Raw genomic sequence first — 57,053 nt, forward strand, 5'->3', positions numbered from 1 at the left:
AGGAGATGCCGCCGAGAATGCCGCCGGCGTTGTTGCTGAGAAAACCTTCCGGGGTCATTTCATCGCGGTGTTCGGTGCCGCGCTGGGCGACGCTGGCGAAACCGGCGCCGATTTCCACGCCTTTCACGGCGTTGATGCTCATCAGCGCGTGGGCCAGTTCGGCGTCGAGGCGGTCGAAGATCGGCTCGCCCAGGCCCGGCATCACGCCTTCAGCGACCACGGTGATCTTGGCGCCGACCGAATCCTGGTCGCGGCGCAACTGGTCCATATAGGCTTCCAGTTCCGGCACTTTGTCCGGGTCGGGGCTGAAGAAGGCGTTTTCTTCCACCGAATCCCAGGTCTTGAACGGGATTTCGATCGGACCGAGCTGGCTCATGTAGCCACGAATAACGATGCCCTGAGTCGCCAGGTACTTCTTGGCAATCGCCCCGGCCGCCACGCGCATCGCGGTTTCCCGGGCCGAGCTGCGACCGCCGCCGCGGTAATCGCGCTCGCCGTACTTGTGGTGGTAGGTGTAGTCGGCGTGGGCCGGGCGGAACAGGTCCTTGATCGCCGAGTAGTCCTTGGACTTCTGGTCGGTGTTGCGGATCAACAGGCCGATGGCGCAACCGGTGGTGCGGCCTTCGAACACGCCGCTGAGGATTTCGACTTCGTCGGCTTCCTGGCGCTGGGTGGTGTGGCGGCTGGTGCCGGGCTTGCGGCGGTCAAGGTCACGCTGCAGATCCTCCAGGGAAATCTCCAGACCCGGCGGGCAGCCGTCGACAATGGCGACCAACGCCGGACCATGGCTTTCGCCTGCGGTGGTGACAGTGAACAGCTTGCCGTAGGTATTGCCGGACATGCGGGACGCTCCGTGAAATCGAACCTGAATACGTAATGCGCGCCAGTATACGCAGGCAACCCAAGTAGTTCATCCTCGAACCTTACCGGTGCCCGCGAGTCCAACCGGCACCTTATCCATGATGGCGTGATGATGCTGCGAGTTCTAGCCTTGAGTCTTACCCTGTTTACCGGCTTCGTTCAGGCCACTGTCCTACAACGACCGATCAATTTGGATACCGGCACCGGAGAGCTTTTCGGCTCATTGTTGTTGCCTAAATCCGACACGCCGGTGCCGGTTGTCCTGATCATTTCCGGCTCCGGCCCTACGGATCGCGACGGAAACAACCCCGACGGCGGGCGCAACGACAGCCTCAAGCGCCTGGCGTGGGTGCTGGCCAAGCACAACATCGCCAGCGTGCGCTACGACAAGCGCGGCGTGGCGGCGAGCCTGGCCGCGACCCCGGACGAACGCAATCTGTCGGTGGAAGCCTACGTAGCCGATGCCGAGGCCTGGAGCCGCAAGCTCAAGGCCGATCCGCGTTTCGGCAAATTGATTCTGCTCGGCCACAGCGAAGGTGCGTTGATCGCCACGCTGGCGGCGCCGAGCGTCGATGCGGCGGCGGTGATTTCCATGTCCGGCAGCGCCCGGCCAGTGGACCAGGTGCTGCGCCAGCAATTGAGCAATCGCCTGCCGCCACCGCTGATGCTGCGCAGCAATGAACTGCTCGACAGCCTGAAGGCCGGCCACACCGACGACAACGTCCCGCCGCAGTTGCAGGTGATTTTTCGCCCAAGCGTGCAGCCGTACCTGATTTCGCTGTTCCGCCAGGACCCGGCGGGCGCTTTCGCCCGGTTGAAAATGCCGGCGTTGATCATCCAGGGCACCAGCGACATCCAGGTCGGCGTCGGCGACGCCAAGCTGTTGAAAGAAGCCAAGCCCGACGCCGAACTGGCGGTGATCGAGGGCATGAACCACGTGATGCGCATCGTGCCCAACGATGTGAAACGGCAGTTGGCATCCTATAAGGATCCACAATTGCCCCTGGCCGCTGAACTTGGCTCGCGAATCCTCGGCTTTATTGACGGACTTCGCTCCAGTTGAGCGCTGTTACCCTCTAGTCTTCAAAAAAACGGCCGATAAGCCTTTGTCGCCAGCGCTATGACTGGCGGCAAGCAGCGCTTGGACAGGATCTCGCCGTTATGACTGATACCCAGACTTCACCCGACACCACCGCTGAAAAAGACACACCGCCAGCGGTCGAGTTGCCGTGGGCGGACGTCCACGCCGAGCACCACAAGATGCTTCGCCTGGCGCCGTTGAAGACCGACCGCAACACCGGTAGCCGGCCGTTGCGCTTTGTCGAGTTCGGTTACGCCGAGCGCAACAGCAAGGAACGCAGCCTGATGCGCCTGACCATCAAGTTGCCGGGCCAGCGGGTGCGCAAAGAGCAGAATCACTTGGACGTTTGGGTCGATCACGAGACCAAACGCGTGCATTTCGGCCCTGACAGCGGCTTGCAGATCGAGCCGATGAACCGCGGCATCGGACGCTACCTGGCCGCTCAAGGCATTAGCTGGGCAAAAAAGCGTTGGCCCACCTACACCGTCGACGGCAGCGACCTGAACAACAAGGATGCGCTGAACGAAGACACGCGCCTGCGCCGCGATCACTTTTTGCGCATGCACGGTTTTGAAGTCGCGTACGCCGATGCCCAGCATTTGAAGGGCAGCGTCAAAGAGGTCCAGGTCGGCGACTTGCTGGCGGACTGGAACAGCGAAAAGCTGCAACAGGTGGAAATTCTCGAAGCCGCGCAGATGTTGCAGCAGGCGGAGCAGAACCTGGCCGAGCAGGAAGTGAAGCTCAAGAAGCACGAAGAAAAGGTCAGCAAGTACAAGCGTGAAGACGCCGGGCTACGTTTTACGATTACGTGCCTGGTGGCGTTTTCGGTGTTTCAGGCGGGGTTGTTGATCTGGATTGCGACGCATCGGTGATGGCTGATCGTTCCCACGCTCTGCGTGGGAATTCAGCCCGGCACGCTCCGCGTCCCTTTTCAAGCCGAACGCGGAGCGTCCGTGGAGGCATTCCCACGCAGAGCGTGGGAACGATCTTTAGCGGTTAAACGCGGGACGCAAACACCGCCTGGTGATCGCGGCACTGCTCGGCGGTCAACATAAACACGCCATGCCCACCGCGCTCGAAATCGAGCCAGGCGAAGTCGACTTCCGGGTACAGCGCTTCGACGTGCACCTGGCTGTTGCCTACTTCGACAATCAGTAAACCCTTCTCGGTCAGGTGATTCGCCGCTTCGGCGAGCATCCGGCGCACCAGGTTCAAACCATCGTCGCCACAGGCCAGGCCCAGTTCCGGTTCGTGCTGGTATTCGTCCGGCATGTCGGCGAAATCTTCCGCATCGACGTAGGGCGGGTTCGACACGATCAGGTCGAAACGTTGCCCCGGCAGCCCATCAAAGCCATCGCCCTGAACCGTGTATACCCGCTCATCGACGCCATGGCGCTCGATGTTCTGGTTGGCCACTTCCAGTGCTTCGAACGACAGGTCGGCCAGCACCACTTCGGCGTTCTGGAACTCATAGGCACAGGCGATACCGATGCAGCCGGAACCGGTGCACAGGTCGAGAATCCGCGCCGGATCCTTGCCCAGCCACGGAGCGAAGCGCTTTTCGATCAGTTCGCCAATCGGCGAGCGCGGGATCAGCACACGCTCATCGACAATGAACGACATTCCGCAGAACCAGGCCTCGCCCAACAGGTAAGCGGTAGGAATGCGCTCCTCGATGCGACGCTTGAGCAAGCGTTGCAGATTGACCAGTTCATCGTCTTCCAGATTGCAGTCCAGATAGCTGTCGGCAATTTCCCACGGCAGGTGCAATGCACCCAACACCAGTTGACGGGCTTCGTCCCAGGCGTTGTCGGTCCCATGGCCGAAAAACAGATCCTCCCCATGGAAGCGGCTGACGGCCCAACGGATATGGTCACGCAGGGTACGAAGTCGGGAAGTGATCACAGCGGCAACTCCAAATAAAACTGGCAAATAAAACGACGGGCGATTCTAACAGCCAAAACGCGCCACGACGACGCAGGAAAAACACCGGATCAGATGTAGGACTCTTCCATTTTTGCGCTTGGCTATTGAACAGAATGAGCCTCTTGACAAGGCTGCAAGCCAGCAACGACGGTGCCTACGATGGTAGCGATTCACAGAACCGCTCAGCCAGAGGACAATGTCGCAAAAGCCCCACTCCAAGGAGCCCCAGAATGTCCGTTCCACAAACGATGTTTCAACTCAGCGGTCGCGGTTACCCGGCGGCCAAACTGAGCCAGGCGACCCTCATCATCATCGATGCCCAGAAAGAATACCTCAGCGGCCCGCTGGCCCTGAGCGGCATGGAAGCTGCCGTCGCGAACATCAAGCAAATCGTGGCCGCTGCCCGCGCAGCCGGTCGGCCGATCGTGCACGTACGTCACCTCGGCACCGTCGGCGGGCTGTTCGATCCACAGGGCGAACGCGGCGAGTTCATTCCGGGCCTCGAGCCAACGAGCGATGAAACCATTATCGGCAAACTGCTGCCGAGCGCGTTCCACGGCACCACGCTGTACGATCGCCTGCAAGAGCTGGGCTCCCTGGACCTGATCGTTTGCGGCTTCATGAGCCACTCCAGTGTCAGCACCACCGTGCGCGCGGCGAAGAACCTGGGCTTTCGTTGCACCCTGGTCGAGGATGCCTGTGCCACCCGCGACCTGCCTTACAAGGGGGGTGTACTCAGCGCCGAGCACGTTCAGCAGACCGAAATGGCAATCATGGCGGACAACTTCGCCACCCTTGCCCTGACCCACGATCTGATCTGACCGACTTTTGATGAGCGGCACATGCCGCCGCTCATCCGCAAAAGCCTCTCATTTGCTGCAATTGCCCTAGCCTCAGGAACATCCCGGTCAACTCCCGGTCGAAGGGCCGATACCCATTGAGGAAGGTCGGAATGAAGTTATCCGATGGTTTTGACGCACGCCGCTTGCGGCCCAAAGGCCAAAGCAACTGGCGTTTTCGAATCGGTGCAGCGATTGCCGCCCTGCTGGCGATGCTCGGCGTATTGATGACGCTGGCCGGTGTCGGCAGCCTGCTCGGCCACGCGCCCGCACTGGGCGAGCTGAATACCAACAAGGTCGGCGCGGCGGTGATCGCGGTGATCGGCCTGTTCGTGCTGTACATCGGCGTGTGGCTGTGGCGCCGCTGCCGTCGCCGCTCGCGCCAGTCGCAAGCGCTGAACATGTCCCCGCACCTGATGAAAAAACACGACTGAATCCTTGGGCTCGGCAACTTGCCGGGCCCAATTGTTATGGATCGCGTCCCGACTTGGGTAAACTGCCCTCCTTCGCGGAGGCTGACATGCAAGACGACGATTTTTCCCTGTTCAAAAGTGCGACTCAAGGCATCAAGCCGATCAAGCACGATCGCGCCGAAACCGGCAAACCCAAAAGCGACCGCGCCCAGATCGCCAAGCTGCGTCAGGCCGCCACCGTGCGCACCGATGCCACCACCGTTGATGGCTTGTCCGATCAGTTCGTGATTGATGTCGGCCCGGAAGATGAGTTGATGTGGGCCCGCGACGGTGTGCAGGAAAGCCAGATCCGCAAACTCAAGATTGGCCAGATCCCGTTCGAAGGCAGCCTTGACCTGCACGGCATGAACGTGGAAAAGGCTCGGGAAACCCTCTGGGCCTTTCTCGCCGAAGCAACCAAATTCGAAATCCGCTGCGTGCGCGTCACCCACGGCAAAGCCGTGCGCCTGGACGGCAAGCGGCCGATGATCAAAAGCCACGTCAACACCTGGCTGCGCCAGCATTCCCAAGTGCTCGGCTTCACCTCGTGCCAGGCCAAACACGGCGGCGCCGGCGCGGTTTATGTGCTGCTCAAACGCACCATGATGGAAGGTCGCGACGAGTAAAGCTGTCGCGCCACGCTTGCAGCGCCGTGTTTGCCACCGTACCCTTGCCCTTTGCGAAAAATCCCACAGGTAGTTTCATGTCCCTGGAACAGAATTACACCGCGATTCTCGGTCAATTGGGCGAGGACGTGTCCCGCGAGGGCCTGCTCGACACGCCAAAGCGTGCCGCCAAAGCCATGCAGTACCTTTGCCGCGGTTATGAACAGACACTGGAAGAAGTCACCAACGGTGCCTTGTTCAGCTCCGACAACAGCGAAATGGTGCTGGTCAAGGACATCGAGCTCTACTCGTTGTGCGAACACCACCTGCTGCCGTTCATCGGCAAGGCCCACGTCGCCTACATCCCGAGCGGCAAGGTCTTGGGGCTGTCGAAAGTCGCGCGGATCGTCGATATGTATGCGCGTCGCCTGCAAATCCAGGAAAACCTCAGCCGCCAGATCGCCGACGCGGTCCAGCAAGTCACCGGCGCCCTGGGCGTTGCGGTGGTGATCGAGGCCAAGCACATGTGCATGATGATGCGCGGTGTCGAGAAGCAGAATTCCTCGATGATCACCTCGGTGATGCTCGGTGAGTTCCGGGAAAACGCCGCCACCCGCAGCGAGTTTCTCAGCCTGATCAAGTAATCCGCAGCACTAAGAAAACCGGCATTCATCGCCGGTTTTTTTTCGCCTGTGAAAAATCAGGTAAGCTGCGCGCCTTTCTTGATTCCCACCGTGAGGCTTTCAACGTGTTCGTAAAAGCGCTTCGTGTCGGCCTTGGCCAACTGATCATCTTCATCGACTTCATCACCCGCCCGGGCAAAAAGCAGCGCCCGGCCGAGGTCCAGGCCCAGGTCAACAACGCCGCCAAGGGCCTGACCCTGTATCAGTTCCACGCCTGCCCGTTCTGCGTGAAGACCCGCCGCACCCTGCGCCGCTTGAACGTACCGGTGGCGCTGCGCGATGCGAAGAACAACGAGCAGGATCGCCAGGCGTTGCTGGATCACGGCGGCAAGATCAAGGTGCCGTGCCTGCGCATTGAAGAGAATGGGCAGACCACCTGGATGTATGAGTCCAAGGTGATTATTGATTATCTGGATAAGCGCTTCGCTGCGGCCTGATTTTTCAGTGGCGTTTTTGCGGACGCCATCGCGGGCAAGCCTTGCTCCTACGGACTGATGGCGCTGCTCACATTTTGCGATCACTCCCAACCTGTAGGAGCAAGGCTTGCCCGCGATGAGGCCCGCCCTGCCACCGCAAATCCCAGATAAAAATAAACCGGCCCTCAAGCCGGTTTTTTTATAACTTCAGGCTGCCTTTGCCGCTTGGGCCTGCCTCACCACCGCAGCCAACCGCTTGAGGCCTTCTTCCAGCCGCGCCGGGTCGATGTGACTAAAATTCAGCCGCAAATGGCCGGGATTGTTATCCGGATCAGGGAAGAACGGTTCGCCCGGCATAAACGCCACGTCCGCTGCCAAGGCCGTCTTGAGCAACGTGCGGGTATCCAGCGGTTGCTTGAGCGTCAGCCAGAAAAACAGCCCGCCTTGCGGCATGTTCCAATCCGCCAGATCGGAAAAATGTGTTTTCAGTGCCGACTGGAAGGCATCCCGACGCATCCGATAGAAATCCCGCAGCTCACTCAGATGCTGCTGGAATTTCTCGGTGCCGATCCATTGCAGCGCCTGCCACTGCCCTACCCGATTGGTGTGCAGGTCCGCCGATTGCTTGAGCCGCAACAAGTGCGGAAACAGGTCCGGACTGGCGATCAGATAACCAACCCGCAGGCCCGGCAGCAGGGTTTTCGATACGGTGCCGGTGTAGATCCAACTGGCGGTTTTCAAGCGACTGACGATTGGCGTGGCGCTGGCGCCGTCGAAGGTCAGTTCGCGGTAGGGCTCGTCTTCGATCAGCGTCACGCCAAACTCATCGAGCAGCGCCGCCACCGCATCGCGCTTGGCTTCGCTGTAGCGCACGGCCGATGGGTTCTGGAAAGTCGGGATCAGGTAAATAAACGCCGGACGATGTTTTTGCAGGCGCGCGCGCATTTGTGCAAGGTCGGGCCCATCGGCCTCCAGCGGCACGGTGATGCAGTCGGCGCCGAACAGCTGGAAAATCTGCAACGCCGCGAGATAGGTCGGCGCTTCCAGCAGGATCTCGGTGCCTTTGTCGATATAGAGCTTAGCCGCCAGATCGAGGGTTTGCTGGGAGCCGCTGACCACCAACACCTGGCTCGCCTCACACGGTACGCCCAACGCCCGCGCTTCGGCCGCCAGGGCTTCACGCAGTGCCGGCTCGCCTTCGCTCATGCCGTATTGGCCCATGGACAACGGCATGTCGGCCCACTCGACCTTCGGCAGCATGGCTTCGGCCGGCAAGCCGCCAGCGAACGACATCACCTCTGGGCGCTGGGCGGCGGCGAGGATTTCTCGGATCAAAGAACTTTTAAGGCGCGAGACACGTTCGGAAAAAGCCATGGGGTCACCGGTAGCGAGGCTAGAAGAAAATGAGTCAAACTGATTGACCGAAATTACGACAGCTTGAGCGGATACGTCAATATGCTTGACCTTAAAAACCCCACAACTCAGCAACACGCCATGGAAGCGTTTTTCTTCGGCTACCAGGCGTTCACCGCCAAGGCCGACGAAATGCTTGAGCGTCGTGGCTTGAGCCGAGTGCATCAACGCATCGTGTTTTTCATCGCCCGTTATCCGAACCTGAGCGTGAAGGAATTGCTGGCGTTGCTCGGCGTGAGCAAGCAGGCGCTGAACATTCCGCTGCGTCAGTTGCTGGAAATGCATTTGGTCAACAGCGTGGCGTCAGAGATGGACAAGCGTAAACGGCTGCTTGAGCTGACTGAGGATGGCGCGAAGTTTGAGCAGTCGCTGCGGCGTGAGCAGGTGAAACTGCTGGAGCGGGTGTTCACCGAAGCTGGGGAGACGGCGGTGAATGGATGGTTGGCGGTGAACAAAGCGTTGGGGCAAACCCAAGCGCTCGCGGACTGAACATAACTGATCGTTCCCACGCTCTGCGTGGTAATGCATCCCGCGACGCTCTGCGTCGCCCCCAACAGCGGACGCGGAGCGTCCATGGCGGCATTCCCACGCAGAGCGTGGGAACGATCACTCAAAGGCGTCACCGCAGGCGATATATCCCTATCTCCAAAACTTTCGTCTACAAAATCAAAAACATTATTTGCTTTATTTGTATACAAAAGCATAATCCACTTCGTGCGAGTTCCTGACCAAGCGGTCAACAAATTCGCAAGTGCCTCAAAGGGCCGCTGCCACCCTCATGGGTCCGGCCCTGGAAATAAAAATAAAACTCTTGAGGAGTATTCGCTGTGGAAAGCCGCAAATCCGAAGCCCCGACGCTGGACCTCTCGCCGCCATTACGCAATGGCTGGCTGGAACGCCTCTTCAAACTCAGCTTGCATGGCACCACGGTGAAGACCGAGCTGATTGCCGGTCTGACAACCTTCATCACGATGGCTTACATCATCTTCGTCAACCCGAACATCATGGCTGACGCTGGCATCGATCACGGTGCCGCGTTTGTCGCCACCTGCATCGCCGCCGCGCTCGGTTGCCTGTTGATGGGCCTGTACGCCAACTGGCCGGTCGGCCTGGCGCCGGGCATGGGCCTGAACGCGTTCTTCACCTACACCGTGGTCGGCACCATGGGCTACAACTGGGAAACCGCCCTCGGTGCGGTGTTTGTCTCCGGTGTGCTGTTCATGATCCTGACCTTTTCCAAGATCCGCGAATGGCTGCTCAACAGTATTCCCGTGAGCCTGCGCTACGCCATGGGCGCGGGTGTCGGGCTGTTCCTGGGGATCATAGGCCTGAAAACTGCCGGCATCATCGTTGCCAGCCCGGCCACCCTGATCAAGCTCGGTTCCCTGCGCGAACCCGGCCCGCTGCTGGCCGCCATCTGCTTTTTGATGATCGCCGTGCTCAGTTACCACAAGGTGTTCGGCGCGATCCTCATCAGCATCATCACCGTGACCGCCGCCGGCTGGGGCCTGGGCCTCGTCCATTACGAAGGCATCATGTCCGCCCCGCCGAGCCTGGCCCCGACCTGGATGGCCATGAACATCGCCGGTGTGTTCAACGTCAGCATGATCAGCGTGGTGCTGGCGTTCCTTTTCGTGCACATGTTCGACACCGCCGGCACCTTGATGGGTGTCGCTCAGCGCGCCAATCTGGTGAACGCGGACGGCCGCATCGAAAACCTCTCCCGCGCCATGAAAGCCGACAGCGCCTCCAGCGTTTTCGGGGCGATGGTCGGTGTTCCGCCGGTCACCAGCTATGTAGAAAGTGCCGCGGGTGTCGCTGCGGGTGGTCGGACTGGTCTTACCGCTGTGACCGTAGGTGTGCTATTTATTGCCGCGATGTTCTTCGCACCGCTGGCTGGCATGATTCCGGCTTATGCCACCGCCGGTGCACTGATTTATGTGGCGATGCTGATGATGAGCGGCATGGCTCACATCGAATGGGATGAAGCGACCGACAGCATCCCGGCGATCGTCACCGCGATCATGATGCCGCTGACCTTCTCGGTCGCCGACGGCATCGCGCTGGGCTTTATCACTTACGTGGTGCTGAAGGCCGGCACCGGTAAGTACAAGGAAATTTCCATCAGCCTGTGGGTGCTCTGCGCGATCTTCATCGCCAAGTTCATTTTCTTGTAACCCGTCATAGCTTCAAACAGCCTCACCCCGTCGGGTGGGGCTTTTGCACATTAGGAGGAAAGTGATGAGTCTGGAAACCTGGCTGCTGTTCAGCGGCGCTGCGCTGGTGGTGATCCTGATCCCGGGGCCATTGTCTTTGCTGATGATCAGCAACAGTTTGAACTACGGTTTGCGCCGGTCGTACCCGGCGTTTCTCGGTGGCGTGATTGCTTCGATTTGTCTGCTCAGTGCCTCGGCGCTGGGCCTGGGCGCCCTGCTGCTGGCATCGGAACAGCTGTTCAGCGCGCTGAAGATCGTCGGCGCGCTGTACCTGTTCTACCTCGCCTGGCAGAGCTGGCAGCAATCGCGCCAGCCATCGGTGGGCGCTGAAGTGCCCCAGGCTGCGCCGGTACCGCGCTTTCGTGCCCTGTTCGGGCGCGCGTTTGTGTTGGGCGCGAGCAATCCGAAGGACATTCTGTTCTTCGCCGCTTTCCTGCCACAGTTCTTGAGTGCCGAGCAGCCGTTTTTGCCGCAGCTGCTGGTGATGATTGCGACCTGGACCGTGCTCGATCTGCTGTGCAAGTTGGCGTATGGGCTGGGCGCCCATGGCGCGGCTCGGTATCTGCGCACGGGTAAAGGACAGAGTTGGTTTAACCGGATCAGCGCGGGGTTGTTCAGTGGTGCGGGGGCGGCGTCGTTGTTGAGCCGTTAAGGGCAAAAGCTTCGCGGGCAAGCCTCGCTCCTACAGGGTTTGTGTCGTTCACCGGCATTGCGGACGGCACAACATCTGTAGAAGCGAGGCTTGCCCGCGAAGGCGTCATCCGCCACACCACATTTTCCGGGACAAAAAAAAGCCCGCAGTGTGGGCGGGCAAAAGACCAAAGAAGCTTTATGCGCAGATTCTTGGGGGAGTCTAGCTTCCTCTGTAGGTCGAATAGCTGTACGGCGAAATCAGCAGCGGCACGTGGTAGTGATCCTGTTCCGCAGAGATGCCGAACCGCAGCACCACCACGTCGAGGAACGCCGGCTCCGGCAACTGAACGCCACGGGCGCGGTAGTAATCGCCCGCATGAAACTGAACCTGATAGACCCCGGAACGGTAGTCATCGCCTTGCAGCAACGGTGCATCGACACGGCCATCGCTGTTGGTGATCGCGCTGGCGACCAATTCCAGCTGCGAGCCTTCAACGCGGTACAACTCGACCTTGATCGAGCTGCCCGGGCAACCGTGTGCAGCGTCCAAAACGTGTGTAGTCAAACGTCCCATTGATTCTGCGCGCCTGCCTGCATACAGCAGTCAGGCCTCGCGCCTCCCGAAGTCAGTTGAAAAGGAGACCGCACCGTTTCGGAGCACGAAAAGCTGCGGCGAGCGACTGATTAAGACACTTTTCAAAAAAATTGTACACAATAAAAACGACATTTTTATCGCCACCACCGCCACACAAGGTTTCCCGGCGAATCTGACCACGAACCATGCGTGCAGCGGACCTCTTATCCATTAGCTGACCAGTCAGGCAGGTTTCTTGCAGTAACACCCATTCATGACAGTCAGTGAAAAATGCAAAAAATCAGGCTTACAAATTGAATATAAAGTTGTATACAATCAGCCCATCGCTGTGACGCCACACCAGGCTGCCACACAACTCTGACCTTGAATAAGTCGACACGAACAAGAAGGAAGACTGCAGTGAGCGCTGACTACCCACGCGACCTGGTTGGTTACGGCAGTAACCCTCCGCACCCACACTGGCCGGGCAATGCCCGCATCGCCCTGTCCTTCGTGCTCAATTACGAGGAAGGTGGCGAGCGCAATATCCTGCATGGCGATAAAGAATCCGAAGCCTTCCTTTCGGAAATGGTCTCGGCGCAGCCGCTGCAAGGCGCGCGCAACATGAGCATGGAATCCCTTTACGAGTATGGCAGCCGCGCCGGCGTGTGGCGGGTGCTTAAACTGTTCAAGGAATTCGACATCCCGCTGACCATCTTCGCCGTCGCCATGGCCGCCCAGCGCCACCCGGACGTGATCCGTGCCATGGTCGAAGCCGGCCACGAAATCTGCAGCCACGGCTATCGCTGGATCGACTACCAGTACATGGACGAAGCCCAGGAACGCGAGCACATGCTCGAAGCGATCCGCATCCTCACCGAACTCACCGGCGAACGCCCGTTGGGCTGGTACACCGGCCGCACCGGCCCGAACACCCGCCGGCTGGTGATGGAAGAAGGTGGTTTCCTCTACGACTGCGACACCTACGACGACGACCTGCCCTACTGGGAACCCAACAACCCGACCGGCAAGCCGCACCTGGTGATCCCGTACACCCTGGACACTAACGACATGCGTTTCACCCAGGTCCAGGGTTTCAACAAGGGCGACGATTTCTTCGAATACCTCAAAGATGCGTTCGACGTGCTGTACGCCGAAGGGGCCGAGGCGCCAAAAATGTTATCGATCGGTTTGCACTGCCGCCTGATTGGCCGTCCGGCGCGTCTGGCCTCGCTCAAGCGCTTTATCGAATACGCTAAAAGTCATGAACAGGTGTGGTTCAGCCGTCGCGTCGACATCGCTCGCCACTGGCACGAAACCCACCCGTACCAAGGGGCTGCGAAATGAGCACCTTTCAAACCGTCAAACCATCGAGCCTGAGCCGCGACGCGTTTGTCGCCGCGTTCGCCGACATCTACGAACATTCGCCATGGGTGGCCGAGAAGGCCTTCGACCTGGGCCAGGACGCTTCGATCGACGAGATCGAAACCCTGCACCAGCGCATGAGCGACATTCTGTTGAGCGCCGATCACGCCAGCCAACTGGCCCTGATCAACGCTCACCCCGACCTGGCCGGCCGTGCGGCCGTCCAGGGCGAACTGACCGAAGCCAGCACCAATGAACAAGCTGGCGCCGGGATTCACCAATGCACGGCCGAAGAGTTCCAGCGCTTCACCGAGCTGAACGACGCCTACAAAGCCAAGTTCAAGTTTCCCTTCATCATGGCGGTAAAAGGCAGCAACCGGCATCAGATCCTCGCGGCGTTCGAAACGCGCATTCACAACACGGAAGACACCGAGTTCAAATGCGCGCTGGCGGAGATCAACAAGATCGCCCTGTTCCGATTACTGACCCTATAGCGATCCTGGCCCGAGAAACCTCATGAACGCTTGCGTTTCCCAGGGCCCCGAGAGCATCCCAAGCCAACTAATTAAAGGCAGACAAGAAGAATGAAAGCTTACGCCGTACCTTTCGAGAAGTTCGTCAACCTGGCCGACGCCCGCCTGGGCACCAAAATCATCTCGGTCACCGATGACTGGTTCGCTGATGCCAACCGCCTGTTCCAGCCGACCCCGGCCGTGTGGAAAGAAGGCGTGTTCGATGACAACGGCAAGTGGATGGACGGCTGGGAATCGCGCCGCAAACGCTTCGAAGGCTATGACAGCGCAGTGATTCGCCTGGGTGTCGCGGGTTCGATCAAAGGCGTGGACATCGACACTTCATTCTTCACCGGTAACTACCCGCCGTCGGCGTCCCTGGAAGCCTGTTTCCTGGCTGAAGGCGAGCCGACCGAAAACACCCAGTGGGTTGAAGTGCTGTCGGCCGTCGAGCTGCAAGGCAACAGCCACCACTACCACGAAATCAACAACGACCAGGCCTTCAGCCACCTGCGCTTCAACATCTACCCGGATGGCGGCGTAGCGCGTCTGCGTGTGTACGGTGTGCCGCACCGTGACTGGTCGGCGGTGGGCGACAACGAGCAGATCGACCTGGCCGCAGCCCTCAACGGTGGCCGCGCACTCGCCTGCTCCGACGAACATTTCGGTCGCATGAGCAACATCCTCAACCCGGGCCGTGGCATCAACATGGGCGATGGCTGGGAAACCGCACGTCGTCGCACACCGGGCAATGACTGGGTGATCGTGGCGCTGGGTCATGCCGGCGAAGTCGAGAAAGTCATCGTCGACACCCTGCACTTCAAGGGCAACTACCCGGACACCTGCTCCATTCAAGGTGCATTCGTGAAGGGCGGTACCGACAGCCAGATCGAAACCCAATCGCTGTTCTGGCGCGAACTGCTGCCGGCGCAGAAACTGGAAATGCACGCCGAACACGCCTTCGCCGAGCAGATCAAGGCCCTGGGGCCGATCACCCACATCCGCCTCAATGTGTTCCCGGATGGGGGCGTGAGTCGCCTGCGCGTATTGGGCAAGGTCGCTAAATAACACCCGATCGTTCCCACGCTCTGCGTGGGAATGCATCACCGGACGCTCCGCGTCCGCTTTGGATGTGACGCAGAGCGTCACCGGCTGCATTCCCACGCAGAGCGTGGGAACGATCAACAGAACTCAACGAAAAGAAGACCAGCATGCGCACACTGACGATTGAACCGCTGACCAAAGAAGCTTTCGCCCCTTTCGGTGATGTGATCGAAACCGACGGCAGCGATCACTTCATGATCAACAACGGTTCGACCATGCGCTTTCATAAACTGGCGACGGTGCAAACCGCCACGCCAGAAGACAACGCGATCATCAGCATCTTCCGCGCCGACGCGCAGGACATGCCGCTGACCGTCAGCATGCTGGAGCGTCACCCGCTGGGCAGCCAGGCTTTCATTCCGCTGCTCGGCAACCCCTTTCTGATCGTGGTCGCGCCACTTGGCGATGAACCTGTATCAGGCTTGGTCCGCGCCTTCGTCACCAACGGCAGGCAGGGCATTAATTACCATCGCGGCGTTTGGCACCATCCGGTGCTGACGATCGAAAAGCGGGATGACTTCCTGGTGGTTGATCGCAGTGGCACAGGCAATAACTGCGATGAGCATTTTTTCAAAGAGGATGAGCGGTTGATCCTTGCCCCCCACCAATAAGAGAAGGTCTGATCACTCGACAACAGAGTGACAGGCGAGAGGTAAAGACTGTGGAAGCACATCTGTTGGAATGGCTGAACCTGAGCGTGCGCTGGGTTCACATGATTACTGGCGTGGCCTGGATCGGTGCGTCGTTCTATTTCGTCTGGCTGGAAAACAACCTCAATCGGGTCAACCCGAAAAGTGGTCTGGCAGGCGATCTGTGGGCGATCCACGGCGGCGGTATCTATCACCTGGAAAAATACAAACTGGCTCCACCGACCATGCCGGACAACCTGCACTGGTTCAAATGGGAAGCCTACTTCACCTGGATGTCGGGGATCGCGCTGCTGTGCGTGGTGTTCTACTCCAACCCGACACTCTATCTGCTGGCCCCGGGCAGCACCCTGAGCGGTCCTGAAGGCGTGGCCATCGGTATCGGCTCGCTGTTCATCGGCTGGTTCATCTACTCCTTCCTCTGCGACTCGGCCCTGGGCAAACGCCCTGCCCTGCTCGGCGGCATCCTGTTCGTTTTGATCATTGCGGCGGCCTACGGCTTCAGCAAAGTGTTCAGCGGTCGTGGTGCGTACCTGCACGTCGGCGCGATCATCGGCACCATCATGGTCGGTAACGTGTTCCGCATCATCATGCCGGCGCAACGGGCACTGGTGGCGGCGATTGCCGAGAACCGCACGCCCGATCCGGCGCTGCCGGCCAAAGGCTTGCTGCGTTCGCGTCATAACAACTACTTCACCTTGCCGGTGCTGTTCATCATGATCAGCAACCACTTCCCGAGCACCTTCGGCAGCCAATACAACTGGCTGATCCTGGCCGGGATCGCGGTGCTGGCGGTGTTGGTGCGTCACTACTTCAACACCCGCCACGACAGCCACAAGTTTGCCTGGACCCTGCCGGTCGCAGCCGTCGGCATGATCAGCCTGGCCTACGTGACGGGCCCGGCGCAAATGCCGAGCGCACCGGAAGTGGCCAAGGCCCCTGGCACCATCGAGTACCAACCGTTGCCGGAAACCGCCGTCGGTGGAGGCCTCAAACCTGAAGCGGCGAAACCTGCAGCTCCAGCCGCCGCACCGGCGCAAGCATCGAACCAGGGCCCGGCGTTCGACAAGGTGCACAGCGTGATTCAGGAACGCTGCGCCGTGTGTCATTCGGCCAAACCCACCAGCCCGCTGTTCAGTGCAGCCCCGGCCGGCGTGATGTTCGATACCCCGCAACAAATCCAGCAATTGGCCCCGCGGATCCAGGCGCAAGCCGTCGCCAGCCAGATCATGCCACTGGGCAACATCACACAGATGACCCAACAGGAACGTGACCTGATTGGTGCGTGGATTGTTCAGGGAGCCCAGACCAATTAATCGCTGAAAAGCTTCGCGGGCAAGCCTCGCTCCTACAAGGTCCACGCTGACCTGTAGGAGCAAGACTTGCCCGCGAACGGCCGCGCCGCGGTCACCTGATACAAAAATCACAAGAATAAAAAAGATCCGAGGTGTTGCATGTCCGAGCTATCCGAAGCGCGCATCCCCGACGCACCCGCCATTCAGCGTTTGCCCCTTTTGCAACTGATCCTGGTCGGTCTGCAACATGTTCTGCTGATGTACGGCGGTGCCATCGCGGTGCCGCTGATCATCGGACAGGCCGCTGGCCTGAGTCGTGAAGAAATCGCCTTCCTGATCAACGCCGACCTGCTGGTGGCCGGCATCGCCACCATCGTGCAATCCCTCGGCATCGGCCCGATGGGCATTCGCATGCCGGTGATGATGGGCGCCAGTTTCGCTGCGGTCGGCAGCATGGTGGCCATGGCCGGCATGCCCGGGATCGGCTTGCAGGGGATCTTCGGTGCGACCATCGCCGCCGGGTTCTTCGGCATGCTCATCGCGCCGTTCATGTCCAAAGTCGTGCGTTTCTTCCCGCCGCTGGTGACCGGCACGGTCATCACCTCGATCGGTTTGTCGCTGTTCCCCGTGGCCGTGAACTGGGCCGGTGGCGGTGCCGGCGCCGCTCAATTCGGCTCGCCTATTTACCTGGCCATCGCCGCACTGGTGCTGGCCACGATTCTGCTGGTCCACCGCTTTATGCGCGGGTTCTGGGTCAATATTTCCGTGCTGATCGGCATGTGCCTGGGCTACGTACTCTGCGGCGTGATCGGCATGGTCGACCTCAGCGGCATGGCCCAGGCGCCGTGGGTGCAGATCGTCACGCCGCTGCATTTCGGCATGCCCAAATTTGAACTCGCACCGATCCTGTCCATGTGCCTGGTGGTGGTGATTATCTTCGTCGAGTCCACCGGGATGTTCCTCGCCCTGGGCAAGATCACCGACCGCGAAGTCTGCCCACGGATGCTGCGTCGCGGCCTGCTGTGTGACGCCGCGGCCTCGTTCTTCGCCGGATTCTTCAACACCTTCACCCACTCCTCCTTCGCCCAGAACATCGGCCTGGTGCAGATGACCGGCGTGCGCTGCCGCTCGGTGACCATCGTCGCCGGTGGCTTGCTGGTGATGCTCAGCCTGGTGCCGAAAGCGGCGTTCCTGGTGGCGTCGATTCCCCCGGCGGTCCTCGGCGGCGCGGCGATTGCGATGTTCGGCATGGTCGCGGCGACCGGGATCAAAATCCTGCAAGAAGCCGACATCGGCGACCGGCGCAATCAGTTGCTGGTGGCGGTGAGCATCGGCATGGGCCTGATCCCGGTGGTGCGTCCGGAGTTCTTCGCGCACCTGCCGATGTGGATGAGCCCGATCACCCACAGCGGCATCGCCATGGCGACCTTGAGTGCCCTGTCCCTGAACCTGCTGTTCAACATTCTCGGCGGTAAAGAGCGCGCAGCCATCAACGACTGCGCCGCCCACCCGCACTGATCGAAACCTGCGACCTGGCTGCCCTGTGGCAGCCAGCAACTGCCTGCGCCTCAACAATAAAAACAAGAGGAAGCACCAGATGGTTTTTACCCCCTCAAGTCTGTCGTTTTGCGACGCCAGGCCACCCGCCGCCAACCGTGCCCCAAACCTGTCGTCGGTGCGCTGTTGCGGGGCACTTGAGACCTGGCCAAGGAGTCAGTATTCTCCGCGGCCGCCCGAATCCGGTCTAAAAAAAAGCCCGGATTTAATTCCTGACCAGAAAGCCAACTTACCCCGGCACTGGACGGTAGCAAGGCATTCAAAAATCTCCCGTAATCGACTGTTTTCGAACAGCCGAACGGGAGTTTTTTGGCTTTTCGAAAGCCTTGGCTCAGCTCTTGCTAACAGCAACAAAGCTGACCGAATGGATGAATTTTCAAAGCTGCAAAGAAAGGCGCCACACCAGAGCGCCGACCTAAGAAAAAAAACGTGGAACCACCTACTTTTTGGGAGCAACCGAATGAAACGTACGTGCACCAGCCTGATGCTCGCGGGATCCTTGCTGGCCGGGGGCCAAGCGATGGCCGGCGACCTGCTGCAATGGCAGAACAACAGCCTGACCTACCTGTATGGCAAGGACTTCAAGGTCAACCCGCACATTCAGCAAACCGTCACTTTCGAGCACGCCGATGCCTGGAAATATGGGGATAACTTCCTGTTCATCGACAAGATCTTCTACAACGGTGACAAGGACTTCAACAACGGCCCGAACACCTACTACGGTGAGTTCCAGCCCCGCATTTCGTTGGGCAAAGTCCTGGACCAGAAGATCGAATTCGGCCCGATCAAAGACGTCTTGCTGGCGATGACTTACGAGTTCGGCGAAGGTGATTCCGAGTCTTACCTGATCGGCCCGGGTTTCGACCTGGCGATTCCCGGTTTCGACTACTTCCAGCTGAACTTCTACCAGCGCCATCCTGATGGCGATCGTCCAGGCAACAACGTCTGGCAGATCACCCCCGTCTGGTCCTACACCATCCCGGTCGGTGACTCGAACATCCTGATCGATGGCTACATGGACTGGGTGGTCGACAACGACAAAAACGCCCGTGGCGAATACCACGCCAACCTGCACTTCAACCCGCAGGTCAAATACGACCTGGGCAAGGCGCTGAATTTCGGCGAGAAGCAGTTGTACGTCGGTGTGGAATACGACTACTGGAAGAACAAGTACGGGATTGATGACACCAACGCGTTTACCACCAACCAGAACGTGACGAGCTTCCTGGTGAAGTTCCACTTCTGATGAGCTGAAGACAAGAGACCGCAGCTGCTATCCGCCACGTGCGCATCCGGGGTGGGTGGGGGTTGTGGTCTTTTGTTTTGTGGTGTCCGGGAGGACGTCTTCGCGGGCAAGCCTCGCTCCTACAGGTTTTGTGTCGTTCGGGGATTATGTGAACGACATAAAATCCGTAGGAGCAAAGCTTGCTCGCGATAGCCACACCGCCAATCTCAAGCGGCGATCACCGGCTCCGCCAACCCCAAAAACCGGCACAACTCATCGCGCTTGGCCAACGCATCCCGCCGCCCGAGATCAATCAACTCGCTGCAATACCCCGCCTCGAACAGCAGATAACTCAACACCCCCGCCCCGCTGGTCTTGGTCGCACCCGGTCCGCGCAGGAACAGGCGCAACGCTGCCGGCAATTCCTGGCGATGCCGCGCGGCAATCTCGTCGATTGGCTGGCTCGGCGAAATCACCAGTACTTCCACCGGTGCCACGCCCAGGGCACGGGTCGGCGTGCCATCGGGCATCAAGTGGCTGAACTGATTCAGACGCTGCAACAGCTCGATATCGCTTTCCAGGCTGTCAATGAACGTGCTGTTGAGCATGTGCCCGCCAATCTGCGCCAGGGTCGGCTGCTGGCCGGTGTAGGCCCGTTGCAACGGTTGTTCCGGGTCGACCCCGCGCGGGTTGCCGCTGACACCCACCACCAGCACCCTGCTCGCTCCCAGGTGCAGGGCCGGGCTGATCGGTGCCGACTGGCGCACCGCGCCATCGCCGAAAAACTCTTCGCCGATCTTCACCGGGGCGAACAACAACGGAATCGCCGAGCTGGCCAGCAAGTGTTCAACGGTCAATTGGGTCGGCACGCCGATCCGCCGATGGCGCAACCAGGCATCGATGGTGCCGCCGCCCTGATAGAACGTCACTGCCTGGCCGGATTCGTAATCCGAATGCAGTCACCGCCACCGCTTGCAACTGCTTCTGCGCGATGGCCTCGGCGATGCCGTTCATTTGCAGTTTGTCGTTGAGCAAGCCACGCAGCGGCGAACTGTTGAGCAATGCCACCGGCACCTGGGCGCCGATGCCGAGCAAACTGTGGCTGACAAAGCGGCTGGCCTGGTGGATCACGCCGGGCCAGTCGCTGCGCAACACCAGATGACTGCGGAAGCCTTGCCAGAACGCGGTCAGGCGCTCGATGGCGCCGCGAAAGTCCATCGCCCCGCTGGCCAGGCTGACGGCGTTGATCGCCCCGGCCGAGGTGCCGACGATCACCGGGAACGGATTGTCCGCGCCCGGCGGCAGCAATTCGGCAATCGCCGCCAGCACGCCCACCTGATACGCCGCTCGAGCCCCGCCGCCGGAAAGAATCAACCCTGTAACCGGTTCAGCTGGGCGCATCGCAACACTCCATGGTGCTTAAGGGGATCGGTGGTTCAACCGCGTTTTGCGTAGAGTTTCGGCTCGCCGGGCGGACGGCTCTTGAAGCGGCGATGGGCCCAGAGGTATTGCTCCGGGCAATCGCGCAAGGCGCCTTCGACCCATTGATTGATGCGCAGGCAATCGGCCTCTTCGGTCTCGCCGGGGAAACCTTCGAGCGGCGCATGGATCACCAAGCGATAACCACTGCCGTCCGCCAGTCGCTCCTGGGTGAACGGCACCACCAGCGCCTTGCCCAACCGCGCGAATTTGCTGGTGGCCGTGACGGTCGCCGCCTGAATCCCGAACAGCGGCACGAAGATACTTTGCTTGGCGCCGTAGTCCTGATCCGGTGCGTACCAGATCGCCCGGCCCGCCCGCAGCAACTTGAGCATGCCGCGCACGTCGTCGCGTTCTACCGCCAGCGAATCGAGGTTGTGCCGCTCGCGGCCGCGCCGCTGGATGTAGTCGAACAATGGATTCTTGTGTTCGCGGTACATGCCATCAATGGTGTGCTGCTGACCGAGCAATGCCGCGCCGATTTCCAGCGTGGTGAAATGCACAGCCATCAGAATCACGCCCTTGCCGTCGCGTTGGGCTTTTTTCAGATGCTCCAGGCCTTCGACATGGGCCAGTTTGGCCAGACGCTGGCGCGACCACCACCAACTCATGGCCATTTCGAAGAAAGCGATGCCGGTGGAGGCGAAGTTTTCCTTGAGCAGGCGCTTGCGCTCCTCGGCGGACTTTTGCGGGAAACACAGCTCAAGATTGCGCTTGGCGATGCGCCGTCGGTCGCCGGCCGCCCGGTACATCAAGGCACCCAGGAGGCGGCCGACTCGCAGCAACGCCGGATACGGCAACTGGACAATCAGCCACAACAGCCCCAGCCCGCACCACAGCGGCCAGAAACGTGGAGAAAGAAAGGCGGGACGAAAACGCGGGCGATCCATTAAAGCTTCCGGAAAGACGATGGCCGCGCATTCTACATCGTTCGACCCGGCTTGCGGCCTGCGGGCGTTCTCGTTATAAGTCTCGGCACTTTTAGTGACAAGCCGTTGTATGCCGACCATGAGCCAAACCGAACCGCTAGACCAAGATCCTGTGTTCCAGTTGAAGGGCAGCATGCTCGCCATTACGGTGCTGGAACTGGCCCGTAACGACCTCGAGAACCTCGATCGACAACTGGCCGCCAAGGTTGCCCAGGCGCCGAATTTCTTCAGCAATGCGCCGCTGGTGCTGGCCCTGGACAAACTCCCGGCCAGCGAAGGCGCCGTCGATTTGCCGGGCCTGATGCGCGTGTGCCGTTCCCATGGCCTGCGCACCCTGGCGATCCGCGCCAGCCGCATCGAGGACATCGCCGCCGCCATCGCCGTCGACCTGCCGGTGCTGCCGCCGTCCGGTGCCCGTGAGCGGCCGCTGGACCCGAACGAAGGCGTCGTGGTGAAAAAACCGGAAAAACCACCGGAACCGACGATTAAACCGACCAAGGTAATCACTTCGCCAGTACGTGGTGGCCAACAGATCTATGCCCAGGGTGGCGATCTGGTCATCGTTTCGTCGGTCAGCCCGGGGGCGGAACTTCTCGCCGATGGGAACATCCATGTATACGGCCCGATGCGCGGTCGTGCACTGGCCGGGGTCAAGGGCGACACGAAAGCGCGGATTTTCTGCCAGCAGATGAGCGCCGAACTGCTCTCCATCGCTGGTCATTACAAGGTTTCCGAGGACCTGCGGCGCGATCCGTTGTGGGGCTCGGGCGTACAAGTCAGCCTGTCGGGCGACGTGTTGAACATCATTCGGCTTTAACGGATACTGCCGCATTTTCCAAGCATCTCTAAAACGTAGCGAAAACGGCTCAAACGAAGTAGGAAAAAGGCCAAAAGCAGTGTTTACCGCCGGTAAATACCGCCCAGGACCGGATTCCAGCCAAGGCTGTCCGACTGCAGTAGTTTTTCAAGAGATGTTTTTCAGGGGCTAAAAGTCCTTTTTCCTTAGGGGTGAAACACCTTGGCCAAGATTCTCGTGGTTACATCCGGCAAGGGTGGTGTGGGTAAGACCACCACCAGCGCCGCTATCGGTACCGGCCTCGCTCTGCGCGGCCACAAAACAGTGATCGTCGACTTCGACGTCGGTTTGCGTAACCTCGACCTGATCATGGGTTGTGAACGTCGCGTGGTGTATGACTTCGTCAACGTGGTCAACGGCGAAGCCAACCTGCAACAAGCCCTGATCAAAGACAAGCGCCTGGAAAACCTCTACGTACTGGCCGCCAGTCAGACCCGCGATAAAGACGCGCTGACCGTCGAAGGCGTGGAAAAGGTTCTGATGGCGCTGAAAGAAGACTTCGATTTCGTGGTCTGCGACTCCCCGGCCGGCATCGAGAAAGGTGCTCACCTGGCCATGTACTTCGCTGATGAAGCGATCATCGTGACCAACCCGGAAGTCTCCTCGGTACGTGACTCGGACCGCATGCTGGGCCTGCTGGCCAGCAAGTCCCGTCGCGCCGAACGGGGTGAAGACCCGATCAAGGAACACCTGCTGTTGACCCGCTACAACCCGCAACGCGTCAGCGACGGCGAAATGCTCGGTGTTGAAGACGTCAAAGAGATTCTGGCCGTGACCCTGCTGGGCGTCATCCCGGAATCCCAGGCCGTACTGAAAGCCTCCAACTCCGGTGTGCCCGTGATTCTCGACGACCAGAGCGATGCCGGTCAGGCATACGGCGATGCGGTCGACCGCCTCCTTGGCAAAGAAAAGGAACATCGTTTCCTCGATGTGACGAAGAAAGGCTTCTTCGAGCGCCTGTTTGGAGGTAAATAATGAATCTTTTTGACTTCTTTCGTGCCAGTAAAAAGGTTAGTACCGCGTCGGTAGCGAAAGAGCGTCTACAGATCATCGTGGCGCATGAACGCGGCCAGCGCAGTACCCCGGACTACCTGCCAGCCTTGCAGAAGGAACTGGTGGAAGTGATCCGCAAGTACGTCAATATCGGGTCCGATGACGTGCACGTCGCCCTGGAAAACCAGGGTAGCTGCTCGATTCTGGAACTCAATATCACCCTGCCAGATCGCTAGTCGATCCGGCGGGAGCCACGGCGGCTCAGACCTGCGCCCCGCGTAGGAGCAAAGCTTGCTCGCGATAGCATCACCTCGGTTTACCAGATGGACCGAGTTGCCTGCATCGCAAGCAAGCTTTGCTCCTACGGGGTGCAGGGTTCTGAGCCGCCGTTGGCGTTTGTTACGAGGCTGTTTTAATGCCGTTGTCCAACGTCCACATCATCCATCAGGACGACGCTGTCCTGGTGGTGAACAAACCGACCCTGTTGCTCTCCGTCCCTGGCCGGGCCGACGACAACAAGGATTGCCTGATCACCCGCCTGCAGGAAAACGGTTACCCGGAAGCGCGTATCGTCCATCGCCTGGACTGGGAAACCTCCGGCATCATCCTGCTGGCCCGTGACCCGGACACCCATCGCGAGCTGTCTCGGCAATTTCACGACCGCGAAACCGAAAAGGCCTACACCGCCCTGGCCTGGGGTCAGCCGGAACTGGACAGCGGCAGCATCGACCTGCCCCTGCGCTACGATCCACCGACCAAGCCACGGCATGTGGTGGACCACGAATTCGGCAAGAACGCCCTGACGTTCTGGCGCGTGCTTGAGCGTTGTGGCGACTGGTGCCGTGTCGAGCTGACGCCGATCACCGGCCGCTCCCATCAGCTGCGGGTTCACATGTTGTCCATCGGCCATCCACTGCTGGGTGACGGGCTCTACGCCCACGAGCAGGCCCTGGCTGCCTGGCCGCGCCTGTGCCTGCACGCGAGCATGCTCAGCTTCACCCATCCTCAAACCGGCGAACGCTTGCGTTTCGAGTGTCCGGCACCGTTTTAAGCACTGCCTGACAAGCAGTCGCCCGCTTTAAGAAATAAGGATACCGATCCGGATGCGTTGTACCGATCCCCTGGCAACACCCGTCAAGAAAACCCGCAACCAACTGCTTTACCTGATCTACGGCAACCAGGACGTTTACCGCCGCGAAGCCAAGTTCAGCATCTTGACCGCACTGTCCCACGCCAAAAACGGCAAGTGTCCCAGCATCCGAATCCTCACGGACCGCCCCGAGGACTATGCTGGCTGGCCGGTCGATACCGTATTTCTGAGTCAGGAAACCCTGACCCAATGGCAGGGCGAAAACGGCTATCACCACCGCCGCAAGGCCTGCGCGATTGCCGCCGGCCTGAAGCTTGCGGAAAAAACCCTGTTCGTCGATACCGACACGCTGTTCACCAGCGACCCGAACCGGATTTTCAGCCAGATTCAGCCTGGCCAATACCTGATGGATCGCTTCGAGTACGACTGGCAGTACGTCTGCGAGCGCCCCGAATACCAGAAGCTCGGCGCGTGTCTGGACGCCCACGGCATCACCCCGACCAACGGTTTCAAGCTGTACAACAGTGGCCTGTGCGGCGTGACCGACCGTGACGGCGCCCTGTTCGACGAATCCATCCGGTTGATCGACGAATGGACCCGGGACGGCTACGACATCCACACCATCGAGCAGATTGCGTTGTCGTTCGCGATGCGTAACAAGCCCGTGGCTGAGGCGAAAAAGTACATCTATCACTACTTCGCCGAAAAACGTTTCTTCCATGCGATGGTTGCCTATTTCTTCTCCCGGCATGGCGAGCAGTTCAGCCAGGATCTGGTTGAGCTTTGCCGTGACGTGCCGCGGGTCAAACCGTTTCCGTCGGCCTGGCAGCGGCTGAAAATCAAATGGAAGTTGCGCCACCAGAACGGCGCGCTGCGCAAGGTCGGTCGCGACTTGCTGTATGGCAGCGCCGCACCGGAGGGGGCGTATTACGGGGCTTGCCGCCATGAATGGTGGGAATGCGCCTCGCGGGAAATCCTGCGTTGGGACAAGAACAGTCAGAAAAAGCTGTTGAACGCCCGTAATCGCTGGCCGGAGCAATTGCCCAAACCGGACAAATCCGAAGATGAACGGGTGATCATGCAGTACCTGAAAAAACGCGTCGAGGCCGCCGGCTGACGTCGGCGACACACGTCATGCCCAAAGCCCCAGGCCAATACGTTAAACTCCCGCCCATTGCTGTCTGGAGTTTCTTATGCGCGAAGAGTTGAACCAAGGCCTGATCGACTTCCTCAAGGCCTCCCCTACCCCGTTTCATGCCACCGCCAGCCTGGTCCAGCGTCTGGAAGCAGCAGGTTTTGCGCGTCTTGACGAGCGTGAGCCGTGGACCGTCGAAACCAACGGTCGTTACTACGTCACCCGTAACGACTCCTCGATTGTCGCGTTCAAGATGGGCCGTCACTCGCCCCTGCACGGCGGCATCCGCCTGGTCGGCGCCCACACCGACAGCCCCTGCCTGCGGGTCAAGCCGCAGCCGGAACTGCAACGCCAGGGTTTCTGGCAATTGGGCGTCGAAGTCTATGGCGGCGCGCTGCTGGCACCGTGGTTCGACCGTGACCTGTCCCTGGCCGGGCGCGTGACCTTCCGCCGCGACGGCAAGGTCGAGAGCCAGTTGATCGATTTCAAGGCGCCGATCGCCACCATCCCCAACCTGGCCATTCACCTCAACCGTGAAGCCAACATGGGCTGGGCGATCAACGCGCAAACCGAGTTGCCGCCGATCCTCGCGCAATTCGCCGGTGACGAGCGCGTGGACTTCCGCGCCGTGCTCACCGACCAACTCGCCCGCGAACACGGGCTCAACGCCGACGTGGTGCTCGACTACGAGCTGAGCTTCTACGACACCCAAAGTGCTGCGGTGATTGGCCTGCATGGCGACTTCATTGCCGGTGCGCGCCTGGACAACCTGCTGTCGTGCTACGCCGGCCTGCAAGCGTTGCTGACCACCGAAACCGACGAAACCTGCGTGCTGGTGGCCAACGATCACGAAGAAGTCGGTTCCTGCTCGGCTTGCGGCGCCGATGGCCCGATGCTGGAGCAGGCCCTGCGTCGCCTGCTGCCTGAGGGTGATGAATTCGTACGCACCATTCAGAAATCCCTGCTGGTCTCGGCGGACAACGCCCACGGCGTTCATCCCAACTACGCCGACAAGCACGACGCCAACCACGGCCCGAAACTCAACGCCGGCCCGGTGATCAAGGTCAACAGCAACCAGCGCTACGCCACCAACAGCGAAACCGCCGGGTTCTTCCGCCATCTGTGCATGGCCGAAGAAGTTCCGGTGCAAAGCTTCGTGGTGCGCAGCGACATGGGCTGCGGCTCGACCATCGGCCCGATCACCGCCAGCCACCTGGGCGTGCGCACCGTGGACATCGGCCTGCCGACCTTCGCCATGCACTCGATCCGCGAACTGTGCGGCAGCCACGATCTGGCGCACCTGGTCAAAGTGCTGAGCGCGTTCTACGCCTGCCGCGAGCTTCCATAACCCGGGAATTGTGAAAAACCTATGTGGCGAGGGGGCTTGCCCCCGTTGGGATGCGCAGCATCCCCAAACCATCCAATGCGTTCCGCCTGACAGACCGCAGTGACTGGATTGACGACTGCTTCGCAGCCGAACGGGGGCAAGCCCCCTCGCCACAAGTGATTCAATTTTGATACATCGCTCCACCGGTCGCCGAAAAGCCACCTAGACTTAAGTTATCCCCTACGCCAAGGCAGTCGCCATGATCTCGATGTCCTCGTTCCACGTGATGCTGATCCCGATTCTCGTCGGCATGATCATGCTGGCCATCGGCTTCAATTTCCGTGACAAGAACGCCGGCGTGTTCGCCATGTGGCTCGGCATGCTGATGATCCTGGCCACCGTGGTTTACAAGATCCTGGCCAAACTCAACGAATAAATCCGCGCGCCCGCTCGCATTGATTTTGACGGGCTCGTACACTCGGCCGATCCGCTCTTCCCGAGGTTGACCGCCTAGTGTTCGCTCGTCTTTTTGCCCTGCCCTGTTTACTCCTTGTCTGCCTCATGACGCTGCTACCGATGACGCCTGCCCAGGCAGTCAGTCTGCCGGGGCTGCTCAACAATTCAGCGAAGGCCCAGCCCGAAGTCCAGGAACCCCTGGGCCAATCCCTCGACGAAGTGATCAAGTCCCTGGAGAACGACCAGCAGCGCACCAAACTGCTGGCGGACCTGAAGAAGCTGCGCGATGTCACCAAAAAAGCCCAGCCCACCGCCGAGCAAGGCGTACTCGGCTTGATCGGCGGCACCCTGGCCAGTTTCGAAAAGCAGTTTTCCGGTGCCGATAGCCCGATAACCCGCTGGTCCGAAGAATTCGACCTGGCCAAGGAAGAACTCTCGGCGCTGATGCTGCCGGCCAACGAATGGCTGCCGATCATCTTTGCCTTCGCCATGATCCTGATGGTCTGGAGCCTGCTGGCCGCCGCGCTGATCTGGGTCAGTCACCGGGTGCGCATGCGTTTCGGCCTGACCGAAGAACTGCCGCAACACCCCAAGGCCCTCGACATGCTGCGCTTCGCGTTGCGCAAACTCGGGCCGTGGCTGATTGCCTTGGTGATGACGGTTTACATGACCTACGCGCTGCCCTCGTCTCTGGGTAAAAGCCTGGCGATGGTGCTGGCGTATGCGCTGGTGGTCGGCACCTGTTTCTCGGCGATCTGCGTGATCGCCTTTTCCGTGCTCGACGGCCCGCACCGCCATCGCGCCTTGTACATCCTGCGCCATCAGGCGTTCCGGCCGCTGTGGCTGATCGGCAGTTTCGCCGCGTTCGGCGAAGCCCTGAGCGACCCGCGCCTGGTGGCCAGCCTCGGTAGCCATCTCGCGCACACTGCTGCGACGGTGGCCAATGTGTTGGCCGCATTGTCCACCGGGTTGTTCATCCTGCGCTTCCGTCGGCCGATCGCGCATTTGATCCGCAACCAGCCGCTGTCCCGGCGCCTGACCCGCCGCGCCCTCAGCGACACCATCGATATCCTCGGCACCTTCTGGTACGTGCCGGCGCTGGTGCTGGTGTGCATTTCGCTGTTCGCCACGTTCATTTCGGCGGGCGATACCAGCACCGCGTTGCGCCAGTCGCTGATCTGCACGGTGTTGCTGGTGTTGTGCATGGTCATCAACGGGCTGGTGCGCCGGCACTCGCTGAGGCCACAACGGGGTGTGAAGCGCCATGCGTTGTATTCCGAGCGTCTGAAAAGCTTCTGCTACACCCTGGCCCATCTGTTGGTGTGGCTGGTGTTTATCGAGCTGGGTTTACGGGTCTGGGGCATGTCACTGATTTCCTTCACCGAAGGTGAGGGCCATGAAGTCAGCGTCAAGTTGTTCAGCCTGGCCGGCACGCTGATTTTCGCCTGGCTGATCTGGATCCTCAGCGACACCGCCGTGCACCACGCCCTCACCCGCTCGCGCAAAGGCCTGGCCAATGCCCGGGCGCAGACGATGATGCCGCTGATCCGCAACGTGCTGTTCGTGGCGATCTTCATCATTGCGCTGATCGTCGCCCTGGCGAACATGGGCATGAACGTCACGCCACTGCTGGCCGGTGCCGGTGTGATCGGTCTGGCCATCGGTTTCGGTGCGCAGTCGCTGGTCGCAGACTTGATCACCGGGCTGTTCATCATCATCGAAGACTCCCTGGCCATCGACGACTACGTGGACGTCGGCGGTCACCTGGGCACCGTCGAAGGCCTGACCATCCGCACCGTGCGCCTGCGGGACATCGACGGCATCGTCCACACCATTCCGTTCAGCGAAATCAAAAGCATCAAGAACTACTCCCGGGAATTCGGCTACGCGATCTTCCGGGTGGCGGTGCCCTCCAACATGGACATCGACGAAGCAATCAAACTGATGCGCGAAGTCGGCCAGAAAATGCGCACCGATCCGCTGCAACGGCGCAACATCTGGTCGCCGCTGGAGATCCAGGGTGTCGAGAGTTTCGAGTCCGGCAACGCGATTCTTCGCGCCCGGTTCAAGACTGCGCCGATCAAACAGTGGGAAGTGTCCCGGGCGTTCAACCTGTCGCTTAAACGGCATCTGGATGAGGCGGGGCTGGATTTGGCGACGCCGCGCATGAGCGTGCAGGTGATGACAGCCGGCGGCGGGCAGCAGAAGGAATAGCACTTAGGCGCGAGGTTCGGGTCACAGGCAAGGCAGCCAGAAAAACAATAACCAAGGAGAAACCCGATGCAGCTCACACGCATTGCCCAGACAGTTTTGCTGACCCTCCTCGCCGGCCATGCCGGCGCCGCAACGCTGGAGAGCGCCCGCGAGCAAATCGCCGTCCAGGCCAAGGCGCTTGAACCCCAATTGCTGGAAACCCGCCGTGACATCCACGCGCACCCGGAGCTGGGCAACACCGAAAAACGCACGGCGGAACTGGTCGCCAAACAACTGCGAGCCATGGGCCTGGAGGTCAAGACCGGCGTCGCCCGCACCGGCGTGGTCGCCATCCTCAAAGGCGCCCTGCCCGGCCCGACCGTGGCCCTGCGCGCCGACATGGATGCGCTGCCGGTCAAGGAAGTCTCGGACCTGCCCTTCGCCTCGAAAGCCAAAGGCACCTACCTCGATAAAGAAGTCGACGTGATGCACGCCTGCGGCCACGACGCCCACACCGCGATCCTGTTGAGCACGGCGAAAATCCTCAGCGGCATGCGCGACACCCTGCCCGGCACCGTGGTGTTCTATTTCCAGCCGGCCGAAGAAGGCCCGAGCGACTTCATCCCGGATGGCAAAAACACCTGGGGCGCGAAGATGATGATCGAGGAAGGCGTGATGAAATCGCCCAAGCCAGACGCAGTCTTCGGCCTGCACGTCTGGGCCGGCGTCCCCGCCGGTCAGATCGCCTACCGCCCCGGCCCGACCCTGGCCAGCTCCGACGACCTGCGCATCAAGATCCTCGGCAAACAAACCCACGCCGGTCGCCCCTGGGATGGTATCGACCCGATCACTGTCGGCGCGCAAACCATCGTCGGCCTGCAAACCGTGGTCAGCCGCCGCACCGATATCTCCTCTTATCCGTCGGTGGTCAGCATCGGCACCATCAACGGCGGCACCCGCTACAACATCATTCCCGAGTCCGTGGACATGACCGGCACCATCCGCTCCTACGACTACGGCATCCGCCAGAAACTGCATGCCGACGTGCGCCAGACCGTGGAGAAAATCGCCGAGAGCGGCGGCGCGAAGGCTGAAGTGACCATCATCGAGAAATACGACCCGACGATTAACAACCCGGCGCTGACCGAGAAGATGCTACCGACCCTGCGCTGGGCCGCGAAAGATGACGTGGTGCAAGGGCCGCTGGTGGGTGGCGCGGAGGACTTCTCGTTCTATGCCAAGGAAACGCCGGGGCTGTTTGTGTTTCTCGGGGTCACGCCGCGGGATCAGGACATGAGCAAAGCGGCGCCGAATCATAATCCGGGGTTCTTTGTCGATGAGTCGGCGCTGGGGGTTGGGGTGCGGACGTTGGCTTCGCTGGCGACTGATTACCTGTACGCCAACACCAAACCCTGACGCCTTTGTAGGAGCGAGCGGGGGCTTCACACGACGTCGACACCCACATGAATCGCATCGTGGCGCCAAAACTCCAGGTCACAATCGATCAACCGCTCATGCTGATCGTAATTGACCCGGGCAATCCGCAATCCGGGGCTGCCCACCGACACCCGTAAAGCCGCCGCCGCATCCACCGACAACGACGTCGGCACAATCTCGAACCTCACCCGCCCGTAGTGCAAATCGTAGTGCCGCGCATACAGCTCGGTAATCGACTGATTCAGATCGAAGTCGAGAATCCCCGGGAAATACTGCGGGTTCAGGTAGTGCTCCACGTACAACACCAGTCGCCCATCGATCCGCCGGGCCCGGCAAATCTGGATCACGCTGGACAACGCCGGCAGTTGCAACCAGGCGCACACAGCCGCCGATGCCGGCTGCAAACGCGCGGAAATCACCTCAGTCGAAGGCACCCGCCCCTGGGCGCTGACCATCGCGTGAAAGTGGCTGCGCTGCATCAGGTTGTAGGCCAGGCGCGGCGGCGAGACGAACCAGCCCCGGCGCTCCTCGCGATAAATCTGCCCTTGGGCTTCCAGTTGCAACAACGCTTCGCGCACGGTAATCCGCGTGGTGCCGAACAACTCACTGAGCTTGCGCTCGGCCGGCAGCTTGCTGCCCGCCGCCAACAGGCCGTGGTCGAGTTGTTCCTGCAGGACCTGGCCAATGGCTGTCACCGCTTTTGTTGCCTCATCGCGCATCAACGTTACCTATCTGGACTAGACCAGCACTGTTTCGGGGCAGAACCGCACGGCAAAACCGGCTCGTTTCAACATTCTGCAAGCCTAGGCAGTGCAGATGACTGAGAGATGACAGCTGCCCAACGGTCATCCCCAACGCCGGTCAAAACCTTGCAATACATCGGCCAAGTGCCTTGCCCTGCGGGCCTTCACCCATGGTCTACGCTTACCGGGCACCCGCCAATTGCGGGCAAATAAAAGTCCTGAAGGGCGACCAGCGACATGAAAGTGTCATGCAGTCCCCTTAAATTGGCTCAGGTATTGCTGACCTAGACCAACACAACCGCAATCGCAGCGTTGAAAACGCCCAAAGGAGCTTCGGATGAAACAGCTTTTCCTGGCATCACTGTTAGGCTCGACCATTGCCATGTGCACCGCCGCCATGGCTGCTGATACGGATTTGAAAACTCTTGAAGCCGCTGCGAAAGCGGAAGGCGCCGTCAATAGTGTCGGCATGCCCGATGACTGGGCCAACTGGAAAGGCACCTGGGAAGACCTGGCCAAGAACTATGGCCTCAAGCACATCGACACCGACATGAGCTCGGCCCAGGAAATCGCCAAGTTCGCCGCCGAAAAAGACAACGCCAGTGCCGACATCGGCGACGTCGGTGCCGCCTTCGGCCCGATCGCGGTCAAGCAAGGCGTGGTGCAACCTTACAAGCCTTCCACTTGGGATCAGGTTCCAGACTGGGCGAAAGACAAGGATGGCAACTGGGCACTGGCCTACACCGGCACCATCGCGTTCATCGTCAACAAGAAGCTGCTGCACGGTTCCGATGCCCCAACCAAATGGGCTGACCTCAAGACCGGCAAATACAAGGTGTCCATCGGTGACGTGAGCACCGCCGCCCAGGCCGCCAACGGCGTACTGGCCGCAGCATTGGCCAACGGCGGTGACGAGAAGAACATCCAACCGGCCCTGCTGCTGTTCGCAGACATCGCCAAGCAAGGTCGCCTGTCGATGGCCAACCCGACCATCGCCACCATGGAAAAAGGCGAGATCGAAGTCGGCGTGGTCTGGGACTTCAACGGCTTGAGCTACAAAGCCAAGATGGCCAACCCGGATGACTACACCGTGCTGATCCCGTCCGATGGCTCGGTGATTTCCGGCTACACCACCATCATCAACAAATATGCGAAGAACCCGAACGCCGCCAAGCTGACCCGCGAATACATCTTCAGCGACGCCGGCCAGACCAACCTGGCACGGGGCAACGCCCGCCCGATCCGCGCCGAGCACCTGCAACTGCCGGAAGACGTGAAAGCCAAGCTGCTGCCGAACGAGCAGTACAAAAACGTGACGCCGATCAAAGATGCCGACGCATGGGAAAAAACCTCCAAGGCCCTGCCGCAGAAGTGGAACGAAGAAGTCATCGTCGAAATGAAATGATGCTTCATCTGTAGGAGCAAAGCTTGCTCGCGATGCAGGCAACTCGGTCTACCTGGTGACCGGGTTGATGCCATCGCGGGCAAGCCTTGCTCCCACAGGTTTCGCTGAAATCCAATGTTTTGCGGAGTCATCGCCCCTATGAAGCACAACGTCATCCTTGTCGTGCTCGACGGCCTCAATTACGAGGTCGCGCGCCACGCCATGGGGCACCTGCAGGCTTACGTCGGCGCAGGACGCGCAGCGCTCTACAAACTGGAGTGCGAACTGCCGGCCCTGTCCCGACCGCTGTATGAATGCATCCTGACCGGCGTTACGCCGATCGACAGTGGCATCGTCCACAACAACGTCTCGCGCCTGTCCAACCAGCGCAGCATCTATCACTACGCCCGCGACGCCGGCCTGACCACCGCCGCGGCGGCTTATCACTGGGTCAGCGAGCTGTATAACCGCTCGCCGTTCGTGGCCGCCCGGGACCGTCACACCGACAACCCGGAACTGCCGATCCAGCACGGTCACTTCTACTGGAGCGATCACTACCCCGATTCGCACCTGTTCGCCGACGCGGAAAACCTGCGCCTGCGCCACGCGCCGAACTTTCTGTTGATCCACCCCATGAATATCGACGACGCCGGGCACAAGCACGGCCTCGACACCGCGCAATACCGCAACAGTGCGCGCTCCGCCGACATCATCCTCGCCGATTACCTGCAAGGCTGGTTCGACGCCGGTTACCAGGTGCTGGTGACCGCCGACCACGGCATGAACAACGACCGTTCCCACAACGGCCTGCTGCCGGAAGAACGGGAAGTGCCGCTGTTCGTCCTCGGCGATGCCTTCAGCTTCAACGCCGGTGCCGCACCGAAACAGACGGACATCTGCGGCACCGTCTGCGAACTGCTGGGCGTGGCCCACGACAAACCTGTGTGCCGGGAGCTGCTCAAGTGAATTCCATCCTCCGCGGTAAATGGCTGGCAGCGTTATGCCTGGTGCCCTTCGCACTGTTCTTTATCGTGTTCGAGATCGCCCCGCTGGTGTGGGTGATGATCAACAGCCTGCAATCGGAAGAGTTCGGCTGGGGCATCGAAAACTTCACCAAAATCTTCAGTTCAAAGTTCTACCTGCAGGCGATCCAGTACAGCCTTGAGATCAGTTTCTGGTCCAGCGTATTCGGGATCATCATCGCGGTGCTCGGCGCCTATTCCCTGCGCCGGGTCGACTCGAAACTGCGCAACTTCGTCAACGCTTTCGCCAACATGACCAGCAACTTCGCCGGCGTGCCCCTGGCCTTCGCGTTCATCATTCTGCTGGGCTTCAACGGCAGCTTCACGATCATGCTGAAGCAGGCCGGGATCATTCAGGATTTCAACCTGTACTCGAAAACCGGGCTGATCATTCTCTACACCTACTTCCAGATCCCCCTCGGCGTGCTGCTGCTCTACCCGGCCTTCGACGCGTTGCGTGAAGACTGGCGCGAGTCCGCCGAACTGCTCGGCGCCAACGGCTGGCAATACTGGCGCCACATCGGCTTGCCAGTGCTGACCCCGGCGCTGCTCGGCACGTTCGTAATCCTGCTGGCCAACGCCCTGGGCGCCTACGCCACGGTGTACGCCCTGACCACCGGCAACTTCAACGTGCTGCCGATCCGCATCGCGGCGATGGTCTCCGGCGATATTTCCCTTGATCCGAACCTGGCCAGCGCCCTGGCCGTGGTGCTGGTGGCGTTGATGACCCTGGTGACCATCGTGCATCAGTTGCTGTTGAAGAGGAGCTACCATGTCTCGCGCTGAATTAGGGCCTGCGGGTGTCTACCACCGGGTCGTGGTGTACCTGTTGTTTGCCATTCTGTTGCTGCCACTCGCCGGGACGTTGATCTACTCGATCGCCAGCAGTTGGTCGGCGACCATCCTGCCCAGCGGCTTCACCTTCAAATGGTATGTGCAGCTGTGGAGCGATCCGCGCTTTCTGCATGCGTTCGGGCAGTCATTGCTGGTGTGCGTCGGTGCGCTGATTCTGTCGGTGGTGCTGATTCTGCCGCTGCTGTTCGTGGTGCATTACCACTTACCCAAACTCGATGCGCTGATGAACATCCTGATCCTGCTGCCCTTCGCGGTGCCGCCGGTGGTGTCGTCGGTGGGGCTGTTGCAGCTGTATGGTTCCGGGCCGTTTGCCATGGTCGGCACGCCGTGGATCCTGATCGGTTGCTACTTCACCGTGGCGCTGCCGTTCATGTACCGGGCGATCACCAACAACCTGCAAGCGATCAACCTGCGCGACTTGATGGACGCCGCGCAGCTGCTCGGCGCCAGCACCTTTCAAGCGGCGTTCCTGGTGGTGCTGCCGAACCTGCGCAAGGGCTTGATGGTGGCGTTGCTGCTGTCGTTCTCGTTCCTGTTCGGTGAGTTCGTGTTCGCCAACATCCTCGTCGGTACCCGCTACGAAACCTTGCAGGTCTACCTCAACAACATGCGTAACAGCAGCGGCCATTTCACCAGTGCGCTGGTGATTTCCTACTTCTTCTTTGTGCTGGTTCTGACCTGGGCGGCCAATATCTTGAACAAGGACAAAAGCGAATGAGCTATGTCAGCGTCCAACACCTTCAAAAGAATTACGCGGGCACCACGGTGTTCAGCGACATCAACTGCGAAATCCAGAAGGGCGAGTTCGTCACCCTCCTCGGCCCGTCCGGTTGCGGCAAATCCACGCTGCTGCGCTGCATCGCCGGCCTGACCTCGGTGGATGGCGGCCAGATCCTGCTCGATGGCGTCGACATCGTGCCGCTGAGCCCGCAGAAACGAGGGATCGGCATGGTGTTCCAGAGCTACGCCCTGTTCCCGAACATGACCGTGGAGCAGAACGTCGCCTTTGGTCTGCGCATGCAAAAGGTCAACGCCGACGACAGCCACAAACGCGTGGCCGAAGTGTTGAAACTGGTCGAGCTCAACGACTTTGCCGGTCGCTATCCGCACCAGATGTCCGGTGGCCAGTGCCAGCGCGTGGCCCTGGCTCGCTCGCTGGTCACCCGGCCACGGCTGTTGCTGCTGGATGAGCCGTTGTCGGCCCTGGATGCGCGGATTCGCAAGCACCTGCGCGAACAGATCCGTGCGATCCAGCGCGAACTGGGCCTGACCACGATCTTCGTCACACACGATCAGGAAGAAGCCCTGACCATGTCTGACCGGATTTTCCTGATGAATCAGGGAAAGATCGTACAAAGCGGCGATGCCGAAACCCTCTACACCGCGCCAGTGGATGTGTTCGCCGCCGGTTTCATCGGCAACTACAACTTGCTGGACGCCGACGCCGCTTCGAAGCTGCTGCAACGACCCATCAGCCATCGCATCGCAATTCGCCCGGAGGCCATTGAACTGAGCCTCAACGGGGAACTTGACGCGCAAATCCGCAGCCACAGCCTGTTGGGTAACGTGATTCGCTACCGGGTCGAAGCCCGGGGCGTGGAATTGGTGGTGGATGTGCTGAACCGCTCGGCGGCCGATCTGCATCCCGATGGTCAGCGCCTGGCACTTTCCATCGATCCGACGGCCCTGTGTGAGGTGGCTTGAAAGCAGCGGCAAGCTTCAAGCTGCCAGCTTCAAGTTGTAGACTGCTGATCACCTAAATTCACGCTTGCAGCTTCAAGCTTGTCGCTTGAAGCTGTTCTCGAAGAGAACCGCCCCAATGGCTTTGGCAATTTTTGATCTGGACGAAACCTTGATCCACGGCGACTGCGCCACCCTCTGGAGCGAACAGATGGGCCGGCTGGGCTGGGTCGATCCCGAGTCGTTCATGCGGCAGAACAACGAACTGATGGACGCCTACAGCCACGGCAAACTACGGATGGAGGACTACATGACCTTCAGCCTGGAACCGATGATCGGGCGCACGCCGGAAGAGGTCGATCACCTGGTCGGTCCTTGGGTGGAAGATTTCATCGAACCGATTATCTTCAGCGATGCCACCAAAGCCATCGCCGCCCACCGCAAGGCCGGCGACCGGATCCTGGTGATCTCGGCGTCGGGTACGCACCTGGTGCGGCCAATTGCCGATCGCCTGGGAATCGACGAGATTCTCGCGATCGAACTGGAAGTGGCCCATGGCGTTTATAGCGGCCACACGGTCGGCACGTTGACCTACCGCGAAGGCAAGATCACCCGGTTGCTGGAATGGCTGGATGCGGAAGAGGAAAACCTCGAAGGCGCGAGTTTCTACTCGGACTCACGCAATGACTTGCCGTTGTTGCTGAAGGTGGATTTCCCGCATGTGGTGAACCCGGACCCGGTGTTGCTGGAGCATGCCCAGAAGGCCGGCTGGCCGATCCACCTCTGGAAATAACCTCCGCCTGATCGTTCCCACGCTCTGCGTGGGAATGCCTCAATGAACGCTCTGCGTCCGCTGTTGGGACGCGGAGCGTCAGGGCTGCATTCCCACGCGGAGCGTGGGAACGATCAGTGACGAGGGTTAGGTCAGGCTTTCATCAATCACCAAGACCAACTTCCCTGACACCTTGTTACTCGCCAACTCCGCAAATGCCGCTTCGGCATCCTTGATCGGGAACGCCCTGGCCAACTGCGGCTTCAACCGCCCTTCCGCAAACAACGGCCACACATGCTGGCTCAGGTCACTGAACAGATCCGCCTTGAACTGATCGTCACGGCTGCGCAGCGTCGAACCGAGAAACTGCACGCGCTTGCCCAGCACCTGCGCCAGATCCAGTTTCGCCTCGCGCCCGCCCATCAAACCGATCAACACCCAGCGACCATCCAGCGCCATCAGCTTGAGATTCAGCGCCGCGTAATTGCCGCCCACCGGATCCAGGATCACATTGAACGGCCCCAGGTCACTCAAGCTCTCCAGGTCCGCAGTGCGCACCACCCCACCCTGGGCGCCCAGCGCTTCGCAGTACGCCAAACGCTCGGCGGAGCCGACGCTGACCCAGCACGGGCTACCAAATGCCTTGCACAACTGAATGGCGGCTGAACCGATTCCACTGGCCCCGGCGTGCAGCAGAACTTTCTCACCGGGTTTGAGGCCGGCCAGATGAAATAAATTTAACCAAACAGTCGCGTACACCTCGGGCAACGCCGCCGCCTCGGCCAACGACAAACCTTCGGGCACTGGCAGCACATGCCGTCCGTCGACTACCACCTCTTCGGCCATCCCGCCCCCGGCCAGCAAGGCGCAGACCCGGTCCCCCACCTGCCAGGACGAGCCCGCGCCGACCTCGCTGATCACCCCCGAACACTCAAGACCCAGCACCTGACTGGCTCCCGGCGGTGGCGGATAAAGCCCGGCTTTCTGTAACAAATCGGCGCGATTGAGGCCCGCTGCCGCCACTCGGATGCGAACTTGTCCTACATCGCATGTAGGACTCGGCTCTTCAACCCACTCCACTTGACCGTCAACGCCTTGCAATGCTTTCACAGTGCCTCCATAGTGAGTCTGGACTGAGCCCGTAGCTGTAGCGCCGGGCTTTCTTGCATTATGTGACCGGCCCTTTGTGGAACCGGCGACTTCAAAGACGGCCTAATATGCGTGATCAATTGTCCCCGCGTCGAATCAGCATGAAGCAACTGTTTCCCAGCACCGCCCTAGCCCTATTTATCGGTATCGGCTTATTGCCGATGTCGAGCAATTCGTTTGCAGCCAATAGCTGGGACAACCTTCAGCCTGATCGTGACGAAGTAATCGCCAGTCTGAACGTCGTCGAGCTGCTCAAGCGCCATCACTACAGCAAGCCGCCGCTCGATGACGCGCGCTCCGCGATCATCTACGACAGCTATCTCAAGCTGCTGGATCCATCGCGCAGTTACTTCATGGCCAGCGACATTGCCGAATTCGACAAGTGGAAAACCCAGTTTGACGACTTCCTCAAAAGCGGCGACCTGAATGCCGGGTTCACCATCTACAAGCGCTACCTGGACCGCGTCAAAGCGCGTCTGGACTTTGCCCTTGCCGAGCTGAACAAGGGTGTCGACAAAATCGACTTCACCACCAAGGAAACCTTGCTGATCGATCGCAAGGATGCCCCGTGGCTCAAGTCCACCGCCGAGCTGGACGACCTGTGGCGCAAACGCGTCAAGGACGAAGTGCTGCGCCAGAAGATCTCCGGCAAGGATTCCAAGCAGATCCAGGAAACCCTGACCAAGCGCTACAAGAACCAGTTGGCGCGCCTTGACCAGACCCGTCCGGAAGACATCTTCCAGGCGTACATCAACACCTTCGCCATGTCCTACGACCCGCACACCAACTATCTGTCACCGGATAACGCGGAAAACTTCGACATCAACATGAGCCTGTCCCTCGAGGGCATCGGCGCCGTGTTGCAGAGCGATAACGACCAGGTCAAAGTCGTGCGCCTGGTGCCTGCGGGCCCGGCCGACAAGACCAAAATGGTTGCCCCGGCCGACAAGATCATTGGCGTGGCCCAGGCCAACAAAGAGATGGTCGACGTGGTCGGCTGGCGCCTGGACGAAGTGGTCAAGCTGATCCGCGGCCCGAAAGGTACCGTGGTGCGCCTGGAAGTGATTCCAGCCAGCAACGCGCCGAACGACCAGACCAGCAAAATCGTGCCGATTACCCGCGAAGCAGTGAAGCTTGAAGATCAGGCCGTTAAAAAGTCGATCCTCAACCTGAAACAGGACGGCAAGGACTACAAACTCGGCGTCATCGAGATCCCGGCCTTCTACCTGGACTTCAAGGCGTTCCGCGCTGGCGATCCGGACTACAAGAGCACCACTCGCGACGTCAAGAAGCTGCTGACCGAGTTGCAGAAAGACAAGGTCGACGGCGTGGTCATCGACCTGCGCAACAACGGCGGCGGTTCCTTGCAGGAAGCCACCGAGCTGACCAGTCTGTTCATCGACAAAGGTCCGACCGTACTCGTGCGTAACGCCGATGGCCGGGTCGACGTGCTGGAAGACGAAAATCCAGGTGCGTTCTACAAAGGCCCGATGGCGTTGCTGGTCAACCGCTTGTCAGCCTCGGCCTCGGAGATCTTCGCCGGCGCCATGCAGGACTACCACCGCGCATTGATCATCGGCGGCCAGACCTTCGGCAAAGGCACCGTGCAGACCATTCAGCCGCTGAACCATGGCGAACTGAAACTGACCCTGGCCAAGTTCTACCGGGTCTCCGGCCAGAGCACCCAGCATCAGGGCGTACTGCCGGACGTGGACTTCCCGTCGATCATCGACACCAAGGAAATCGGCGAAAGCGCACTGCCGGAAGCCATGCCGTGGGACACCATCAAGGCCTCGATCAAACCGGCGACCGACCCGTTCAAGCCTTACATCGCCGAGCTCAAATCCGAGCATGACGCGCGTTCGGCCAAAGATGCCGAGTTCGTGTTTATCCGTGACAAGTTGGCCCTGGCCCAGAAGCTGATGGAAGAAAAAACCGTCAGCCTCAACGAAGCCGATCGTCGCAAGCAACATGCCGACATCGAAGCCAAGCAACTGGTCATGGAAAACATCCGTCGCAAGGCCAAGGGCGAAGAACCGCTCAAAGAGCTGAAGAAAGAAGACGAAGATGCGATCGCGGCCGAGCCGGACAAGATCAAGCCAGAAGACGATGCTTACCTGAGCGAAACCGGGCGAGTGTTGTTGGATTACTTGAAACTGAGCAATCAGGTGGCCAAGCACTAAGATGATGGCAATTTAATGCTGACGCTCCCCGGAGCGTCATCAAACAGTCATCATTCTGTCGTGAAATGAAGGACTGGGAGCTAGCTGCTCCCAGTCCTTTTTTTATCGCCAGAGATCGCCATGACCACGACCGAACAGCTGAGTGCCTTGAGTTCAATACTGGCTCAAAGCGGTTTGCACAGCCTGTTCCAGCCGATCATCTCCCTCTCTGAACGACGAATCATCGGCTACGAAGCCCTGAGCCGTGGCCCCTCCAACAGCCCGCTGCACTCCCCCATCGCCCTGTTCGCAGTGGCCCGTCAGGCCGGGCGCCTCAGTGAGCTGGAAATCGCCTGCCGCCAGAGCGCATGCCGGCGGTTCAACGACCAGCAACTGCCGGGCAAGTTGTTCCTCAACGTGTCGCCGGAATCCCTGCTCGAAACCTCACACCAACCGGGTCGCACCCTGCAACTGCTGCAGGACTTCGGCATTCCGCCGAGCCAGGTGGTGATCGAACTCACCGAGCAAACCCCGACCGATGATTTTCAGTTGCTGCAAAACGCCTTGCATCACTACCGGGCGATGGGGTTTTCCATTGCGCTGGACGATCTCGGCGCCGGCTATTCGAGTTTGCGACTGTGGTCCGAGCTGCGGCCGGATTACGTGAAGATTGATCGGCACTTCATCGACGGCATCCACCAGGACGCGCTCAAGCGTGAGTTCGTCGGTTCGATCCTGCAAATCGCCAAGGCTTCCCGTGCGCAAGTGATCGCCGAAGGTATCGAGTTGCCGGAAGAACTCGCGGTACTGACCGAAATGGGTGTCGATCTGGTGCAGGGCTATCTGCTTTGCCGCCCCCAGGAACATCCGCCCCGGGACGCTCGGGCTCTGATGCCCAAACAGGAAAGCACGGCGGTGGCGCTGAACGACGAAAGCAGCGACCTCAGCGCCCTGCTCAACGACCAACCGGCCGTGGACCGCGACACGCCGACAGCCGAGGTGCTGGAAGCTTTCCGCCGCCAAGCCAATCTCAACTCCCTGGCGGTGCTCGACGAGCAAGGCCAGCCCTGCGGCATCGTCCACCGCCATTCGCTCTCCGACGCACTGCTCAAGCCCTTTGCCACCGACCTGTTCGCCCGCAAACCCATCAGCCGCCTGATGAACGACGACTTCCTCGCCGTGGAAATGAGCCAGTCACTGCAACAAGTCAGCCGCCTGATCACCAGCCGCGCCCGGCAACGCATCGAGGAAGACTTCATCATCACCCTCAACGGCGGTTATCTGGGGCTGGGCCGGGTCATCGACGTGCTCAAGCTGATTACCGAACTCAAGATCCAACAAGCCCGCTACGCCAACCCGCTGACCCTGTTGCCCGGCAACGTGCCGATCCAGCAATGCCTGACACGCCTGCTGCAACAAGCGCGGGAATCGGTGATCTGCTACGTCGACATCGACAGCTTCAAACCCTTCAACGATATCTACGGCTACGGCCGGGGGGATGAAGTCCTACTGTGTCTGGCGCAATGTCTGAATGACCGCGTTGATCCTTCCCGCGACTTCGTCGGACATATCGGCGGTGATGACTTTTTGCTGGTGCTTGGACCGGAGGATTGGCGCAGACGGTTGAACCAGTTGCTGGATGATTTTCATAGCCAATGCCGGCGCTTCTATCGGGCCGAACACCTGGAGGCTGGCTGCTTCATTGCACCGAATCGCCAGGGTGTAAGGCAGGAGTTTCCGTTGTTGTCGTTGTCGATTGGCGTAGTACATCTGCACCCGGAGGCCTGTGGACAACTCGATGCTAGCCAGTTGGCTGAGATGGCGTCACAGGCCAAGCATCACGCGAAGAATGTTCCGGGGTACAGCGTGCATGTGATTGATAGCCTCGCGGTGCCCGAAGCCGAAGACACATTAATCGCCGGCCATCGCTAACCTGATCGTTCCCACGCTCCGCGCGGGAATGCCTCCAGGGACGCTCCGCGTTCCAAGCCCACTGCTGATGTCGAGCCGTACACCAATGTGACGCAGAGCGTCACGGGCTGCATTCCCACGCAGAGCGTGGGAACGATCATTAAAAATAGGAGCTGCCAGGTGCCTTCCTACAGGCTTGGGTGGCAGCTATGCGCGGGGTAGGAATATCGAGTCCTTTAGAGCAATTCTCGACCACACCGAAGCGTGCCCGCGCAAAGCCGCCGAAACGGATCTTACGGACGCGTGTTAACGGCCGCAATCAAGTATCGGCGCCAATGTAGCTCTAAAGATATTGAAGGGTTCCTACGCCCTGTCGCTGAATATGCAGCGACCAGCAAAGCCTACCGATCTAACTCACCGCGCACCAGTTCACCAAAGTCGCTGCAGTTTGAAGGAAATGTCCTAAGACCTTACCCAGAAAATTCGTCCCCAAAAATCAAACTCGACAAACAGTTTTCGCCGAAGCCTCGCGTGGTCCCCACGCAAGTAGTGCGAACTTTTGCTCCATGGCAGCACTTCGTGAAAAATAGATCAGTCCCCTTTTCTGCTGAATAAGATCTTTCAGAAACAAGCGGGCCTGTTGGTCGGTTAGCATTTCATTTCACCGAAAAAAAACAGCGATCTTATCCACCTGATATCGACTTTACTGAATATCAATCGCCATCCCGCACAAGCCCACTGGCCACAAACCCCACCTCGCAACCACCACAATAAAACCCATCGACAAACTGTTCCAGCGGCGCTGATTTCAGTTCAGCGGGATCGCATTCATCAACTGCAAGTTGATCCAAACGGCGATAGCCCGCTTTTTCTTCTCCGTCAAAGCGCTTCTTTGGACTTGCTGCGCCTATCAAGATTGCCTTAGGTCTGACGTGCTGGATTGATCCACAGCGTGGGCAGGATTCCATGACGTCAAGACTCAGACCGCTTCAGAAACTCATCAATCTCCGAAGTAACCTGCTGCTGAATCACCCCACGCGACCTCCCACCCACCCCATCCCCACAAATAATCCCATCACCCTTCACATCCTCCTCAAGCATCGCCACCGCCCCTGGCTTACACACCGCCATAAAGCTGAAGTGGCTAGCATCACTGATCTCCACATAGCGCTTCGACGCTTGAGGCAGGCGTTTGGCCAGGTCGGCAGATTCCAACTGCGCAGGAAGCTCTTCAGACGGTACGCCCGCTGCGATGACCAGCGTCGGCACCGGCAGCGCCGCGAGGCTTTCGTCGGTCATCCCGCGTGACAGGCCCAGGTCCAGTGAAACAATGGTGGAGACGCGTTTATCGCTTAAGTCGGCGGCCAATTGAGCTTTGGATGCCGGGGTACTTGCGGGATTCATCTGTTGGTAAACGGTGCAACTGGCCAACGTTGGGTGGGCGTTGCAGTCTTGGGCAAAGCGATCAGGGTCGAAGCGGGCGCCAGCGATTTCCAGGATGGTCCAGCCGCCGAGTGAATGGCCGACCGCCGCAATTTGGCGCTTGGCGACTGCGCCAAATTTTTCTGGCTGGGCCGTGACAGCGTCGATGGCTCGGCTCAGGTCGGCGGGTCGTTGCCATAGCTGTGCGGCGGCTTGAGGGCTTCGGTCCTGGCTGGTGCTGCCGGGATGGTTGACCGCCGCGACGATGTAACCCTTGTGGGCCAGTGCGCTGGCCAGCCATGTCTGGTTGATCCAGCTGCCGTTGTAACCGTGGGAGAGCACCACCAATGGATGCTCGCCGGCAGTCGGTGGCGCGTTGGGTACGGCAAGGGCGCCGATGAACACAGGGTTGTCGCCGAACAACTGCGGTGCGGCGTTGGTTGTGCTGGGGTACCAGACGACCATTTCCAGTGGGCGCTCGTTTTTCGGGTCTGGCAGCGTCGAGGACTGGAAGCCGATGGGGTTATCGTTGGCGAATGCGCTGGTGGTGAGGCAAGTTAGAACCAGGATGCCGAGAGCTTTTTTCATTGTTTTTATCTTCCTTGATTAGATTGATCCATCTGTCCTGAAATCTGTTTCATATGATCGTTCCCATGCTCTGCGTGGGAACGATCAATCAACTACTTCAATGGGTTAAACGATGCCCAACGCCTTAAGAATCACCAGCGAGTTGTCGGCAAAGGCGTGCGCCTGTTCGGTCAGTTCCGCGATGTTTTCTTCTGCGGTGGTCAGCGCCCTACCGTCCTTGACCAACCCCTCCCCCTGCTCACTGATGACACTCCAGGCCAGTTGCGCCCATTCCGCCGGATGCTTTCTGCCTTGTTTGATCGATATCAGGAACAGCTGCTGAAAGCGGCTGATCGGCACGCCGCCGCCCGTGACAGGGCTGGCCAGGACCTGGATTTTGTTGCTGAGCAGCGAGCGTTTGCAGAGCTGCAGGTTGAGGGTGGTGCAGCGCGCCTGTACCAGCTTCTCGGCCGCTTCGCTCTGGCACGGTGCCGCGGCGCTCATCCCTATCAATACGGTGATGGCCTGGACCAGGTCGTCATAAGGCATCGAGGGCACGGCCGCTGACAACTGGCGCAACGTTTTGGGGACATAGGCGTTGGCTGCCAGCGCTTCGAGTACGGGGACGTATATCTCTGCCTGCAGCGACGCTTCGCCGGCCGGGCCTTTGACGGTGTCGGGGACGCTTTCTGCCGGTTGGAGCAGGACAAAACGTGTATTGAGCATTGCTTGGCGGCGTTCAGAGGCGGACAACCGATTGGCACCGCGCACGTACAAATCCCGGCGGAAGCTCTGGTTGACGAAGTAGTCACGCGCTTGCTCGCGCATGATCGGGTGATCGATGCCCTCGAGAAAGTCCATGGCTTCTGCGCTCAAGTTGAGCGGATCCACCGTATCGAGCGGCACGGCTGTCGTGGCGAAGTCGAGTTTGGCAGATGCGAGGGCATCGACCACGTCGGTGAAGTACATGCAGTTCCAGTCGCGGTTGAAGTATTCATGGGCGACGTACTGGCGATCCTGGCCTTTGATGCTCTGCAGCTTGGCGTTCAGGCTCGGGACCGCGCTGGCGTAAGCAGGGTTGGCCGCCAGCAGCGTTTCGGAGAATTGCAATGCGGCGTCTATGCGCTGGTCCGGGCGTTCGGAGCGGTTTGTCGCAAAGCGGTCGTGCAGACTGAACAGGTGACGTAATGGCGCCTGAGGCGACCAGCCGGGGAAGCAGTTGTAGCTGATGTACAGCAGACCACCGGGCTTGAGGTGACGCCGGGCGAATTCGACGATCAATTTCTGGTTGTCGCGACTGACCCAGGTCCAGATGCCATGCAGGCTGATGCTGTCGAATTGCGGCAAATCATCTCGGGCCAGCAGTTGTTCGAAGCTGTCGTCATACAGCTGCGCATCGCTGTTCCAGGCAGTCGCCAGTGCACTGGCATGAGCCGCCTGGCCCGGATGGAAGTCAGTGCCTACCCAGGACCCTGGATTGGCGGCGGCATGGATGTTGATCGAGACGCCCTGGCCAAAGCCCAATTCGCAGTGATAGCCGTCGGTTGTCTCCAGACTGGCAAAGCCGCGCAGCAACAAGCAATAGCGCAGGAAGACTGGATTGATTTCCCGGCTATAGCTGTAGGTGTAGCCTTCGTCGGTGAAATATCCTTCGTTCCAGGCAGCGCTCATGCTCGTATCCTTTTACTTCGAAAGTGAAGGTGGCTTTTATAAGGGGTAGGCATTGGGTGCCACAAGGGGAAAGACGCGGACGAGTGTTTTTTCGCAGACGATCGTCAGGCGCCACGTCTGCTTATTGAACAAGCATCGGATCACTGCGAAGCACTGTCGCTCGGCAACCCTTTCAACTTGATCTCCGCCAACGGGTGCCCAGCCTTCAGCGCAATCCGCCAGAACCGCGCGGCTTCCACCGGGTCCGGCGCTTTGCTCGGCGTGCCCGCCAAACTGATCACCCCGACCTGATACGCCGCTTTGCCATCCCCCGCCAACGCCGCCAGGCGCAGCAATCGTACGCCTTCCTCACGGGCACCAAGGCCAACGCCACGAAAGGTCAGGATGTGGCCATAGAAGCTTTGCGCGCTGACGTCGCCGAGGTTGGCCATGCGGGCGAATTGGCCTTCGAGCCATTTCCAGCCCCGTGGCTGTTTCACAAACCACGACCAGTGAAACAGCCTGCGGGCCAACCAGTAGGAGGCCCGCGCCTTGAGTCGTAAGAACACTCAGGCCTCCGCAGATTCGGGGTACTCGTATTCGAACACCCGCACCACTTCCGAGGCATGCCAGGAAGCGGCCGCGACGCCGTCGGACGGCCCGGAGAACCGGCCAAGGCGTTCGACACATTCGAAGAAGCCGGTGCGCGGCAGGCGGCTGGCGCCTTGGCTGATCACCAGCGAGCTGCGCAAGGGCTGCTCGGCCTTGGCGTCCAGGGCGGCCAGGTGTTCAAGGGCCGCGGTCAGGGTTTGCATGGCCGGGGTGGGCAACTGCAAACGCTCCAGCAGCGCTCGATAAGTCAGAAGATGGCGCTGGCGGCGCGCCTGGTCCAGTTCACCCAGCAACCCGTCCCAATGTTGACGACTGATGCGTACGCTCACGATTCATCCCTCCACCCTGGCACCGTCAATTCCCAGGCCAGGCTGCGGCGAATCGCAGCGTCGGGTTGACGCTCGCCACTTTCGATCAAGGCCAGATAAGACGGGCTGATGCCTACCGTGCGGGCCAGCGCCTCGATGGCGATGCCCTTCCCTTCGCGCAAACTGCGGAGTTGATCCAGACCCGGAAGGATCTGGTCTGCTGCGGCCGCCGGACGCTCTGGGGCGGCCCGTGGCGGTTGTTGCTCGATGCCTGCTGCTTTCAGTAGAGCCTGATACTGAGCCCATGGAACAACTGCATATTCGGGCTCGCCTTCGCGTGTGATTATCTGAATATCCATGACTTCCCCGTAGGACAACGACACTTAGCGAGTCGGCACTTTTCCCTTGAAGTGTAATCCTAACAGCGGCCAAGGTCGCGAGGGCATCAATCTAAGATGAAAGTGCCATCACTTAGTCATCCTTGGGGCCTTGAAGTTGAAGTTGCTCTGGAGTATCGGGCAGGCGTTCGACCACGGCCAGCTTCTCCGGCAACTGCCGATTGCGCCAGGCGCGGAAGGCGTTGAGTTCGTCGTCGAGGGTTTTCATTACCCAGGCCAGCACGGCGATGTCGTCGAGCATGCCGAATACCGGGATGAAGTCCGGGATGGCATCGAGGGGGCTGAGGAAATACATCAGGCCGGCCACGACAGTCAGAATCGATTTGCGGCTGATGGCCCGGTACTCGCCGCGCCAGTAGGCCAGGCACAAGGCCTGCAACAGCCGCAGGTCATCCTTGAGCTTACCCAGGCGGCCGCCTTCACTGGCACTTTTGCTGGCCACGGCGAATAGCAGGGTCGGCAATCGACCTTTAGCCAACAGACGCCCGGCCAGTGGCAGGAAGCGAGCGAAATTCCAGGGTGCTTTCATCTTTTCCTCCCACTGAAATGTTATCCACACAAATTGTGGATAACCTTGTGAACAGAGCTGCATTTCACGTCTGCAAGCCCCGTTTTATAAGGGCTCAACTCAGATCGGGCGTTTTTTACTCACATAAAAAAACCCAAGATTTCATTGACTTGGCGGTGAGGTGCGGCTAGCCCAACGCTCTCACTGCCTATGACTCCAGCCTACAGCATCCGTTCGCTTTCTTTGCAAGCGGCCAAACCCCGGATACAACAACGCCCCGCATAATGCGAGGCGTTGCTTTTGCAGCAGACGACGTTACTTGGCGGCGTCTTGTTTCGCTGGATCTTTGATTGCCAGCAGCTCCAGGTCGAATACCAGCACCGAGTTGGCCGGGATTGCCGGGCTTGGGCTTTGCGCGCCGTAAGCCAGGTCGCTAGGGATGTACAGCTTGTACTTCTCGCCGACGTGCATCAGTTGCAGGCCTTCGACCCAACCTGGAATCACACCGCTGACCGGCAGATCAATCGGGCTACCGCGATCAACCGAGCTGTCAAAGGTGGTGCCGTTGGTCAGCTTGCCGGTGTAGTGAACAGTCACTACGTCGGTCGGCTTAGGCTGAGGACCATCCGCTTTTTTCACAACTTCATATTGCAGACCGGACGCAGTGGTCACTACGCCGGCTTTCTTGGCGTTTTCTGCGAGGAATTTCTTGCCGTCGGCTGCCGACTCTTCGCTCATTTTCGCCATGCGTTCTTCTGCACGCTTTTGCAGTGCTGCGAAGGCCTCGACCAGTTCGTCGTCCTTCAGCTTTTGTTCTTTCTTGCCGACGGCATCTTCGATGCCTTGGGCTACGGCCTTGGAATCGAGATCATCCATGCCTTCCTGAGCCAGGCTCTTGCCCATGTTCAGGCCAATCCCGTAGGAAGCTTTTTGCGCCGGGGTTTTCAGCTCTACGCTGGTCTGCGAATCACAACCCGCAAGTACCAGGCTTACCAGGGCCACCGCCGCCGCCAACCGATGCTGTTTCATGCTATTTCCTTGTTCATGCGCCTAAAGGGCAATCGAATAAAGCCGCGAGCTTATCAGGCGGCCACGACCAATGGCTACCGGCATGAGAGCAGGAAACTTCTGATAAGTTCAGGTCTTTTAAAGCATTTCGGGAATGGGCTGGATGAAGTTTCTGTCATCTTGATCCCGCAAGCGCCGACGCCGGTTCCTACAACACTTGGCGTAATGGCCACTTGCCGCCACCTAAGCAGCTGAGGCATAAGAGAGCTACAAATCGACAAGGATGTTTATCTTGCACCTCTTATTCCGTTTGCCGGCTCTGATCGCTGTACTGCTGGGACTTGGCCTGACGGTGGTTCTGTACTACGTCGCCAATCCAAGATTGCCTCTCTATACCCCGGTGCAACAGGTGCATTACCTGGAGCAGTGGAGCGCGGCCGACCGCCTGACCTACTATTTCACGCCCCAGGGCACGCAGGTCAAAGGCCTGCATTACGACTGGTTCCAGGCGCTGGAGCTACCGTTCTCGCAACAGCGATTTGCCACCCCGGAATATCTCGCGCGCTTCGGCTTCCTGATCGATCCGGCGCAGAAAGCCACGCCCAACAACCCGGGAAACCTGCCCGTGGGGTTTGCCCGGCACCAGAATCCGGGCAGCCCGGACCAGTTTCTCGACATCACTTGCGCCGCTTGCCACACCGGCGAGTTGCGTTTCAATGGCCAGGCTGTGCGTATCGATGGCGGCTCGGCCCAGCATGTCTTGCCACCCAGCGTGCCGACCCTGCGCGGGGGCAGTTTTGGCCAGGCCTTGGTCGCCAGTCTGGTATCGACTTATTACAACCCTTGGAAATTCGAACGTTTCGCACGCAACGTGCTGGGCGCGGACTACGACGCTCGGCATCAAATCCTACGGGAAGACTTCAAACGCTCTCTCGATACCTTCGTGAAAACCGCGTGGAACGACACCCATCGCGGGCTCTATCCGACCGAAGAAGGCCCAGGCCGCACCGATGCGTTCGGACGCATCGCCAACGCCAGTTTCGGTGACGCGATCACCCCGGATAACTACCGTGTGGCCAACGCCCCGGTGGATTATCCACAGCTGTGGGACATCTGGACCTTCGATTGGGTGCAGTGGAACGGCTCGGCGCAGCAGCCGATGGCGCGCAATATCGGCGAGGCGCTGGGTGTGGGCGCGACCCTGAATTTCTTCGACGACAACGGCCAGCCGTTCGCGGGTGATGCGCGCTACCCCTCCAGCGTTCGCGTTCGTGATCTGAACCTGATCGAAGAAACCCTGCAACGCCTGAAGCCGCCCGCTTGGCCAGAAGAGGTGTTGGGTCGCGTGGACAAACCTTTGGCGGCCCAAGGTCGCGCGTTGTTCGCCGAGAACTGCGCCAGTTGTCATGTGCCCCGCGTGACGCCAATCAACGGACGTCCAGTGCAGCAGCTCAAGTTGCTGCCGGTCGCCGCGATCGGCACCGATCCCACCGCAGCCAACAACATTGCCGACCACCGCTTCGATCTCACGGCGTTGCAATGGGATCCGGCGGAACTCGGGCAACTCGACGTTCAACTGCATCCCAAGCCGACCGAGCCGCTGGACCTGAGCAAACTTTCGGTGGCCAAGGGACTGGCCTACGTCACGGCCTTCGTCGAAAACCGCGCGTACCGTGAGGCCAAGCTCACCCCGGCGGAACGCCCGGACCTGGACGGCTTCGGCCTGCCCATCGGCGTGCAAGAGTTGCGCGCGTACAAGGCCCGGCCACTGGCAGGTGTGTGGGCCACCCCACCGTTTCTGCACAACGGTTCGGTGCCAAGCATTTATCAGTTGCTGTCGCCCCAGGACGAACGCGCCACCACCTTCTATAAAGGCACCTTCGAGTACGACCCCCAGCACTTGGGCTATCGCACCGAGGCCTTTTCCAACGGCTTTGTGTTCGACACGCGCATCACCGGCAACCACAACAGTGGTCACGAGTTCCGCGCCGGCGAGCGTGGCAATGGCGTGATTGGCCGCTTGCTGCAACCCCAGGAGCGCTGGGCGTTGCTGGAATACCTGAAAGTGCTGGGCGGCCCGCTGGAGGCGCAATTGCCATGAATCCTGAATTCATCAAAAGGACTTGCTGATGTTGATTACCCTTTGGCTGCGCCTCGGCGCCTTCCTCGGAAAACTCCTGCTGTGGGTGCTGGGTCTGGGGTTGTTGAGTTGGGCGCTGGCCACCGCGTGGCTTGCCTGGCAGCACAGCGGCGCGGTGTCGGCGGATGAACAGATTCCGGACGGTGAGTCGGCGATGACCCAAGACATCATCCAGACCGCCGTGCGTATCGTCGATCAGCACCGCGAAAGCACGCGCTACCTGCGCGATGCCCACGCAAAAGCCCATGGCTGCGTGAGGGCCGAGGTTCAGGTGTTACCGGATCTGGCGGCGGAATTGCGTCAAGGCGTGTTCAGCGAGCCGGGGAAAACCTGGCAAGCGAGCGTGCGATTGTCCAACGGCAACGCCTACCCGCAATTTGACAGCATCCGCGACGCGCGGGGCATGGCCATCAAGTTGCTCGATGTGCCCGGCAAACAATTGCTGGCCGACCAGGCGGCTCGTCACGAACAGGATTTCGTGATGTTCAGCCATCCGAATTTCTTTGTCAGCGATGTCGCCGAGTACCGTCAGAATGTGGCCGCCCAGGCTGACGGCAAATCGGCGATGGCGTTTTTTCCGGGTTGGGACCCGCGCACGTGGCAGGTTCGCCACTTGTTTATCGCACTGGCGACGCTCTCCCCTGCTCCCGACAGTCCGACTCAGACTACGTATTTCTCGGTTTCGCCCTACAAATTCGGCGCAAACAATGCCAAGTTCCGCGTCATGCCCGATCCGGGAAGCTGCCCGGCCTACACCCTGCCCAAGCAAAATCAGGATCTGCCGAACTTCCTGCGCAGTGCGCTGAATCAACAGCTATCGACTGATCGGGTCCCGGCGTGTTTCGTCTTGCAGATCCAGCGCCAGGATGCGAACAAGTACATGCCGATCGAAGACACCAGCATTGAGTGGCGGGAAAGTGATGCGCCGTTCGAGACAGTCGCGAAGATCAACCTGCCGGCGCAGGACTTCGACACGCCGGCGCTGAATCTGCAATGCGATAACCAGTCGTTCAACCCGTGGTTCGGGCTGGAGGCGCATCGGCCGATTGGCGGGATCAATCGGCTGCGTAAGGCGGTGTATGAGGCCGTGAGTGATTACCGACACAGCCGCAACGGCGAGCAGTAACAGCAGCATTTACCAAATCCCGGACAGCAAAAAGCCCGCATTAAGCGGGCTTTCTGTGTGGTGACCTGGCGTTCAGCGTTCCAGGTTACCGAATATGGCGCAGCGGACGGGACTCGAACCCGCGACCCCCGGCGTGACAGGCCGGTATTCTAACCGACTGAACTACCGCTGCGCGTAGCGTTGAAAGTGGTGGGTGATGACGGGATCGAACCGCCGACATTCTGCTTGTAAGGCAGACGCTCTCCCAGCTGAGCTAATCACCCTTTACCTTCGTTGCGGGGCGCATTATGCCACAGGTTTTCGTAAAGTGTTGATTTAATTGAATATTTTTCCAAATAAATCCGAAAACCGGTGAAACGATACATCCCGCGGGAACAACAGACAGAAAAAAACCCGCGTGAGCGGGCTTTTCCGTGGTGACCTGGCGTTCAGCATTCCAGGTTACCGAATATGGCGCAGCGGACGGGACTCGAACCCGCGACCCCCGGCGTGACAGGCCGGTATTCTAACCGACTGAACTACCGCTGCGCGTAACACTAAGAACGAATGGTGGGTGATGACGGGATCGAACCGCCGACATTCTGCTTGTAAGGCAGACGCTCTCCCAGCTGAGCTAATCACCCTTCGTTTCGGTGTGGCGCGCATTCTACGGAGCACCCCCACCTCTGGCAAGCACTTTTTTAATTAATTTATTCAGGCCTTCCAAAGGCTTAGAGAAGGGTTGGCCTATGGCGCCGCGAAGAGAATAATGCCCCCCTTTGTATAAAGGAGAGACTCGCCCCATGTGGTTCAAAAACCTGCTTATCTATCGCCTGACCCAAGATCTGCCTTTTGATGCCGAGGCGTTGGAAACTGCACTGGCGACCAAACTGGCCCGTCCATGTGCAAGCCAGGAGTTGACCACCTACGGTTTCGTCGCGCCGTTCGGCAAAGGCGAAGATGCTCCACTGGCGCACGTCAGCGGTGACTTCCTGCTGATCGCCGCCCGTAAAGAAGAACGCATTCTGCCGGGCAGCGTCGTGCGCGACGCGGTCAAGGAAAAGGTCGAAGAGATCGAAGCCACGCAAATGCGCAAGGTCTATAAGAAGGAACGCGACCAGATCAAGGATGAAATCATCCTGGCCTTCCTGCCGCGCGCCTTTATCCGTCGCTCGTCGACGTTCGCCGCCATCGCGCCGAAACAAGGCCTGATCCTGGTCAACTCGGCGAGCCCGAAACGCGCCGAAGACCTGCTGTCGACGTTGCGTGAAGTGATCGGCACCCTGCCGGTACGTCCGCTGACCGTAAAAATGGCCCCGACCGCCACCATGACTGACTGGGTCAAGACCCAGAAAGCCGCGGACGACTTCTTTGTGCTGGACGAGTGCGAACTGCGCGACACCCACGAAGACGGCGGCATCGTGCGCTGCAAGCGTCAGGACCTGACCAGCGAAGAAATCCAGCTGCACCTGAGCACCGGCAAAGTGGTGACTCAGTTGTCCCTGGCATGGCAGGACAAGTTGTCGTTCATGCTCGACGACAAAATGACCGTCAAGCGCCTGAAGTTCGAAGACTTGCTGCAGGACCAGGCGGAACAGGACGGCGGCGACGAGGCCCTGGGCCAACTGGACGCGAGCTTCACTTTGATGATGCTGACCTTCGGCGACTTCCTGCCGGCGCTGGTTGAAGCGTTGGGTGGCGAAGAAACTCCGCAAGGCATCTGACAGCCTTGAAGGGCGCCTGCCTTGATGGGCAGGTGCCTGTACAAAAGATCGCAGCCTTCGGCAGTTCCTACTGAAATCGCATTCCAAAGTAGGTACTGCCGAAGGCTGCGATCTTTTTTTACAGGCCGCGTATGCTTAGCTCCCTAACGCTTTCACATAATAAGGAACAGGCCATGCGCGCACTGGCTGCATTGAGTCGCTTTGTCGGCAACACCTTCGCTTACTGGGTACTGATTTTCGCCGTCCTGGCGTTCCTCGAACCGACCTGGTTCATTGGCCTGAAAGGCGCCATCGTGCCGCTGCTGGGGCTGGTGATGTTCGGCATGGGCCTGACCCTCAAACTTGAAGACTTCGCCGAAGTCGCTCGCCATCCTTGGCGCGTCGCGTTGGGCGTGGTCGCGCATTTCGTGATCATGCCGGGGATGGCGTGGTTGCTCTGCCAGGTGTTTCACCTGCCACCGGAAATCGCCGTCGGCGTGATCCTGGTCGGCTGCTGCCCGAGCGGCACGTCGTCCAACGTGATGACTTGGCTGGCGCGCGGCGACCTGGCGCTATCGGTGGCCATCGCCGCCGTCACCACCCTCCTCGCCCCGCTGCTGACCCCGGCGCTGATCTGGCTGCTAGCCTCGGCGTGGCTGCCAGTGTCGTTCATGGAGTTGTTCTGGTCGATCCTGCAAGTGGTGCTGCTGCCGATCGTGCTTGGCGTGATCGCGCAACGTCTGCTCGGCAACAAAGTGCGTCACGCGGTAGAAGTGCTGCCGCTGGTGTCGGTGGTGAGCATCGTGATCATCGTTGCAGCGGTGGTTGCGGCCAGTCAGGCCAAGATTGCCGAGTCCGGCTTGTTGATCATGGCGGTGGTGATGCTGCACAACAGTTTCGGCTACTTGCTGGGTTACTTCACCGGGCGCCTGTTCAAATTGCCGCTGCCCCAGCGCAAGTCCCTGGCACTGGAAGTCGGCATGCAGAACTCCGGATTGGGCGCCGCGCTGGCCAGTGCGCACTTCTCGCCTCTGGCGGCGGTGCCGAGCGCGTTGTTCAGCGTGTGGCACAACATTTCCGGGGCGCTGCTCTCGACGTATTTCCGCCGCATGAGCGAGAAAGAAGATCGGGAAATAGCGGCGCGGCAGGCGACTGAATAAGCGGCAAACTTGATCCCCGGATTAATGATGGGCACTCTATGGCGCAACGCGAGGACGACCTCGCGGCTCGATCGAGTCATTAATCTGGGGACGACCCCGTCAATCGATGGAGGTCTCTCATGTCCTGGATCATTCTGTTTTTCGCCGGTTTATTCGAAGTCGGCTGGGCCGTTGGCCTGAAATACACCGACGGCTTCAGCCGCCCTCTTCCCACTGCGTTAACCGTTGCCGCCATGGCCATCAGCTTGGGCTTGCTCGGCCTTGCCATGAAGGAATTGCCGCTGGGCACGGCCTATGCGATCTGGACCGGCGTGGGCGCGGTGGGCACGGTAATCGCCGGGATCATTCTGTTTGGTGAATCCATGGCGCTGTTCCGGCTGGCCAGTGTGGCGTTGATTATTGCCGGGTTGGTGGGGCTTAAGGTCAGTGCATAACCATTAGATCGCCTTCGCGGGCAAGCCACAAAACCTGTAGGAGCAAGGCTTGCCCGCGATGGCGCCCTCAACATCACCGACTATCTAACCGTCCCGCGCAACTCCCCGACCAACCCCTGCAACTTCGCCGGCTCCGCCACTTCAACCGCCACCGCTGGCCCCGCCACCAACGTCACCCGCGACCACAACCGGCGGAACAAGCCCTTGGCCGGATCACGACTGAAGAAACTCCCCCACAACCCTTGCAACGCCAGCGGAATCACCGGCACCGGCGTCTCTTCGAGAATCCGCGTCAGCCCACCCTTGAACTCGTTGATCTCACCGTCGGCGGTCAATTTGCCTTCCGGGAAGATGCACACCAGCTCGCCGTCCTTCAGATACTGGGCAATGCGCTTGAAGGCCTTTTCGTAGATCTGGATGTCTTCCTGGCGTCCGGCGATAGGAATCGTCCCGGCGGTGCGGAAGATAAAGTTCAGCACCGGCAGGTTGTAGATTTTGTAGTACATGACAAAGCGAATCGGCCTACGCACCGCGCCGCCAATCAGCAAGGCATCGACGAACGACACGTGGTTGCACACCAGCAATGCCGCACCTTCGTCGGGAATCAGGTCCAGGTTGCGATGCTCCACGCGGTACATGGAATGGCTGAGCAGCCAGATCATGAAACGCATGCTGAACTCGGGAACGATGCTGAAGATGTAGGCGTTGACGCCGATGTTGAGCAGCGACACCACCAGGAACAGTTGCGGGATCGACAGTTTCACCATGCTCAGCAGCACGATCGAGACAATCGCCGAGACCACCATAAAGAGCGCGTTGAGGATGTTGTTGGCGGCAATCACTCGCGCCCGCTCGTTCTCGGCGGTGCGTGACTGAATCAGTGCATACAGCGGCACGATGTAGAAACCACCGAAAACCCCGAGCCCGAGAATGTCGATCAGCACCAGCCAGGTGTGGCCGAAACCCAGGACTTCGATCCAGCCATGACCGGTCACGCTGTCCGGAATGCCGCCGGAATGCCACCACAGCAGCAAGCCAAACACCGTCAGGCCGAACGAGCC

Annotated in this window: 55 protein-coding genes, 4 tRNA genes and 1 pseudogene (2 of these 60 only partly in view); 39 read left to right on the top strand and 21 right to left on the bottom strand. The window is 59.9% G+C overall.

Annotation, left to right across the window (positions count from 1 at the left end; all coding sequences use genetic code 11):
- Nucleotides 1–841 carry the 5' portion of a chorismate synthase gene (gene aroC / locus FQ192_RS00265; RefSeq protein ID WP_149656887.1) on the bottom strand. Its footprint begins 251 nt before the window's first position, so only the first 841 of its 1,092 coding nucleotides appear in the window; it begins with the start codon at nt 839–841; the stop codon falls past the left edge of the window.
- A 129-nt stretch (nt 842–970) separates the two neighbouring features.
- On the opposite strand from aroC, the gene FQ192_RS00270 reads away from it, so the two are divergent.
- Nucleotides 971–1,924 (top strand): alpha/beta hydrolase, encoded by a 954-nt coding sequence (locus FQ192_RS00270; RefSeq protein ID WP_149656888.1) that lies wholly within the window; start codon nt 971–973, stop codon nt 1,922–1,924.
- A 98-nt stretch (nt 1,925–2,022) separates the two neighbouring features.
- Complete coding sequence (locus FQ192_RS00275) at nt 2,023–2,814, top strand: hypothetical protein (protein WP_149656889.1); 792 nt, start codon at nt 2,023–2,025, stop codon at nt 2,812–2,814.
- 124 nt (nt 2,815–2,938) lie between these two features.
- On the opposite strand, the gene prmB is transcribed toward FQ192_RS00275, so the two are convergent.
- Nucleotides 2,939–3,847 carry a 50S ribosomal protein L3 N(5)-glutamine methyltransferase gene (gene prmB, locus FQ192_RS00280; protein WP_149656890.1) on the bottom strand — a complete coding sequence of 303 codons (909 nt, stop codon included), beginning with the start codon at nt 3,845–3,847 and terminating at the stop codon, nt 2,939–2,941.
- A gap of 251 nt (nt 3,848–4,098) precedes the next feature.
- Between prmB and FQ192_RS00285 the strand changes: the two genes are divergently transcribed.
- The 5 genes from FQ192_RS00285 (at nt 4,099) to FQ192_RS00305 (ending at nt 6,884) form a co-directional block, all read left to right on the top strand.
- Nucleotides 4,099–4,689, top strand: a complete 591-nt coding sequence (locus tag FQ192_RS00285) for a cysteine hydrolase family protein (protein WP_149656891.1) — start codon at nt 4,099–4,101, stop codon at nt 4,687–4,689.
- Between the two features lie 131 nt (nt 4,690–4,820).
- Nucleotides 4,821–5,141 carry a hypothetical protein gene (locus tag FQ192_RS00290; RefSeq protein WP_149656892.1) on the top strand — a complete coding sequence of 107 codons (321 nt, stop codon included), beginning with the start codon at nt 4,821–4,823 and terminating at the stop codon, nt 5,139–5,141.
- An 86-nt stretch (nt 5,142–5,227) separates the two neighbouring features.
- Entirely contained in the window at nt 5,228–5,785 is a 558-nt protein-coding gene (locus tag FQ192_RS00295) for a Smr/MutS family protein (protein WP_133836618.1), read from the top strand.
- A gap of 77 nt (nt 5,786–5,862) precedes the next feature.
- The gene (gene folE / locus FQ192_RS00300) at nt 5,863–6,408 is read left to right on the top strand and encodes a GTP cyclohydrolase I FolE (RefSeq protein ID WP_003204506.1); all 546 of its coding nucleotides are present in this window, start codon (nt 5,863–5,865) and stop codon (nt 6,406–6,408) included.
- 104 nt (nt 6,409–6,512) lie between these two features.
- Nucleotides 6,513–6,884 carry a glutathione S-transferase N-terminal domain-containing protein gene (locus FQ192_RS00305; protein WP_149656893.1) on the top strand — a complete coding sequence of 124 codons (372 nt, stop codon included), beginning with the start codon at nt 6,513–6,515 and terminating at the stop codon, nt 6,882–6,884.
- 186 nt (nt 6,885–7,070) lie between these two features.
- On the opposite strand, the gene FQ192_RS00310 is transcribed toward FQ192_RS00305, so the two are convergent.
- Nucleotides 7,071–8,237, bottom strand: coding sequence for a PLP-dependent aminotransferase family protein (locus FQ192_RS00310; RefSeq protein ID WP_149656894.1), 1,167 nt, complete (start codon nt 8,235–8,237; stop codon nt 7,071–7,073).
- An 81-nt stretch (nt 8,238–8,318) separates the two neighbouring features.
- Between FQ192_RS00310 and FQ192_RS00315 the strand changes: the two genes are divergently transcribed.
- From FQ192_RS00315 to FQ192_RS00325, 3 genes are all read left to right on the top strand, one after another.
- Nucleotides 8,319–8,765, top strand: coding sequence for a MarR family winged helix-turn-helix transcriptional regulator (locus tag FQ192_RS00315; RefSeq protein WP_149656895.1), 447 nt, complete (start codon nt 8,319–8,321; stop codon nt 8,763–8,765).
- 338 nt (nt 8,766–9,103) lie between these two features.
- A complete protein-coding gene (locus FQ192_RS00320) occupies nt 9,104–10,453 on the top strand; it encodes an NCS2 family permease (RefSeq protein WP_149656896.1) in 1,350 nt (449 codons plus the stop codon).
- Nucleotides 10,454–10,517: 64 nt separating this feature from the next.
- A complete protein-coding gene (locus FQ192_RS00325; RefSeq protein WP_054048710.1) occupies nt 10,518–11,144 on the top strand; it encodes a LysE family translocator in 627 nt (208 codons plus the stop codon).
- Nucleotides 11,145–11,345: 201 nt separating this feature from the next.
- Here the strand turns inward: FQ192_RS00325 and uraH are convergent, their stop codons facing one another.
- Nucleotides 11,346–11,699, bottom strand: a complete 354-nt coding sequence (uraH, locus tag FQ192_RS00330; RefSeq protein WP_010456673.1) for a hydroxyisourate hydrolase — start codon at nt 11,697–11,699, stop codon at nt 11,346–11,348.
- A gap of 420 nt (nt 11,700–12,119) precedes the next feature.
- Between uraH and puuE the strand changes: the two genes are divergently transcribed.
- The 7 genes from puuE (at nt 12,120) to FQ192_RS00365 (ending at nt 19,425) form a co-directional block, all read left to right on the top strand.
- Nucleotides 12,120–13,046: an allantoinase PuuE gene (puuE, locus tag FQ192_RS00335; protein WP_054048713.1), complete on the top strand. Its 927-nt coding sequence runs from the start codon at nt 12,120–12,122 to the stop codon at nt 13,044–13,046.
- Nucleotides 13,043–13,558, top strand: a complete 516-nt coding sequence (uraD, locus tag FQ192_RS00340) for a 2-oxo-4-hydroxy-4-carboxy-5-ureidoimidazoline decarboxylase (RefSeq protein WP_149656897.1) — start codon at nt 13,043–13,045, stop codon at nt 13,556–13,558. Before puuE ends, uraD begins: the two co-directional genes overlap by 4 nt.
- A 90-nt stretch (nt 13,559–13,648) precedes the next feature.
- Nucleotides 13,649–14,644, top strand: a complete 996-nt coding sequence (gene alc, locus FQ192_RS00345; RefSeq protein ID WP_149656898.1) for an allantoicase — start codon at nt 13,649–13,651, stop codon at nt 14,642–14,644.
- Nucleotides 14,645–14,787: 143 nt separating this feature from the next.
- On the top strand, nt 14,788–15,291 hold the full coding sequence (locus FQ192_RS00350; protein WP_010456681.1) for an ureidoglycolate lyase: 504 nt from the start codon (nt 14,788–14,790) through the stop codon (nt 15,289–15,291).
- 50 nt (nt 15,292–15,341) lie between these two features.
- Nucleotides 15,342–16,643, top strand: coding sequence for a urate hydroxylase PuuD (locus FQ192_RS00355; RefSeq protein WP_149656899.1), 1,302 nt, complete (start codon nt 15,342–15,344; stop codon nt 16,641–16,643).
- Nucleotides 16,644–16,781: 138 nt separating this feature from the next.
- Nucleotides 16,782–18,140 carry a nucleobase:cation symporter-2 family protein gene (locus FQ192_RS00360; protein WP_149656900.1) on the top strand — a complete coding sequence of 453 codons (1,359 nt, stop codon included), beginning with the start codon at nt 16,782–16,784 and terminating at the stop codon, nt 18,138–18,140.
- 499 nt (nt 18,141–18,639) lie between these two features.
- The gene (locus FQ192_RS00365) at nt 18,640–19,425 is read left to right on the top strand and encodes an outer membrane protein OmpK (protein WP_149656901.1); all 786 of its coding nucleotides are present in this window, start codon (nt 18,640–18,642) and stop codon (nt 19,423–19,425) included.
- A gap of 206 nt (nt 19,426–19,631) precedes the next feature.
- On the opposite strand, the pseudogene FQ192_RS00370 reads toward FQ192_RS00365, so the two are convergent.
- Both FQ192_RS00370 and FQ192_RS00375 read right to left on the bottom strand, forming a co-directional pair.
- Nucleotides 19,632–20,805, bottom strand: a pseudogene (locus FQ192_RS00370) (patatin-like phospholipase family protein).
- A gap of 35 nt (nt 20,806–20,840) precedes the next feature.
- The gene (locus FQ192_RS00375) at nt 20,841–21,773 is read right to left on the bottom strand and encodes a lipid A biosynthesis lauroyl acyltransferase (RefSeq protein WP_149656902.1); all 933 of its coding nucleotides are present in this window, start codon (nt 21,771–21,773) and stop codon (nt 20,841–20,843) included.
- 118 nt (nt 21,774–21,891) lie between these two features.
- On the opposite strand from FQ192_RS00375, the gene minC reads away from it, so the two are divergent.
- The 9 genes from minC to FQ192_RS00420 all read left to right on the top strand — a co-directional run bounded on the left by minC (nt 21,892) and on the right by FQ192_RS00420 (nt 31,278).
- A complete protein-coding gene (minC, locus tag FQ192_RS00380) occupies nt 21,892–22,629 on the top strand; it encodes a septum site-determining protein MinC (RefSeq protein WP_149656903.1) in 738 nt (245 codons plus the stop codon).
- A gap of 201 nt (nt 22,630–22,830) precedes the next feature.
- On the top strand, nt 22,831–23,643 hold the full coding sequence (gene minD, locus FQ192_RS00385; protein ID WP_054049606.1) for a septum site-determining protein MinD: 813 nt from the start codon (nt 22,831–22,833) through the stop codon (nt 23,641–23,643).
- Complete coding sequence (minE, locus tag FQ192_RS00390) at nt 23,643–23,897, top strand: cell division topological specificity factor MinE (RefSeq protein ID WP_007898843.1); 255 nt, start codon at nt 23,643–23,645, stop codon at nt 23,895–23,897. Before minD ends, minE begins: the two co-directional genes overlap by 1 nt.
- Nucleotides 23,898–24,076: 179 nt before the next feature.
- The gene (locus FQ192_RS00395) at nt 24,077–24,712 is read left to right on the top strand and encodes an RluA family pseudouridine synthase (RefSeq protein WP_133836605.1); all 636 of its coding nucleotides are present in this window, start codon (nt 24,077–24,079) and stop codon (nt 24,710–24,712) included.
- Nucleotides 24,713–24,764: 52 nt separating this feature from the next.
- Complete coding sequence (locus tag FQ192_RS00400) at nt 24,765–25,868, top strand: hypothetical protein (protein ID WP_149656904.1); 1,104 nt, start codon at nt 24,765–24,767, stop codon at nt 25,866–25,868.
- Nucleotides 25,869–25,944: 76 nt separating this feature from the next.
- A complete protein-coding gene (locus tag FQ192_RS00405) occupies nt 25,945–27,234 on the top strand; it encodes a M18 family aminopeptidase (protein ID WP_149656905.1) in 1,290 nt (429 codons plus the stop codon).
- A 238-nt stretch (nt 27,235–27,472) separates the two neighbouring features.
- Nucleotides 27,473–27,649: a hypothetical protein gene (locus tag FQ192_RS33920; protein WP_178128972.1), complete on the top strand. Its 177-nt coding sequence runs from the start codon at nt 27,473–27,475 to the stop codon at nt 27,647–27,649.
- Nucleotides 27,650–27,726: 77 nt separating this feature from the next.
- Nucleotides 27,727–29,883, top strand: coding sequence for a mechanosensitive ion channel family protein (locus FQ192_RS00415; RefSeq protein ID WP_149656906.1), 2,157 nt, complete (start codon nt 27,727–27,729; stop codon nt 29,881–29,883).
- Between the two features lie 66 nt (nt 29,884–29,949).
- The gene (locus FQ192_RS00420) at nt 29,950–31,278 is read left to right on the top strand and encodes an amidohydrolase (protein WP_149656907.1); all 1,329 of its coding nucleotides are present in this window, start codon (nt 29,950–29,952) and stop codon (nt 31,276–31,278) included.
- A 26-nt stretch (nt 31,279–31,304) separates the two neighbouring features.
- Here the strand turns inward: FQ192_RS00420 and FQ192_RS00425 are convergent, their stop codons facing one another.
- Nucleotides 31,305–32,018, bottom strand: coding sequence for a UTRA domain-containing protein (locus FQ192_RS00425; protein ID WP_123510692.1), 714 nt, complete (start codon nt 32,016–32,018; stop codon nt 31,305–31,307).
- A gap of 361 nt (nt 32,019–32,379) precedes the next feature.
- Between FQ192_RS00425 and FQ192_RS00430 the strand changes: the two genes are divergently transcribed.
- From FQ192_RS00430 to FQ192_RS00455, 6 genes are all read left to right on the top strand, one after another.
- The gene (locus tag FQ192_RS00430; protein WP_149656908.1) at nt 32,380–33,447 is read left to right on the top strand and encodes an ABC transporter substrate-binding protein; all 1,068 of its coding nucleotides are present in this window, start codon (nt 32,380–32,382) and stop codon (nt 33,445–33,447) included.
- 138 nt (nt 33,448–33,585) lie between these two features.
- On the top strand, nt 33,586–34,392 hold the full coding sequence (locus FQ192_RS00435; RefSeq protein WP_149656909.1) for an alkaline phosphatase family protein: 807 nt from the start codon (nt 33,586–33,588) through the stop codon (nt 34,390–34,392).
- Nucleotides 34,389–35,234, top strand: a complete 846-nt coding sequence (locus FQ192_RS00440; protein WP_149656910.1) for an ABC transporter permease subunit — start codon at nt 34,389–34,391, stop codon at nt 35,232–35,234. The genes FQ192_RS00435 and FQ192_RS00440 overlap by 4 nt, the downstream gene beginning before the upstream one ends.
- A complete protein-coding gene (locus FQ192_RS00445) occupies nt 35,221–36,021 on the top strand; it encodes an ABC transporter permease (protein WP_149656911.1) in 801 nt (266 codons plus the stop codon). The genes FQ192_RS00440 and FQ192_RS00445 overlap by 14 nt, the downstream gene beginning before the upstream one ends.
- Entirely contained in the window at nt 36,018–37,007 is a 990-nt protein-coding gene (locus FQ192_RS00450; protein ID WP_149656912.1) for an ABC transporter ATP-binding protein, read from the top strand. The genes FQ192_RS00445 and FQ192_RS00450 overlap by 4 nt, the downstream gene beginning before the upstream one ends.
- Nucleotides 37,008–37,122: 115 nt before the next feature.
- Nucleotides 37,123–37,776, top strand: a complete 654-nt coding sequence (locus FQ192_RS00455) for an HAD family phosphatase (protein ID WP_149656913.1) — start codon at nt 37,123–37,125, stop codon at nt 37,774–37,776.
- A gap of 126 nt (nt 37,777–37,902) precedes the next feature.
- Here the strand turns inward: FQ192_RS00455 and FQ192_RS00460 are convergent, their stop codons facing one another.
- Complete coding sequence (locus tag FQ192_RS00460) at nt 37,903–38,865, bottom strand: NAD(P)H-quinone oxidoreductase (protein ID WP_149656914.1); 963 nt, start codon at nt 38,863–38,865, stop codon at nt 37,903–37,905.
- Between the two features lie 140 nt (nt 38,866–39,005).
- Here FQ192_RS00460 and FQ192_RS00465 point away from each other — a divergent pair, with 140 nt between their 5' ends.
- Together FQ192_RS00465 and FQ192_RS00470 are read left to right on the top strand one after the other, a co-directional pair.
- Complete coding sequence (locus FQ192_RS00465) at nt 39,006–41,087, top strand: carboxy terminal-processing peptidase (RefSeq protein ID WP_178129003.1); 2,082 nt, start codon at nt 39,006–39,008, stop codon at nt 41,085–41,087.
- Nucleotides 41,088–41,207: 120 nt separating this feature from the next.
- A complete protein-coding gene (locus tag FQ192_RS00470; RefSeq protein ID WP_149656916.1) occupies nt 41,208–42,998 on the top strand; it encodes a bifunctional diguanylate cyclase/phosphodiesterase in 1,791 nt (596 codons plus the stop codon).
- Nucleotides 42,999–43,690: 692 nt separating this feature from the next.
- Here FQ192_RS00470 and FQ192_RS00475 read toward each other — a convergent pair.
- From FQ192_RS00475 to FQ192_RS00510, 8 genes are all read right to left on the bottom strand, one after another.
- Entirely contained in the window at nt 43,691–43,945 is a 255-nt protein-coding gene (locus FQ192_RS00475; protein ID WP_149656917.1) for a hypothetical protein, read from the bottom strand.
- A 4-nt stretch (nt 43,946–43,949) separates the two neighbouring features.
- Nucleotides 43,950–44,987, bottom strand: a complete 1,038-nt coding sequence (locus tag FQ192_RS00480) for an alpha/beta fold hydrolase (RefSeq protein WP_149656918.1) — start codon at nt 44,985–44,987, stop codon at nt 43,950–43,952.
- 105 nt (nt 44,988–45,092) lie between these two features.
- Nucleotides 45,093–46,637, bottom strand: coding sequence for a class I SAM-dependent methyltransferase (locus tag FQ192_RS00485; RefSeq protein ID WP_149656919.1), 1,545 nt, complete (start codon nt 46,635–46,637; stop codon nt 45,093–45,095).
- A 140-nt stretch (nt 46,638–46,777) separates the two neighbouring features.
- A complete protein-coding gene (locus FQ192_RS00490; protein WP_149656920.1) occupies nt 46,778–47,185 on the bottom strand; it encodes a sel1 repeat family protein in 408 nt (135 codons plus the stop codon).
- On the bottom strand, nt 47,186–47,557 hold the full coding sequence (locus tag FQ192_RS00495; protein WP_003223109.1) for a hypothetical protein: 372 nt from the start codon (nt 47,555–47,557) through the stop codon (nt 47,186–47,188).
- Complete coding sequence (locus FQ192_RS00500; protein ID WP_149656921.1) at nt 47,554–47,895, bottom strand: helix-turn-helix domain-containing protein; 342 nt, start codon at nt 47,893–47,895, stop codon at nt 47,554–47,556. The genes FQ192_RS00495 and FQ192_RS00500 overlap by 4 nt, the downstream gene beginning before the upstream one ends.
- Before the next feature lie 112 nt (nt 47,896–48,007).
- Nucleotides 48,008–48,463 (bottom strand): YkvA family protein, encoded by a 456-nt coding sequence (locus FQ192_RS00505; RefSeq protein WP_149656922.1) that lies wholly within the window; start codon nt 48,461–48,463, stop codon nt 48,008–48,010.
- Between the two features lie 294 nt (nt 48,464–48,757).
- A complete protein-coding gene (locus FQ192_RS00510) occupies nt 48,758–49,471 on the bottom strand; it encodes an FKBP-type peptidyl-prolyl cis-trans isomerase (protein WP_133836585.1) in 714 nt (237 codons plus the stop codon).
- A 271-nt stretch (nt 49,472–49,742) separates the two neighbouring features.
- Here FQ192_RS00510 and FQ192_RS00515 point away from each other — a divergent pair, with 271 nt between their 5' ends.
- Nucleotides 49,743–51,551 carry a di-heme-cytochrome C peroxidase gene (locus tag FQ192_RS00515; protein ID WP_178128974.1) on the top strand — a complete coding sequence of 603 codons (1,809 nt, stop codon included), beginning with the start codon at nt 49,743–49,745 and terminating at the stop codon, nt 51,549–51,551.
- A gap of 28 nt (nt 51,552–51,579) precedes the next feature.
- Complete coding sequence (locus FQ192_RS00520; RefSeq protein ID WP_149656924.1) at nt 51,580–52,716, top strand: catalase family protein; 1,137 nt, start codon at nt 51,580–51,582, stop codon at nt 52,714–52,716.
- A gap of 95 nt (nt 52,717–52,811) precedes the next feature.
- On the opposite strand, the gene FQ192_RS00525 is transcribed toward FQ192_RS00520, so the two are convergent.
- From FQ192_RS00525 to FQ192_RS00540, 4 genes are all read right to left on the bottom strand, one after another.
- Nucleotides 52,812–52,888 (bottom strand) — tRNA-Asp (locus tag FQ192_RS00525).
- 15 nt (nt 52,889–52,903) lie between these two features.
- Nucleotides 52,904–52,979, bottom strand: a tRNA-Val gene (locus FQ192_RS00530).
- A 188-nt stretch (nt 52,980–53,167) separates the two neighbouring features.
- Nucleotides 53,168–53,244, bottom strand: a tRNA-Asp gene (locus FQ192_RS00535).
- Between the two features lie 19 nt (nt 53,245–53,263).
- Nucleotides 53,264–53,339 (bottom strand) — tRNA-Val (locus tag FQ192_RS00540).
- A 159-nt stretch (nt 53,340–53,498) separates the two neighbouring features.
- Between FQ192_RS00540 and rdgC the strand changes: the two genes are divergently transcribed.
- The 3 genes from rdgC (at nt 53,499) to sugE (ending at nt 55,992) form a co-directional block, all read left to right on the top strand.
- The gene (gene rdgC / locus FQ192_RS00545; protein WP_149656925.1) at nt 53,499–54,419 is read left to right on the top strand and encodes a recombination-associated protein RdgC; all 921 of its coding nucleotides are present in this window, start codon (nt 53,499–53,501) and stop codon (nt 54,417–54,419) included.
- A 173-nt stretch (nt 54,420–54,592) separates the two neighbouring features.
- Nucleotides 54,593–55,558, top strand: coding sequence for a bile acid:sodium symporter family protein (locus FQ192_RS00550; protein ID WP_149656926.1), 966 nt, complete (start codon nt 54,593–54,595; stop codon nt 55,556–55,558).
- 119 nt (nt 55,559–55,677) lie between these two features.
- Nucleotides 55,678–55,992: a quaternary ammonium compound efflux SMR transporter SugE gene (gene sugE, locus FQ192_RS00555; protein ID WP_027922462.1), complete on the top strand. Its 315-nt coding sequence runs from the start codon at nt 55,678–55,680 to the stop codon at nt 55,990–55,992.
- An 80-nt stretch (nt 55,993–56,072) separates the two neighbouring features.
- On the opposite strand, the gene FQ192_RS00560 is transcribed toward sugE, so the two are convergent.
- Nucleotides 56,073–57,053 carry the 3' portion of an MFS transporter gene (locus FQ192_RS00560; RefSeq protein ID WP_133836579.1) on the bottom strand. The gene runs 894 nt beyond the window's last position, so 981 of the gene's 1,875 nt are visible here — the last part of the coding sequence; its start codon lies off the right edge, out of view; its stop codon occupies nt 56,073–56,075.

Origin of the sequence: Pseudomonas sp. ANT_J12, assembly GCF_008370045.1 — a bacterium.
GTDB lineage: Bacteria > Pseudomonadota > Gammaproteobacteria > Pseudomonadales > Pseudomonadaceae > Aquipseudomonas.

Excerpts from the sequence above, each read along its gene's own strand:
- FQ192_RS00485 (WP_149656919.1), bottom strand. The coding sequence starts at position 46,637 with ATGAGCGCTGCCTGGAACGAAGGATATTTCACCGACGAAGGCTACACC.
- FQ192_RS00295 (WP_133836618.1), top strand. The coding sequence starts at position 5,228 with ATGCAAGACGACGATTTTTCCCTGTTCAAAAGTGCGACTCAAGGCATC.
- FQ192_RS00285 (WP_149656891.1), top strand. The coding sequence starts at position 4,099 with ATGTCCGTTCCACAAACGATGTTTCAACTCAGCGGTCGCGGTTACCCG.
- rdgC (WP_149656925.1), top strand. The coding sequence starts at position 53,499 with ATGTGGTTCAAAAACCTGCTTATCTATCGCCTGACCCAAGATCTGCCT.
- FQ192_RS00430 (WP_149656908.1), top strand. The coding sequence starts at position 32,380 with ATGAAACAGCTTTTCCTGGCATCACTGTTAGGCTCGACCATTGCCATG.
- FQ192_RS00510 (WP_133836585.1), bottom strand. The coding sequence starts at position 49,471 with ATGAAACAGCATCGGTTGGCGGCGGCGGTGGCCCTGGTAAGCCTGGTA.
- FQ192_RS00450 (WP_149656912.1), top strand. The coding sequence starts at position 36,018 with ATGAGCTATGTCAGCGTCCAACACCTTCAAAAGAATTACGCGGGCACC.
- FQ192_RS00455 (WP_149656913.1), top strand. The coding sequence starts at position 37,123 with ATGGCTTTGGCAATTTTTGATCTGGACGAAACCTTGATCCACGGCGAC.
- FQ192_RS00435 (WP_149656909.1), top strand. The coding sequence starts at position 33,586 with ATGAAGCACAACGTCATCCTTGTCGTGCTCGACGGCCTCAATTACGAG.
- FQ192_RS33920 (WP_178128972.1), top strand. The coding sequence starts at position 27,473 with ATGATCTCGATGTCCTCGTTCCACGTGATGCTGATCCCGATTCTCGTC.
- FQ192_RS00290 (WP_149656892.1), top strand. The coding sequence starts at position 4,821 with ATGAAGTTATCCGATGGTTTTGACGCACGCCGCTTGCGGCCCAAAGGC.
- FQ192_RS00365 (WP_149656901.1), top strand. The coding sequence starts at position 18,640 with ATGAAACGTACGTGCACCAGCCTGATGCTCGCGGGATCCTTGCTGGCC.
- FQ192_RS00425 (WP_123510692.1), bottom strand. The coding sequence starts at position 32,018 with ATGCGCGATGAGGCAACAAAAGCGGTGACAGCCATTGGCCAGGTCCTG.
- folE (WP_003204506.1), top strand. The coding sequence starts at position 5,863 with ATGTCCCTGGAACAGAATTACACCGCGATTCTCGGTCAATTGGGCGAG.
- FQ192_RS00405 (WP_149656905.1), top strand. The coding sequence starts at position 25,945 with ATGCGCGAAGAGTTGAACCAAGGCCTGATCGACTTCCTCAAGGCCTCC.
- FQ192_RS00275 (WP_149656889.1), top strand. The coding sequence starts at position 2,023 with ATGACTGATACCCAGACTTCACCCGACACCACCGCTGAAAAAGACACA.
- uraH (WP_010456673.1), bottom strand. The coding sequence starts at position 11,699 with ATGGGACGTTTGACTACACACGTTTTGGACGCTGCACACGGTTGCCCG.
- sugE (WP_027922462.1), top strand. The coding sequence starts at position 55,678 with ATGTCCTGGATCATTCTGTTTTTCGCCGGTTTATTCGAAGTCGGCTGG.
- FQ192_RS00350 (WP_010456681.1), top strand. The coding sequence starts at position 14,788 with ATGCGCACACTGACGATTGAACCGCTGACCAAAGAAGCTTTCGCCCCT.
- FQ192_RS00310 (WP_149656894.1), bottom strand. The coding sequence starts at position 8,237 with ATGGCTTTTTCCGAACGTGTCTCGCGCCTTAAAAGTTCTTTGATCCGA.
- FQ192_RS00520 (WP_149656924.1), top strand. The coding sequence starts at position 51,580 with ATGTTGATTACCCTTTGGCTGCGCCTCGGCGCCTTCCTCGGAAAACTC.
- FQ192_RS00480 (WP_149656918.1), bottom strand. The coding sequence starts at position 44,987 with ATGAAAAAAGCTCTCGGCATCCTGGTTCTAACTTGCCTCACCACCAGC.
- FQ192_RS00395 (WP_133836605.1), top strand. The coding sequence starts at position 24,077 with ATGCCGTTGTCCAACGTCCACATCATCCATCAGGACGACGCTGTCCTG.
- alc (WP_149656898.1), top strand. The coding sequence starts at position 13,649 with ATGAAAGCTTACGCCGTACCTTTCGAGAAGTTCGTCAACCTGGCCGAC.
- FQ192_RS00500 (WP_149656921.1), bottom strand. The coding sequence starts at position 47,895 with ATGGATATTCAGATAATCACACGCGAAGGCGAGCCCGAATATGCAGTT.
- FQ192_RS00475 (WP_149656917.1), bottom strand. The coding sequence starts at position 43,945 with ATGGAATCCTGCCCACGCTGTGGATCAATCCAGCACGTCAGACCTAAG.
- FQ192_RS00420 (WP_149656907.1), top strand. The coding sequence starts at position 29,950 with ATGCAGCTCACACGCATTGCCCAGACAGTTTTGCTGACCCTCCTCGCC.
- FQ192_RS00400 (WP_149656904.1), top strand. The coding sequence starts at position 24,765 with ATGCGTTGTACCGATCCCCTGGCAACACCCGTCAAGAAAACCCGCAAC.
- FQ192_RS00315 (WP_149656895.1), top strand. The coding sequence starts at position 8,319 with ATGCTTGACCTTAAAAACCCCACAACTCAGCAACACGCCATGGAAGCG.
- FQ192_RS00470 (WP_149656916.1), top strand. The coding sequence starts at position 41,208 with ATGACCACGACCGAACAGCTGAGTGCCTTGAGTTCAATACTGGCTCAA.
- FQ192_RS00465 (WP_178129003.1), top strand. The coding sequence starts at position 39,006 with ATGAAGCAACTGTTTCCCAGCACCGCCCTAGCCCTATTTATCGGTATC.
- minE (WP_007898843.1), top strand. The coding sequence starts at position 23,643 with ATGAATCTTTTTGACTTCTTTCGTGCCAGTAAAAAGGTTAGTACCGCG.
- FQ192_RS00360 (WP_149656900.1), top strand. The coding sequence starts at position 16,782 with ATGTCCGAGCTATCCGAAGCGCGCATCCCCGACGCACCCGCCATTCAG.
- uraD (WP_149656897.1), top strand. The coding sequence starts at position 13,043 with ATGAGCACCTTTCAAACCGTCAAACCATCGAGCCTGAGCCGCGACGCG.
- FQ192_RS00445 (WP_149656911.1), top strand. The coding sequence starts at position 35,221 with ATGTCTCGCGCTGAATTAGGGCCTGCGGGTGTCTACCACCGGGTCGTG.
- FQ192_RS00505 (WP_149656922.1), bottom strand. The coding sequence starts at position 48,463 with ATGAAAGCACCCTGGAATTTCGCTCGCTTCCTGCCACTGGCCGGGCGT.
- FQ192_RS00270 (WP_149656888.1), top strand. The coding sequence starts at position 971 with ATGATGCTGCGAGTTCTAGCCTTGAGTCTTACCCTGTTTACCGGCTTC.
- FQ192_RS00375 (WP_149656902.1), bottom strand. The coding sequence starts at position 21,773 with ATGGATCGCCCGCGTTTTCGTCCCGCCTTTCTTTCTCCACGTTTCTGG.
- FQ192_RS00325 (WP_054048710.1), top strand. The coding sequence starts at position 10,518 with ATGAGTCTGGAAACCTGGCTGCTGTTCAGCGGCGCTGCGCTGGTGGTG.
- minC (WP_149656903.1), top strand. The coding sequence starts at position 21,892 with ATGAGCCAAACCGAACCGCTAGACCAAGATCCTGTGTTCCAGTTGAAG.
- FQ192_RS00550 (WP_149656926.1), top strand. The coding sequence starts at position 54,593 with ATGCGCGCACTGGCTGCATTGAGTCGCTTTGTCGGCAACACCTTCGCT.